This window comes from Pseudomonas sp. R11-23-07 (assembly GCF_003852295.1).
GTDB lineage: Bacteria > Pseudomonadota > Gammaproteobacteria > Pseudomonadales > Pseudomonadaceae > Aquipseudomonas.
In genome coordinates, this window is sequence record NZ_CP027761.1 from 1,378,138 (window position 1) to 1,433,838 (window position 55,701).

Genomic DNA, 55,701 nt, shown 5'->3' on the forward strand with positions numbered 1-55,701 from the left:
CAGAGAGCCCGCAATGAGTGAAGAGCGCAACATGATCCCGCTGATTCTCACTGGCATCGGCACCATCATCGGTACTGTCGGTTGCCTGTGGTACTACGGCTACCTGCACTTCGCCAAGCCGGAGGATGCGCTGTTGCTCAGCGATTTCACGATGCTCAAGACCGTGCCGGGTGAGGACTACAAAATCTCGTTGACCCCTGCCGCTCAAGTGGCACAGTGCATTGATGGCGTATTGGTGATGTTCGACACCGACCAGAAAGGCCTGAGTGGCGTGCTGGTGAATAACAAGAAACAGGCAGTGCGGTGCATTGGGCAGGAAACTCCGCAGTTGCAGCAGTGAAATATGCCTCCCTACCGTGGGAAACCACCCTCGTCTTTACAGATTATTGATTTCACGCGTGTCAGCCCCTGAGCCGGGCGGAACCATCCTGGCCCACCCACCACTGATTATGCACTGATTGGCAAGGCTGATCGGTCCATTAATTCACAGGTTGGGGTTAGCATTTATGACAGGAATCAACGGTATCTCGGGCGGCGCAAACATGGGCGGCATGGGCGGCACAGGTGGTGTGGGCGGTGCAGGCAATGGCCAGGGAAGCTCCCAAGGCCTCGACCGGCAGATTAAGGATGTACAAAATCAAATTCAGGAACTTAAAACTAAAGGTGCTCAAGGCAACCAGGGAAATAGCGGTGCCGGTGGTGAAGACCCCCTCAAGGCATTGGAGGAGCTGCTGAAGAAGCTGCTCGCACAGAAGGCAGGTGGCGCGCAGGGCGCTCAAGATGCCCAGGGTGGTCAAGGCGCGGAAGATGGCCAGAGCGGCGGGCAGGGCGCGGGCCAGGGCCAGATCCAGCAGCCGGACTATCAAGGTTCAGGCCAGATCGGCGGCTGATCAAAGCCTCTGAGAAAAACCGCCCATAGGGGCGGTTTTTTATGATCCAGATGTCCAGTCGCCGCTCTCGGCAGGAATGCCTGGAACCTTATTTCGTCAGATACCACACAAGGCGTTGTCACTCACACGGTTTGAGGCGAGGATGGAATTCAAGATTCCAGTACTGGAAAATATGCTGATCATGGCAAGACAGCACCTGGCGCTCGAAGAGGAAGCCGCTCGCCGGTACAAGCGCGATGGCCAGATGGATAAGCCGCCGGGTGCGCAGATTCAAATGCCGGCTGACGATACCGGTCGAACCGTCCAGTTCGACGAGCCCAAAAAAAACCCACCATGAGGTGGGTTTTTTTATGCCGCTTCAATCCATCAGTTAGCGACGGAAGAACGTGGCTTGACCGGTTGGTTGTCGTTGGAGATGGTCACTTCAACGCGGCGGTTCATTGCACGGCCCGATACGCTGCCGTTGTCGGCAACCGGGTATTCCTTGCCGTAGCCCTGGGTCACGATGCGCGAGATATCCACGCCTTGCTGTGCCAGTGCACGTTGCACGGAAGCCGCGCGGCGCTCGGACAGGCTCTGGTTGTACGAGTCGGAACCGGTGCTGTCGGTGTAGCCTTCGACGATCACTTTACGGTCCGGGTTGTCGCGCAGAAACTGAGCCAGCTTGGTGATATTCACCAGGCCGCTGGACTTCAGGTCGGATTTGTTGGTGGCGAACAGTACGTCACCAAAGGTCACCAGGGTGCCGCGATCGGTTTGCTTGGCGTTCAAGCTGTCTTGCAGTTGCTTGATCTGCGCGTCACGGGCGTCCAGCAGGGCGCGGGCACGTTCGTCGCCAGCGTTTTTCAGCTTGGCTTCGGACTCACGCAGAGAAATGGTGTCTTTGGCCACTTCTACACGCTGGTTGGTCAGGTAAGCCAACTGGTCGACTTTCTTCTCGTCTTCCTTGTCGCGGTAGGCCTTGTCTGCCTTGTCCAGCCACTCGCTGGCGTCTTTGGTTTCCAGCGCCGCGAGCTTGGTAGCCTGTGGATTGGTTTGCAGGGCCGTGAAATTGGTCCGTGCGTTTTCCAGATTTGCGTTCGGCGGGGTGGAGCAGGCTGCCAAGGCAACGCTCATCGCCAACAGGGCAGGGATCATCAATTGTTTACGCATAGTCGTGTCGTCCTTTTAATTCGATATCAGGTGCGATGCAGTCAAGGGGCAGCGGCTTACTTCTGCTGGATAGCAGCCGGGCGCATGCCTTCCTTACGCAACTCGTCAACTGCTTTCTGGGAATCCTTCACCGCTTGCTCAGCCTTGGCAGCCTGGGCTTTACGCTCAGCGACACGAGCGTCCCACTCGGCTTGTTCAGCCAACTGACGCGCTTTGTCGTAGTTCTTGTCGTGCATGGCGATTTCGGCTTCTTTGAGCTTGTCCTGGGCCGACTTCATTTCCACGGCTGCAAACTCGGTACCGCCGGCGCTGACCGCGCTGTTGACCGCAGATTGGGTCACTGCGTATTGCTCGGTCGGCGGGTTACCGGCACAGCCAGCCAGAACGAAGCTGGTGCCGATTGCCAGCGCGGCCAATTTGAGCCCGCGCAGGTGGTTAAACGAGGATTTGGCAGTGCTGGTCTTCATCGTCTTCAACTCCATTGGATAACTCCTGAAAAATCCATCTTGGCGTTCGTTTGCGGGCCCGGCGGTTAAGCACATGACGCCAGTTCAAACGAGCGTTCCAAGTGATGGCTTACTGGCTGTGACCGGATGCTTTTTTCAAAAGTTCAGCGGAGATGGCGATTTGCCTAAAAAAATATCTGACTGAATGGTCAGCATCAGAAAATTGGAACTTTCACCCCGCGCAGTGGTACCCCGGGCCGCTGAAAGGCCCGGAATACAGGGGTTGAATCGGTTTGAATAAGGGGAGATCAGTGCTGCGGTTCGTCAGCACTCGCAGATAAATCATGCAGATAGCGGCGCGACAACGTCAGAAAGCGCGGTGTGGGCCCGACGTCTTCATACAGCGGATCGCCTTCCTCATCGGTGGCAATCACCTGCTGGCCCTTGACGTAGGGAAAGCTGGCTTCCAGCTCTTCGAGGGCGGCGCCGATCAATTCGCCAAGCAGTTCTTCGGTGTGGCGCTTGGGGTACATTTCGGCAAGGGCGGCCAGCCGCGCGGCGGCTTCTACGTCCAGATGAATCGCGTATTGGGTTTGGGTCAGTCGACCCTTGGCGGTTTCTTCCCAATGCTGGGGCAGGTCTTGAATTTTCATGGCAACCTCAATAATGAGTGACCAGCCACCGGTGTGGATAACCCGGCGCCTTAACCTTGAGACTAGCTGCAAGCCGCAAGGTTTAAAGTGTCTTGTCAGAAAGCGCCGCCGACGGCACTCTGGAACACCTGCGCGTCCCGGATTTCTGGCTGGAGATTGGCTGATGAGTGATATCGATGCACGCTTGCGTGAGGATGTTCACCTGCTGGGTGAACTGTTGGGCAACACCATTCGAGAGCAATACGGCGATGCTTTTCTCGACAAGATCGAGCAGATCCGTAAAGGCGCCAAGGCTGACCGGCGCGGCGCGGGCGCTGAGCTCAGCGCGAGCCTGAATCAGCTGCAGGAAGATGAACTGCTGCCTGTAGCGCGGGCCTTCAACCAGTTCCTCAACCTGGCCAACATTGCCGAGCAGTACCAGTTGATTCATCGGCGCGATGAATCGCAGCCGGCGCCCTTCGAGTCCCGTGTGCTGCCGGAGTTGCTGGCCCGTCTGCAACGCGAAGGCCACAGTGACGAATCCCTGGCCCGCCAATTGGCGCGGCTGGAGATCGAGTTGGTCCTCACCGCCCACCCCACCGAAGTCGCGCGCCGCACGCTGATCCAGAAATATGACGCGATTGCCGCGCAACTGGCGCTGCAGGACCACCGTGACCTCACCAGCGCCGAACGCGAGCAGATCCGTGAACGCTTGCAACGCCTGATCGCCGAGGCGTGGCACACCGAAGAAATCCGCCGCGTCCGGCCCACGCCGGTGGATGAAGCCAAATGGGGCTTTGCGGTCATCGAGCATTCGTTGTGGCAGGCGATTCCCAATTATTTGCGCAAGGCCGACCAGGCCTTGCACGCCGCCACCGGTTTGCGTCTGCCGCTGACGGCCGCGCCGATTCGATTTGCCTCGTGGATGGGCGGCGATCGGGACGGCAACCCGAATGTCACGGCGCCGGTCACCCGCGAAGTGCTGCTGCTGGCGCGCTGGATGGCGGCGGATTTGTATCTGCGCGATATCGATCAGCTCGCCTCCGAGCTGTCCATGCAGCAGGCCAGCCCGGCATTGCAGGCTCAGGTGGGGGACAGCGTCGAGCCTTACCGCGCCTTGCTCAAGCAACTGCGCGAACGCCTGCGCGCCACGCGCCAATGGGCCCATGCCGCGTTGAGTGGCCCTGCACCGGCACCGGCGCAGGTGTTGCAGGACAATCGCGACCTGCTCGGCCCCTTGGAGCTGTGCTATCAGTCGCTGCATGAGTGCGGCATGGGCGTGATTGCCGATGGTCCGTTGCTCGACTGCCTGCGCCGCGCCGTCACGTTCGGCCTGTTCCTGGTCCGCCTGGATGTGCGCCAGGATTCCACGCGTCACTCGTCGGCCATGACCGAAATCACCGATTACCTTGGCCTGGGTCGGTATGAAGACTGGGACGAAGACACGCGCATCAACTTCCTGAGCAAAGAACTGACCAATCGTCGACCGCTGCTGCCGGGTTATTTCAACCCGTCGGCGGACACCGCTGAGGTGTTGAACACCTGCCGCGAAATCGCCGCTGCACCGGCCGCATCGTTGGGCTCCTATGTGATTTCCATGGCCGGCGCCGCATCGGACGTGCTGGCGGTGCAGTTGCTGCTCAAAGAGTCGGGCGTACAGCGGCCAATGCGCGTCGTGCCGCTGTTCGAGACCCTGGCCGACCTGGATAACGCCGGGCCGGTGATGGAGCGACTGTTGCAACTGCCGGGCTATCGCGCGCGGTTGCATGGCCCGCAGGAAGTGATGATCGGCTATTCGGACTCGGCCAAGGACGCAGGCACTACCGCCGCCGCCTGGGCGCAGTACCGGGCACAGGAACGGCTGGTGGATATCTGCCGTGAGCAACAAGTGGAATTGCTGTTGTTCCACGGTCGTGGGGGCACCGTCGGCCGTGGCGGTGGCCCGGCGCATGCGGCGATCCTGTCGCAGCCGCCGGGCTCGGTGGCGGGGCGGTTCCGCACCACCGAACAGGGCGAGATGATCCGCTTCAAGTTTGGCCTGCCGGATATCGCCGAACAGAACCTCAACCTCTACCTGGCGGCGGTACTCGAAGCCACGCTGTTGCCACCGCCGCCACCGGAGCCGGCCTGGCGTCATCTGATGGACGAATTGGCGGCCGACGGCGTCAGCGCCTACCGCGCGGTGGTGCGGGAAAATCCGCAATTCGTCGAGTATTTCCGCCAGTCCACGCCGGAGCAGGAGCTCGGGCGTTTGCCGCTTGGCAGTCGACCCGCGAAGCGGCGCGCCGGCGGTATTGAAAGCCTGCGCGCGATTCCCTGGATCTTCGGCTGGACCCAGACCCGCCTGATGCTGCCCGCCTGGCTCGGCTGGGAAGCGGCATTGAGCAAAGCCCTGGAGCGCGGCGAGGGTGAATTGCTGGGGCAGATGCGCGAGCAGTGGCCGTTCTTCCGCACGCGCATTGATATGCTGGAAATGGTGCTGGCCAAGGCCGACGCCGATATCGCCCGCCTCTATGATGAGCGCCTGGTGCAGCCCGACTTGCTGCCATTGGGTGCGCACTTACGCGACCTATTGTCGCAGGCGTGTGACGTGGTACTTGGCCTGACTGGCCAGTCGCAGCTGTTGGCCCACAGTCCGGACACCCTGGAGTTCATCCGCCTGCGCAACACCTACCTCGACCCCTTGCACCTGCTGCAGGCCGAATTGCTTGCTCGCTCGCGCCAACGCGAAGCGGCGCAGGACAGCCCTCTGGAACAGGCGCTGCTGGTGTCCGTCGCCGGTATTGCCGCCGGTTTGCGCAACACCGGTTGAGGTTTTTCGCCTGTTCTCAATAGCTTGCGAATCAACCGCGACGACCGCCCTGAAACGGGCGGTCGTTGTTTGAGGGGGTAGGTTGCGCCCAGGCAAACCCTTTGGCTGACGCATGCCTGGCGCGGGTTTCTGCTACTTTTGGCGGCTTGTGTGGTAAGGGCCTGCTGTGTATCTTGATCAGCCTTTGGCCGTTTGATCGGCCTGGAACCACATTTTTACGAGATTGGCCCCACGCGGCGAATCCGAGCGTCATCTCTATAAAAAATTGAGGAGCACATCGATGCGCGTCATTCTGCTGGGAGCTCCCGGGGCCGGTAAAGGTACTCAGGCAAAGTTCATCACTGAAAAATTCGGCATTCCACAAATCTCCACCGGCGACATGCTGCGCGCGGCCGTCAAGGCCGGCACCGAGCTGGGCCTGATCGCCAAGAGCGTGATGGACAGCGGCGGCCTGGTCTCGGATGACCTGATCATCAACCTGGTCAAGGAACGCATCAGCCAGGAAGACTGCAAGAACGGTTTCCTGTTCGACGGCTTCCCGCGCACCATTCCCCAGGCTGAAGCCCTGGTGAAAGCGGGCGTCGAGTTGGACGCGGTGGTCGAGATCGCGGTTGAAGACGAAGAAATCGTCCAGCGTATCGCCGGTCGCCGCGTTCACGAAGGTTCGGGCCGCGTGTACCACATCGTCTACAACCCGCCGAAAGTGGCCGGCAAGGACGATGTCACCGGTGAAGACCTGGTGCAGCGCAAAGACGACACCGAAGAAACCGTGCGTCATCGCCTGTCGGTCTACCATTCCCAGACCAAGCCGCTGGTGGATTTCTACCAGAAGCTGTCCGCTGCACAGGGCAAGCCTAAATACAGCCATATTCCTGGCGTCGGCTCCGTGGAAGCGATCACTGCCAAGGTGCTGCAAGCACTGAGCTGATGCGTTGATCGGCTGCATTCACAACGGCCCGCTTGCGGGCCGTTGTTGTTTATACTGGCGCACTTTTTTTCGACTTGGACACCCACACCCATGAGCACCCTGCTGGCCCTGGACACCGCGACTGAAGCTTGCTCCGTGGCCTTGCTGCACGACGGCAAGGTAACGAGCCACTACGAGGTGATCCCGCGGCTGCACGCGCAGAAGCTGCTGCCCATGATCAAGCAATTGCTGGAAGACGCCGGAACCAGCCTGGCCGCCGTGGATGCCATCGCGTTCGGCCGTGGCCCCGGCGCGTTTACCGGCGTGCGGATTGCCATTGGCGTGGTGCAGGGCCTGGCGTTTGCGTTGGAGCGTCCGGTATTGCCGGTCTCCAACCTCGCGGTACTGGCCCAACGTGCGCTGCGTGAGCATGGCGCCACGCAAGTGGCGGCGGCGATTGATGCGCGCATGGACGAAGTCTATTGGGGCTGCTACCGCGAGAGTGCCGGTGAAATGCGCCTGGTTGGCGTGGAAGCCGTGCAAGCGCCGGAGTCATCGGTACTGCCCGATGATGCCAGCGGCGACTGGTTCGGTGCCGGGACTGGCTGGGGCTATGGCGAGCGTATGGGAGTGCAGCTGGCGAATCAGGACGCTGCGATGCTGCCCCATGCCGAAGACCTGCTGACCCTTGCACGCTTTGCTTTCGAGCGCGGCGAGGCGATTGCGGCGGATCTGGCGGCGCCGGTCTACCTGCGCGATAAAGTCGCACAGACCAAGGCAGAGCGAGGGATTATTTGACGCCAGAATTGCGGTAAATCTGCGGCAAATAGCGCCAATCGTCAGAATTTGCGCAGGGTTTCAAACCTTTTTCCAATTATGTGTTCTAGTTATCACCAGAGCATTTGCGCGCTACGGATCGCGCCACTAAAATGCCATTACTGATAGCGAGTTCGCGCCTATGCGTATTGATGGCTTTTCCTCACAGTCGTACCCAATCAAACGTAAGCCGCGTAAGGCTAACGTTACTGTGGACGACTCCGTCGAGGACTCGCCAGACTTCATTGAAGTCCACTCCGACGCGCAGCCCAGCACCCAAGCCCGCATCAGCGGTCTTCCCGCCCGTCAGCAAGACATGGTCTTCCCCCGCTCCATGAGCAAAAGCGTTGCCACTGCCCTGACCAGCTACCTGACCACCGCTGGCTTTGTCGAATGGGATATGGAAGTGCTGGGTCTCGATATCCACATCTGATGCGTCTGCCTTACTACATCGGCTGCCCGTCCTGGAGTGAGAACGCCTGGCGAGAATATCTGTATCCCGCCGATGCACGCTCCAATGATTACCTTGCACTCTATTCCCAAGTCTTCAACGCGGTTGAAGGCAACACCACGTTTTACGCGCGCCCCTCGGTCGCCACGGTGCAGCGCTGGGCCGAGATCATGCCCGAGCACTTTCGCTTCACCGCCAAATTCCCGGGTGATATCAGCCATGCCGGTGACTTGCGCGAGCAGTTGCCGGCGGCGGAAAGCTTCGTCGGCTTGATGAGCCCCTTGGGCGAGCGCGTTTCGCCGCTGTGGCTGCAACTGTCAAAGGCTTTCACCCCGCAGCGCCTCGGTGAGCTGGCCGGATTCCTCGATGGCATCGATCGCCCGCTGGCCGTTGAAGTTCGCCACGAAGAGTTCTTCGCCAAAGGCGAGGCCGAGCGCAGGCTGAACCGCCTGCTGCGCGATCGCGGTGTCGAACGCGTCTGTCTCGATCCGCGCGCGCTGTTCAGTTGCACCTCCACCTCGGCGGCCGTCCTGCATGCCCAATCGAAAAAGCCCAGGGTGCCTCCGCGCCCGGCGGCGCTGACTCTGTTTCCCCAAGTGCGCTTTATCGGGCATCCCGAGCTTGAAGCCAACGACCCGTTCCTGGTGCCCTGGGTCGAAAAGATCGCCAGCTGGATCGAAGAGGGGCGCACCCCCTATATGTTCCTGCACACCTCGGACAACCGCCTCGCCGCGCAATTGGCCTTGCGTTTCCACGACCAGTTGATGGCACGCTTGCCAGGGCTCGCGCCGCTGCCGACCTTGCATCGAGAACCCGTCGCGGAGCAACTGGGGTTACTCTAGGGCTTCTTTCCCGCCAGGAGTCAGTCATGGATGCCCAAACCCTTCGCGCCGAAACCTTCAAAGCCTTGCACGAGCGCGACCGTGCCTTTGTCATGCCCAATCCGTGGGACGCCGGCTCCGCCATCATGCTTGCCAGCCTGGGCTTCGAAGCGTTGGCCACCACCAGCGCGGGCTTTGCGTTCAGCCTGGGACGGCCGGATGCGGAAGGCGCGCTGTCGCTGGAAGACACCCTGGGCAATGCCGGAGCCATTGTTCGGGCGACTTCGCTGCCAGTCGCCGCTGACTTGGAAAACGGCTTCAGCGACACCCCCGAAGGCTGTGCCCAGACCATCCTGCGCGCCGCCGCCACCGGTATCGTCGGTGGCTCCATCGAAGATGCCACCGGGGTTGCCGTCGATCCGATCTACCCCTTCGACCTCGCCGTCGAGCGCATCGAGGCTGCCGTTGCCGCTGCCCGCAGCCTGGGGTTTCCCTTCACGCTGACGGCTCGTGCAGAAAACTTTCTGCACGGTCGCCCGGACTTGCCCGACACCATTCGCCGCCTGCAAGCCTACGCCGAAGCGGGCGCCGATGTGCTGTATGCGCCGGGCCTGCGCAGTGCCGAAGAGGTGTTGGCGGTGGTCAAGGCCGTCGCGCCCAAGCCGGTGAATGTATTGATGTCCGGTGGCCTGAACCTCAGCGTCGCGCAGTTGAACGAACTGGGCGTGCGGCGCATCAGCGTGGGCTCGGCCCTGGCCCTGGCGGCCTATGGCGAGTTTTATCGGGCGGCGCAGGAAATCTACGGATTGGGCACCTTTACCTTTACCGAGCGCAAGATGCCGTTCGACCAGGCCAATCGATTCTTCAAAGGCTAAGCGGTGCGGTCGATCAGGTGGATGGGCGCGTTGCTGGTGCTCGGCGGCGCGCTGGCCGTGGGCGTATGGCGCGGCTGGGTGCCGTTGCCCCATGAATGGAACCCATGGGCGCCGCTGGATGTGCGCGTCAGTCCGAACCTGTTGACGCGCTACAAACTGGGGCGGCTGCAGGATGATCCCGCGCTGTGCGACCAGGTGCTGACAACCTCGGGGTTGCGGGTGAGCCATCAGGCCGACTCGCGCGCCGACGCCGCTTGCCCCCTGCGCAGCACGTTGAGGGTACAGGGCGCAGAGGTTGGCTTGAGCAGCAGCTTCCTGGCCAGTTGCCCACTGGCGGTAGCGTTTGCCCTGTTCGAGCGCCACAGCCTGCAACCGGCGGCTCAGGCGATATACGGCCAAGCGGTGACGCGGGTCGATCACCTGGGCAGTTTTGCCTGTCGCAATGTCTACAACCGCGCCGAAGGCCGACTCAGCCAGCACGCGTCGGCCAATGCATTGGATATCGCCGGGTTTCGCCTGGCTGATGGGCGCCGTATCAGTGTGCTCAAGGACTGGCCGGGGCAGGGCGCTGACGCGCGATTTTTACGTCAGGTGCGTGACGGCGCGTGTCACGCTTTCAATGGGGTGTTGAGCCCCGACTATAACGCCGCGCACCGTAACCACTTCCATCTGGATATGGGCCGCTGGTGGATGTGTCGCTAAGCGTCAGGCGGCCAGGCGCAGGTTGTTGGCGATCAGCGGGCGTGCCCAGTGGTAGTCAAAATCCAGGGCCTTCTGTTGTTCTGCCAGATCCTGTTCGGTGAACGGCGTCGCGGCTGGTGGCAACAAGTCCAGCTCGAACTCGGCAATCGGCAAGTGCAGCGGGCGGGGTTGCGGCGCCGGGCCCGGCTCAGCGACGGGTTGACCCGCATTCAGCACAATCGGGCGTACCCAGCCGCTTTCGAAATTCTGTTGGCGTTGCTGGGCGATGATGTCTTCATCAGGAAATGGCGGCGCTGCGGGTGGCAGCAACTCGGTCTCGAGTTCGGCAATCGGCAGGAACAGCGGCTCAGGCGGGGCGATCACGGTGTCTTTTACGTCGCACTCGCGCTGGGTGAGGATCTGCGCGAGCAGGTCGGCGCCTTCGCTGGGTTCCACCGCCGGGTCTTTCGGTGCAGTCGCCGTGGCGGCCAGCGCGCCCGGCGTGGCACCGAGCTGCTCGGCCAGGGCGCGGGCGAAGAAGTCCTGCCACACATGGCTCACCCCGGCCAGCGCTTGAGTATTGCGCAGGCCGTAGTGGTTGTGGGTCGGCAGTACACCGATAGTTAGGGGAAGAATGTCTGACATTTTTTTCGGTCGACGCTCAGCTCTGGCAAAATACCTGACTGTTGTTTTTATCGGCCGGTGTTTGCCGATCCTTAATATTTTTGAGCGTAGCGATTGATGAGCGAACAACCAGCGGCCAGCCGCATTCGGGTCGAGGCTTTGGCCGAAGGATTCCAGGCCCGCGCCGAGCAGTGGGCGGCGCTGCTTGGCTTGCCTGTGCAACTCGATGATGCGGATTTTTCCCTGCAAGTCGGGGAACAAGGCCTGCAGTTGCAACAGCTCGGGCCTGACGCGCCAGGGCCGGTGCGGGTCGACTTTATCGAAGGCGGCGCAGCGCACCGGCGGCTGTACGGCGGCGGCAGCGGGCAGATGATCGCCAAGGCCGTGGGCATCGCCCAAGGCGTTCGCCCGCGCGTGCTCGACGCCACGGCGGGCCTGGGCAAGGATGCCTTCGTGCTGGCCAGCCTGGGCTGCGAGATGAGCCTGGTCGAGCGCCAGCCGTTGATCGGCGCCTTGCTTGAAGATGGCCTGGCACGCGCTGCAGAGGATTTTGAAGTGGCGCCGATCGTGGCGCGGATGCAGCTGCTCAAGGGCAACTCCATCGAGGTGATGCTCAATTGGGCAGGCGAGCCGCCGCAGGTGATCTACCTTGACCCGATGTTCCCGCATCGTGAGAAAACCGCCCTGGTGAAGAAGGAAATGCGTCTGTTTCGGCCACTGGTCGGCGATGACCCTGACGCACCGGCCTTGCTCGCAGCGGCGTTGGCCCTGGCCAGCCACCGTGTGGTGGTCAAGCGCCCGCGCAAGGCACCGTGCATTGAGGGGCCCAAGCCGAGCCATGCGCTGGAGGGTAAATCCAGTCGGTACGATATTTATCCTAAAAAAGCACTCAAGCCCTGAGCTTTAAGCTGCAAGCGCGCTGAACTTGGCGCTTGCAGCTAACCACTTGCCGCTGCCCCTCGCCCATATGCCCGCATAAACAACCCCACCACCTCCTGCACATGCGCCTCGGCGTCCGCCTCGCTCAATTGCCCGCCACAGCCATACAGCAGACGGAAGTTCGCCGTGCCTTTGAGCAGGCAAAAGAAGTGCTCGGCCGCCTTGAAGGGTTTGTCGATGCTCAGGGCGCCACTCTCGTCGATTCGACTGAGCAGACGCTCCATGCCCTGCAACATGCGCATGGGCCCTGCTTCGAAGAAGATCTGCGAGAGTTTCACGTCCTGATTGCCGGTCGTCATCATCAGGCGATGCAGGTTCACCGACTCCTCGCTGTTGATCAGCCGATGAAACCCGCGCGCGATATTCAGCAGCACCGTTTGCACCGGCATCGCTTCGGGCAGTTCGAAATACATCACCGGCAATTGTTCCTCGCACTTGGCGACGACAGCGGCAGTGAACAAGGTTTCTTTGTCGGTGAAGTGGCTGTAGACGGTCAGTTTCGACACCCCCGCTTCAAGGGCCACAGCGTCCATGCTGGTACTGGCATAGCCATTGCCCAAAAACAGAACTTTGGCGGCGTCGAGGATTGCCTGGCGTTTTGCCATGTCCTTGGGGCGCCCGGGGCTATTGGTGTTTATAGGATTGTCGGACATTTTCACCTTTAATACTGGACTGGTGAGTTTGGTATTAATAACATACCGGCCAGTATAATTATTCCTAGCTTCATTTGCGAAAGGTCCTACAGCATGCGCAGCACTTTCCTGCCCCTTGCGTTGCCTGTCAGCTTGGTCTTCCTGTTAGCCGCCTGCGGCCACGAAGACGCGGTCCAAACCATCCTTCGCCCGGCCATGGTGGTGCAACCCCAGCCTTCGGCGCAGGCGATGGACAGCTATCCAGGTGAAGTGCGCGCCCGCTATGAACCGGATCTGGCCTTTCGCATCGGTGGCAAAGTCAGCAAGCGCCTGGTGGAAGAGGGCGAGCGGGTCAAGGCCAACCAGCCCCTGGCAGAGCTCGACCCCCAGGATGTGCGCCTGCAACTGGAAGCCTCCCGTGCCCAAGTGGCGGCTGCCCAAGCCAACCTGAGCCTGGTGCGCGCCGAGCGTGACCGCTACAAGACCCTGATGGAGCGTCAGATGGTTAGCCGGTCCCAGTACGACAATTCTGAAAATCTTTATCGAGCCGGTGAGGCACGTCTCAAGCAGATCAGCGCTGAATTCGACGTGTCCAGCAACCAGGCCGGCTATGCGGTGCTGCGTGCGCCCCAGGACGGTGTCGTCGCCAGGCGCGCGGTTGAAGTCGGCCAGGTCGTTTCCGCTGGCCAAACCGTGTTCACCCTGGCCACCGATGGCGAGCGTGAAGTGTTGATCAGCCTGCCTGAGCAAGGCTTCGGCCGTTTCAAGATCGGCCAGCCGGTGTCGGTTGAGCTGTGGAGCCAGCCGGATCAACGGTTTGCCGGGCGCATTCGCGAGCTGTCGCCCGCCGCCGACCCGAAGTCGCGCACCTTCGCTGCGCGGGTGGCGTTCACGGGCGGTAAAGTCCCGGCGGAACTCGGCCAGAGCGCCCGCGTATTCATACAGGTCGACGGTGTGATTCCACTGTCGGTGCCGCTGTCTGCCCTGAGTGCGGAGAACGGCGCGTCGTACGTCTGGCGTGTGCAGCCGGACAACACCCTCAAGCGCACACCCGTGCGCATCGGCGCGTTTGGCGAGAAGACCGTGCCGGTACTCGAAGGCCTGGCGCCCACCGACTGGGTGATTGCGGCGGGTGTGCATGTGCTCCATGAGGGGCAGCAAGTGCGCCCGGTGGATCGCGCCAACCGTGTGGTGAATCTGGCGGCCAAGGAGTAGTCCCCGATGGGTTTCAATCTTTCCGAGTGGGCGTTGCGTAATCGCCAGATCGTACTGTTCCTGATGATCCTGCTGGCGGTGGTCGGCACTTTGTCCTACACCAAGCTGGGGCAAAGCGAAGACCCTCCCTTCACCTTCAAGGCCATGGTGATCAAGACCAACTGGCCTGGGGCCACGGCCCAGGAAGTTTCACGCCAGGTCACCGAGCGCATCGAGAAAAAACTGATGGAAACTGGCGAGTACGAACGCATTGTCTCGTTCTCGCGGCCCGGCGAATCCCAAGTCACCTTCATCGCTCGTGATTCCATGCACTCGGCGCAGATTCCCGAGCTGTGGTACCAGGTGCGCAAGAAGATCAGCGATATCCGCCAGACCTTGCCGCCGGATATTCAGGGGCCGTTTTTCAACGATGAGTTCGGCACCACGTTCGGCAATATCTACGCCTTGACCGGCGACGGTTTCGACTACGCCGTGCTCAAGGACTACGCCGACCGCATCCAGATTCAGCTGCAACGGGTGCCGGACGTGGGCAAGGTTGAGCTGCTTGGCCTGCAGGACGAAAAGGTCTGGATCGAGCTGTCCAATCTCAAGCTCGCTACCCTCGGCCTGCCAATGGCCGCTGTGCAGCAGGCGCTGCAGGAGCAGAACGCGGTCTCCACCGCAGGCTTCTTTGAAACCCCGACCGAACGGGTGCAGTTGCGGGTGTCGGGTAACTTCAAGAGCGTGGAAGAGATCCGCAACTTTCCGATTCGGGTGGGCGAGCGAACCTTCCGCATCGGCGATGTGGCCGATATTCACCGTGGTTTCAATGACCCACCGGCACCGCGCATGCGCTACATGGGCGCCGACGCCATCGGCCTGGCCGTGGCCATGCGTGACGGCGGCGACATTCTGGTGCTGGGCAAGGCCCTGGAGCGTGAATTCGCACGATTGCAGAAGAATCTTCCGGCGGGCATGGAGTTGCGCAAGGTCTCCGATCAACCGGCAGCGGTGAAAACCAGTGTCGGCGAATTCGTCCAGGTGCTGGCTGAAGCACTGGCCATTGTGTTGCTGGTGAGCTTCTTTTCCTTGGGCGTGCGCACCGGCATGGTGGTGGCGTTGGCGATTCCGTTGGTACTGGCGATGACTTTCGCCGCCATGTACTACCTCGGCATCGGCCTGCACAAAATCTCCCTGGGCGCCCTGGTATTGGCCTTGGGTTTGCTGGTGGATGACGCAATCATCGCTGTGGAAATGATGGCGATCAAAATGGAGCAGGGCTACGACCGGCTCAAGGCCGCGAGTTTCGCCTGGACCAGCACCGCGTTCCCGATGCTCACCGGTACCTTGATCACGGCGGCGGGCTTCCTGCCGATTGCTACCGCGCAATCGAGTACTGGCGAATACACCCGCTCGATCTTTCAGGTGGTGACCATCGCTTTGCTGGCGTCCTGGGTTGCCGCCGTGGTGTTCGTACCATATCTGGGCGAAAAGCTCCTGCCGGACCTGGCGAAGATTCATGCGGCCAAACACGGCACCAACGGTCCTGACCCTTACGGCACGCCGTTCTACCAGCGCGTAAGACGATTGGTGGAGTGGTGCGTACGTCGGCGCAAGACGGTGATCGTCCTGACGCTGCTGTTGTTTATCGGCTCGGTTGCATTGTTCCGTTTCGTGCCGCAACAGTTCTTCCCGGCCTCCGGTCGCCTGGAACTGATGGTCGACCTGAAACTGGCCGAAGGTGCCTCCCTGAGCAACACTGCCGAGCAGGTCAAACGCCTCGAAACCTTGCTCAAGGAACACGCTGGCATCGGCAATTACGTGGCCTACGTGGGCACCGGTTCACCGCGCTTCTACCTGCCACTCGACCAGCAACTGCCGGCGGCCAGCTTCGCGCAATTTGTGGTGCTGGCCAACACCATCGAAGAGCGCGAAAGCCTGCGCACCTGGCTGATCGAAACCCTGAATGAACAGTTTCCCGAACTGCGTTCACGCGTCACTCGCCTGGAGAATGGCCCGCCGGTGGGCTACCCCGTGCAGTTTCGCGTGACCGGCGAGCACATCGAAGAAGTCCGCGCCCTGGCGCGCAAGGTGGCGACCAAGGTGCGCGAGAACACCCACGTGGTCAATGTGCATCTGGACTGGGAAGAGCCGAGCAAAATCGTCTACCTGAATATCGACCAGGACCGCGCCCGAGCACTGGGCGTGAGCACCGCCAATCTGTCGAAATTCCTGCAAAGCTCCCTGACCGGCAGCACCGTCAGCCAGTACCGGGAGGATAACGAGTTGATCGAAATCCTCCTGCGCGGCACCGTTCACGAACGCACTGAGTTGTCGCTGCTGCCCAGCCTGGCCGTACCCACCGACAACGGTAAAAGTGTGGCCTTGGCCCAGATTGCAACCCTTGAGTATGGCTTTGAGGAAGGCATCATCTGGCACCGTAACCGTTTGCCTACGGTGACCGTGCGCGCCGATATCTATGGCAAGGAACAACCGGCGACGCTGGTCCAGCAGATCCTGCCGACCCTTGAAGGCGTGCGTGCCGAGTTGCCTGACGGCTATTTGCTGGAGGTCGGTGGCACCGTGGAAGACTCTGCGCGCGGACAGAACTCGGTGAAGGCCGGCGTGCCGTTGTTTATCGTGGTGGTGCTGACCTTGCTGATGCTGCAACTGCGCAGCTTCTCACGCACCGCGATGGTGTTTCTGACTGCGCCCTTGGGCCTGATCGGCGTCACCCTGTTCCTGCTGGTGTTTCGTCAACCGTTTGGTTTCGTGGCGATGCTCGGCACCATCGCCCTGTCGGGGATGATCATGCGCAACTCGGTGATATTGGTCGACCAGATCGAACAGGACATCAAGGCAGGACTGGCGCCCTGGCAGGCGATCATTGAAGCCACGGTCCGACGCTTCCGGCCGATCGTGCTGACCGCACTTGCTGCGGTACTGGCGATGATTCCACTGTCGCGTAGTGTGTTCTTCGGGCCGATGGCGGTGGCAATCATGGGCGGGTTGATTGTGGCGACGGCGTTGACGCTGCTGTTTCTACCGGCGCTTTACGCCGCGTGGTTCAGGGTCAAGCGGCAATGATTGGAATCTTCGCAAGGAACGTTTCTTAAGGTTTCGCCACTCATGGACTACCTGATTACAGGTATTCAGTCCGACGGATTTCACGCCGTCGGGCCGGATCTCAAATCTGATGATTCAAGGAGTGTCCAATGGGATTTTTCATCGGCAAATCGTTGAGCGTTTCTGTCAGCAGCAGCTTCGGCGGCGGTAACTGCGCAAAACCCAAGCCACCTGCAAATGACTGTAATGACAAGTGCAAACCCCAACCCGCCTGCGAGATCGGTGGCGGTGGTGGTGGCTCGATCAAGTTCGGCGTAGGCGTGATGCCGCTGGGTGCGGTGATCTTTGGCGGGCTGGCCGGCAAGCTGTTTTGACGGTGCAGTGAGCGGCTCCCGAGCAGGTGATCTTCCCCGCCTGCTCGGGTGCATACACTGTCTACAGGGCGCCGAATACTTTCTTGGCAAGGCTGGTGGCGGCAGCTGCCGGATTCTTGCGAATCGTTTCTTCCTGCTGCGCGATCATCTTGAACAAGCCGTCCAGCGCCTGTTCGGTCACGTAGTTTTCAACATTGGCGCTTTTGGCGTCCACCGCGCCAAACGCGGCGGCCTTGCCGGCGAGTGCGTTGTACTGCTGGGCCACGCCGACCTTGTCGGTGGCAGCCTTGACGATGGGCAGGAACTTGGCGCGGATTTGGTCGCGACTGCTCTTGTTCAGGTACTGGGTAGCTGAGTCCTGGCCGCCACTGAGGATGCCTTTGGCATCGGTCACACTCATGTTTTTCACGGCATTGACCAGAATCGGCTGAGCCTGGGTAACGGCGGTTTCCGCCGCTTTGTTCATGCTGGTTTCGAGCTGGGTGACCTGATCGCCCATGCCGAACATCTTCAACTTGTCAGCGACCTTGCCCAGCTTGCCCGGCAAGCCGATCTTCACGTCGGGGTTATTGCTGAAACCACCGGGCGTGCCCAGTTGTTTCACGGCGATCTGTGCGCCTTGGGTCAAGGCGTCCTTGAGGCCGCCGCTGGCGTCGCCCTGGGACAGGCTGCCAAGGTCCAGGGCCATGGCGCTGGTTCCCAGCAGCAGGCCGGTGAGCAGGGCCGTGAGGCGAAGAGGGTTACGGAGCATGGGCGCTTCCTTGTGGTTGAATTCAGTGGGCTGCAGCATCGACGCGCACGCGCAGTGGCTGTTGATCCTGGCCGTTGAGCTGTACGGCGTGCCGTTCAGTGGTGATGAACAGTAGCTTGCCATCCACCTCGATGCGAGCGCTGACCGAGTAGCTATGGCCCGGCTTGACCTGCGCCGGGTCATAATTTAAGTGAAACGGCAGCGGCACCTGGCCTTTGATCGGGCCTTTCTGTTCGGCGAGCACCACGGCCGGGGCGTCCATCAGCGACACGTCTTGCAGGCTGACGCTCAAGGTGGCGGTGGGCGGCAGCGCGATGCGTTGCAGGTAGAACACTTCGCCGTCGAGGCTGGCCTTGGGGGTGGGAGACATGGATTGGCAGGCTCCGAGCAGGGCCGTGAGGCCCAGGAGGATGATCTTCTTCATGGTGCAGCTCCTTATCAACGGCGCCGGAAACCGCCCGGCGCCTTGTTCAATCTTGTGGGGATTGCGCCGGTTCCACCGGCTGCTCGGCCGCGCCATCGACGCGATGCAACGCCACTTGGCGGATCGACAAGCGAATGTCCGCCGGCAGTACACGTTTGGCCGCGCCTTCGGCCAGCTCGCCGAGCAGGTCGTGATAGCTCAGCTTGCCGGCTTCATCGCGGCGCAGCACATCTTGCTCCAGCAAGGTCTGGATGAAATGTCGGAAAAGGCTCTTGTCGAAGAACTCCGGAGCATTGAGGCCATGCAGGATCGACAGCCGCTGGGCCATGATCGTGCACAGGTCTTCCAGCTCCTCGGCGCTGATGCTGTTCTGGCCGCTGTTGAGCAGCAGCGAGATCGCCATGTAGAAGCGTTGCAGGGTCTGGGCGATGCTCTTGGACAGTAGCGTCAGCAGCACGAAATGCCGCGAACTCGGCGCCGGGCGCAGGTACACGTTGTTTTCGAAGCGCAGCAGGCCCTGTTCGACGAACGCATCCAGCCATTGGTCGACCACCGCATCCAGCTCCTCCAGAGACCAGCGGATGAACAGCTCCGACTGCAGGTACGGATAGAGCGCATGGGTGTAGCGCAGGATCTGTTCGCGGCTCATCCGCGAACTGCTCTGGAAGAAGCTCGCCAGCAGCGCGGGCAGGGCGAAGATGTGCAGCACGTTGTTGCGGTAATAGGTCATCAGGACGGCGTTCTGCTCATCCAGATAGACGATTTTGCCCAGGGCATCGCTCTGTTCCGACAGCAGCTTCATGTCCTTGACGTGCTTGATCAGCGCCAGGCCGTCGCCTTCCGGCAGGGTGGTATGCGGTGAATAGGGCACGCGGCGCAGCAGCGCCAGGTACAGGTCCAACTGGCGGGCCATGGCCTGCTCATCCAGCGCCAGGCGAGTGGTAGACAGCAGCGCCAATGCCACCAGGTTCACCGGGTTCACCGCAGCGGCTTCGTTCAGATGGCGGGCCACCTGCTCGCCGAGGCGGTGGGTGGTTTCATTCAGCCAGGCCGGCTTGTAGTTCGGGCCCAGTTCCTGGGAGCGCCAATCCGGTTGCTCGTGGTCGAGAAACTCCGCCAGCTTGATCGGCTCGCCGAAGTTGACCGCGACCTGGCCGAAGCGCTGCTTGAGCGCGCCTGCCACTTTGAAAATATCGAAAATCGACTCTTTCTTCTTGCTCGCACCGCGCAGCTCGCCCAGGTAGGTACGGCCTTCCAGCACCCGTTCGTAGCCGATATACACCGGCACGAACACGATGGGCATGCGCGAAGAGCGCAGGAAACTGCGCAAGGTGATCGCCAGCATCCCGGTTTTCGGCTGCAGCATGCGCCCGGTGCGCGAACGGCCGCCTTCGACGAAGTACTCCACCGGGAAACCCTTGGTGAACAGGGTGTGCAGGTATTCGTTGAATACCGAGGTGTACAGCGGGTTGCCCTTGAAGGTGCGACGCATGAAAAACGCACCGCCACGGCGCAGCAGGCTGCCGATCACGGGCATGTTCAGGTTAATGCCGGCGGCAATGTGCGGCGGGGTCAGGCCATTCTTGAACAGCAGGTAGGACAGCAGCAGGTAGTCGATATGGCTGCGGTGGCAAGGCACGTAGATCACTTCGTAGCCTTGGGCAACCTGTTGCACACCCTCGATGTTATTGACCTTGATGCCGTCGTAGATTTTGTTCCAGAACCAGCTCAGCACCACTTCCAGGAAGCGGATCGCCGTGTAGGTGTAGTCCGAGGCGATTTCATTGCCATAGCGCAGGGCCAGGGCCTTGGCTTTTTCCGGCGAGATTTTCTCGCGCTCGGCTTCATCGGCAATGGCCTGGCGCACCAGCGGCATATTGACCAGGCCCTTCACCAGGTTGCGACGGTGGGACAGGTCGGGGCCGATCACGGCGGTCTTCAGGTTACGAAAGTGCACGCGCAGGATGCGTTGGGCCATGCGCACGGTGCGTTCGTGCCCTTTATTGTGCTCGATCAATTCACGCAGGTTGATGGGCGCGGAGAATTGCACCCGGGTCTTGCGACCCAGGATCAGAATGCTCAACAACCGGCGCAAGCGCCCGGTGACCGCCCAGCTGTCGGCGAACAACAGTTTCCAGGGGCTGGACTCACTTTCGGGGGATTGGCCCCAGAACACGCTGACCGGAATGATTTGTGCATTCTCTTCGGCATGTTCTGTCAGGGTGTTGACCAGGCGCGTCAGGGTGGGCGGTGTGCCGCGCTTGTCCTGGCGGCCGAGCCAATCCGGGTCCGGCGTGAGGTAAAAGAACGCTGCGGGTTCCATCAACGGGCCTACCGAAACCGGCAGCACCGGGCGCGGCAGGCCGGCCTTGGTGCACTCGGTATCGACCACGGCCAATTCGGTCAGGGAGGGCGATTGCAGGACGTAGAACACCGGCCGGCTGCGGTCCAGGTTAAGGGTGAGGGACGACTGGTTGATCGTCTCCGAGCGAACCCAGAGGTACAGCAGTCGACGCAAGGTGCCAAACACCAGACGACGGAACGGGGAGCGGGTCATAGGCGAACTGCTTCAAGTGGAAAAAACCGAGCAGGCGCTCGGGCGGGTAGTGTGCCGTATTCATCGAAAATCGGCAAAAAAGCGGCGATGTAAAGTTGGGTTGATGGTTTTTGAACGTGTCTTATACTCGGCAGTTCAACGCCAGCGACTCAATAATAAAAACCAGTGGGAGTGAACAGATGACAACGCGCGAAACCGGCAGTGTGAAGTGGTTCAACGACGCCAAGGGCTATGGCTTTATCCAGCGTGAAGACGGCAAGGATGTGTTCGTGCACTACCGCGCTATTCGCGGTGACGGCCACCGCTCGCTGGCCGAGGGCCAACAGGTGGAATACGCCGTGGTGACAGGCGATAAGGGCTTGCAGGCGGAGGATGTGGTGGGCCTGTAAGTCCACCGCTGCAACCCATGTGGGAGGGGGCTTGCTCCCGATTGCTGAGTGTCAGTCGCTGAATAAATCGACTGATCCACCGCTATCGGGAGCAAGCCCCCTCCCACATTTTTTTGATTGGGTTTGCAACTCGGAATCAGGCGGTTTTCCAGGTGATTTCTTCTTCACCATCGGCACTGATGCGCATCCAGCGGTCGGCGCTTTCCTCACCCTCTTCCTCGACCCAAGTCCCTGGCGCGCAGCGCACTTCAACATTCAATGCGGCAAACGCGGCGCGGGCGCAGGCGATGTCGTCGTCCCACGGCGTCTGGTCGCTTTCCAGGTACAGGCTGTTCCATTTGCCGACGGCTTTTGGCAGCCAGGTCACCGGCACGTTGCCGGCTTTGCACTTGTAGGTCTGGCCCTTCTGGACCCAGTCGGTGCAGGGGCCCAAAGCGGCGCCCAGCCAGGCGGCGATGGCCTTGTAGTCGACGTCGGCGTCCTTCAGGTAAATCTCAATATCGGGTTGGCGCATGGATGTTCCTCGTTGCGGGATTCGAAAATCCATTCGCGGGTGCTGAAAAGTCGGTTATTGAAGCACGAAATAATCGTAGCGCATCGACACGGTCACCTGCAGCGGCTCGGCGGCTTCGATCACCTCGCTGCGGCGCTCGGCGCTCGCACGCCAGCCGTGAGGCGTCATGGCCAGCAGGTTGGCGCGGTCCCCGGGCTCGGCCAGGCACAGTGTGAACTCAAGGGTTTCACTGTGCGCCAGGCCCATGCCATCCGGCACCAGTGCCAGGTGTTTGTCGTCGGTGTATTCGCGCACTTCGTCGTACAAGCGTTCGCGCAGCTCCATCAGGTGGCCGCGGGTGGGGCCAACCTTCATCAAACCGCCGCCAGGGCTGAGCAGGCGCTTGGCTTCCTGCCAGTCCAGCGGGCTGAACACGCTGGCGAGAAACTGGCAACTGGCGTCGGCCAATGGGACGCGGGCCATGCTGGCGATCAACCAGGTCAGCGCCGGGTTGCGCTTGCACGCGCGCTTGACCGCTTCCTTGGAAATATCCAGGGCGTAGCCGTCGGCGTCGGGCAGGGCATCGGCGATTTGCGCGGTGTAGTAGCCCTCGCCACAGCCGATGTCCACCCAGCGTTGTGGCGCGCGTTCGGCGGCCAGCTCCGCCAGTCGCTTGGCCACAGGGGCGTAGTGCCCGGCATTGAGGAAGTCGCGGCGCGCCTCGACCATCGCCAGGTTATCGCCCGGGTCGCGGCTGTTCTTGTGCTGCACCGGCAACAGGTTCAGGTAACCCTGGCGCGCGCGGTCGAAACGGTGCCCGGCGGGGCACGCCACACCGTTGTCCACCGCAGTGAGCGGGGCGCTGCAAAGGGGGCAGGCAAGCATCAGGCGAGCAACTTGATCAGGGTCTGGTAGTAAATTTCGGTCAACACATTGAGGTCGCTGGCGAGGACGCGCTCGTTGACCTGATGGATCGTCGCATTCACCGGGCCCAATTCGACCACCTGGGTACCCAGGGTCGCAATGAAACGGCCATCGGAGGTACCGCCACTGGTGGATGCCTTGGTTTCACGCCCGGTGATCGCCTTGATGCTGGCCGATACCGCGTCGAGCAATGCGCCCGGCTCGGTGAGGAACGGCAGACCCGACAGCGCCCAGTCCACATGCCAGTCCAGGCCGTGTTTATCCAGGATCGCTGCGACCCGCTGCTGCAACCCTTCCACGGTGGATTCGGTGGAGAAACGGAAGTTGAACACCGCTGTCAGGTCGCCGGGAATGACGTTGGTGGCGCCGGTGCCGGAATTAAGGTTGGAGATCTGGAAACTGGTCGGTGGGAAGAAGGTGTTGCCGTCATCCCAATGCTCGGCGGCGAGTTCGGCCAATGCCGGTGCGGCCAGATGGATCGGGTTCTTCGCCAGGTGCGGATACGCCACGTGGCCCTGTACACCGCGCACGGTCAGGGTGGCGCCGAGGGAGCCACGACGGCCGTTCTTGACCACATCGCCCACCAGTGTCGTGCTCGATGGCTCGCCGACGATGCACCAGTCAAGGCGCTCATTGCGTGCGGCCAGGCGCTCGACCACGGCCTTGGTGCCATGGTGCGCCGGGCCTTCTTCATCGCTGGTAATCAGGAAGGCAACCGAGCCTTTGTGGTCCGGGTAGTCGGCGACGAAACGCTCCGCCGCCACCAGCATCGCCGCCAGGCTGCCTTTCATATCCGCCGCGCCACGGCCGCAGAGCATGCCGTGTTCGTCGATCAGCGCGTCGAACGGGTCGTTCTGCCAGGCCTGCACCGGGCCGGTCGGCACCACGTCGGTGTGGCCGGCAAAGCACAGCACCGGGCCTTCGCGTTTGCCATGGGTGGCCCAGAAGTTATCCACCTCGAAGATGCGCATCGGCTCGAGCGCAAAACCGGCGTCGCCCAGGCGCTGCATCATCAGCTTCTGGCAATCGGCATCGACCGGCGTGACCGACGGGCGACGGATCAGGTCGATGGCGAGTTGAAGGGTCGGCGAAAGGTCGGCATGGGCCGTCATGGGAGAACTCCGGAAATCGAGACAGCGACGTTCTAATTGTAGGAGCGAGCTTGCTCGCGAAAAACGCAAGGGCTCCGCGTGCATTCAGGGTGCCCGCTTCATCGTTAACGATTTTCGCGAGCAAGCTCGCTCCTACAGTGATGTGTGCAAGGCGTGTAAAACGGCCGTTATCTTATAGCAAAACGGCGGCCAGAGGCCGCCGTTTAGTGCATTGCGCAAGTTTTTACACGGCGGTGACAGGCTCTGCCTTCGGCGCCGGTTTCGGCAGCGACGACAAAAACGCCATGATCAGCGCCGCCAAGTACGGCAGCGACTGCACCAGCAACATCACCACCCAGAAGCGCATGTCATTGCTCGGCAGGCCTTGCACCAGGTAAATCCCCAAGGCGGCGCCCCACAACAGCAGCATGATGAACATTTCTTCGCGGGCTTCGGAAATCGCCACCCAGAAGCCGTGGTTATCCGCGTTTTTCGGTGTACGAAAGAACGGAATGCTGGTGGTGAAGAAGCCGTACAGCACCGCTTTGGCGATGGTGTGCGACAACGCCAGGCCGGCCAGGGCCGCGCAGAAGGCATCCTTGAGGTTCACCCCGACCGCACGGCGGTAGAGGAAGATGATCTTGCCCACCTTGAACACGAACAACGCCAACGGCGGGATCGCGAAAATCAGCAACGGCGGATCGACGCGGGTCGGCACGATGATCATCGCCGCCGACCACAGCAGCGCGCCCACGGTGAAGAAGATGTTCATGCCATCGGCCACCCACGGCAGCCAGCCCGCGAGGAAGTGATAGCGCTGGCCACGGGTCAGCTCGGTGCCTTTGCCGCGCAGCAGGCTGGCGGTGTGGCGCTTGATGATCTGAATCGCACCGTAGGCCCAGCGGAAACGCTGTTTCTTGAAGTCGATAAAGGTGTCGGGCATCAGGCCCTTGCCGTAGCTGTCGTGGTAATACGCCGCCGACAGGCCTTTTTCGAACACGCGCAGGCCCAGTTCGGCGTCTTCACAGATGCACCAGTCGGCCCAGCCGAGTTCTTCGAGCACCGAGCGACGGGTCATGGTCATGGTGCCGTGCTGGATGATCGCGTCGCGGTCGTTGCGGGTGACCATGCCGATATGGAAGAAGCCTTTGTATTCCGCGTAGCAGAGCTTCTTGAAGGTGCTTTCGTTCTGGTCGCGGTAATCCTGGGGCGACTGCACTACGGCGATTTTCGGGTCGGCGAAGTGCGGCACCATGTGCTTGAGCCAGTTGGGCGACACGCAATAGTCCGAGTCGATCACCGCGATCACTTCGGCGTCCTTGGCGGTGTGCGGGATCAGGTAGTTCAGCGCGCCACCCTTGAAACCGGCCAGGGGCGCGACATGGAAGAACTTGAAGCGCGGGCCCAGGGTTTCGCAGTAGTCGCGCACCGGTTCCCATACCGCCGGGTCCTTGGTGTTGTTGTCGATGATCAGGACTTCGTAGTCCGGGTAGTCGAGTGCGGCCAGGGCGTCGAGGGTCTGTTTGACCATCTCCGGCGGCTCGTTGTAGCACGGCACATGGATCGACACTTTCGGACGGTAGTCCGATTCCCCTTCGACCGGCAGGAATTCACGCCGGCGTTTGTGGGTCCACACCGCTTCCGCCAGTTCGTGGGCTTCGGTCAGCAGCACGATAAACACACCCAGGGCACCGAGGGCCAGGAGAATGCCCACGGTCACGCTGAACCAGGTGCTGTATTGCTGGCTGTAGTCGTAGCCGATCCACACCAGCACCGAACCGCACAGGAACGCGATAAACGTCAGGAAGGTACGACCGCGCTGGCGCAGGGCCGAGCCGTCGATCATCAGCAGGGTCAGGGACAGCAGCGCCAGCACCACCGAACCGATGGCCAGCACGCGCCACTGCGGGATTGCGACCACCGGGCCTTCAAAGTTGAATTTCTGCTGACGCGCGGCGTTGAATACGCCCCAATAAGCGCCCGCCGAGCCTTCGTCGCTGACTTTCCAAGGCTGATCGAACGCCTCGATCACGAAGTAGTTGTAGCCCTGGCGATTGAGTTTGTTCACCAGCGTGCGCAGGTAAACCGCCTGGTCGGCAGGTGAGGCTTCATTACCGCCGCGCATGCGTCCGTTACTCGGCCAGCCAATTTCCGACAGCAGCAGCGGCTTTTTCGGGAACAGTTTCTTCAGGTCCCGTGCACGGTCGAGTACGTACTGGCCGGCCTTGTCCATCGGGATAAATTCCCAAAACGGCAGGATGTGCGCGGCGATCAGGTCGACGTGCTTGGCCAGTTCCGGGTTTTTTTCCCAAATGTGCCACTGCTCGGAAGTCGTCACCGGAACCTTGACCGCTGCACGCACACGGTCCAGCAGCACGATCAGGTCCTGCGGGGTGATTTCTTCACGGAACAACGCTTCGTTACCGACCACCACGCGCACGACGCTGCGCGAGCTGTTGGCGATTTCGATGGCGCGCTGGATTTCGCGTTCGTTGCGCTCAAGGTCCGGGCTGATCCAGATCCCCAGTGTCACCCGCAGACCGAACTCTTCGGCCAGCTTGGGAATATCGCCCAGGGTGCCGTCGACCGAGTAGGTACGGATGTTGTCCGTCAGCTTGCTCATGATCGCCAGGTCCTGGCGCATCTGGTCGTCAGACGGGTACTGGTTTTTCTGAGGATACTGGCCTTGCTGGAACGGCGAGTAAGAGAACCCGGAGATCTGTTCGGGCCAGTTGGGAGCGGTGACCGGGCGGTTGATCAGCGCCCAGAAGCCAGTGAACAGCGCGGCGATTGCCAGCACGATCACCAGGTTGAGTCCAAATTTACGCGATGCCATGGTTATTTCGGGTTCCAAAGGGTGTGGAACGAAAAGAGGTGTCGGCCTGCACCGAACGGCGCGCATCCTACACCGGCCTTTCCCTGAGCGTACAGCAGACAGAGAAAAGCCGGACGTTAGTCCGCGAATGTTCACCTAAGTTCTTTACTTGTAGCTGGAAGCTTCGAACTTGTCGCGGCGTAGTCCATAATGCGCGCCGGTTTTTAGGGTAATGGTCATGAGCACAGAAGATCCGCGGTTTGCAGGCGTCGCCCGCTTGTATGGCATTGAAGGGCTGGAACGCTTGAAAGCGGCCCATGTGGCGATCGTCGGCGTCGGCGGCGTGGGCTCGTGGGCGGCAGAAGCCATCGCCCGTTGCGGGGTGGGCGAGATTTCGCTGTTTGACCTGGATGACGTTTGCGTCAGCAACAGCAACCGCCAGCTGCATGCGCTGGACAGCACCGTGGGCAAACCCAAGGTCCAGGTGATGGCCGAACGCCTGCGCGGTATCAACCCGGATTGCACCGTGCATGCGGTGGCGGACTTCGTTACCCGCGACACCATGGCCGAGTACATCACCCCGAACATCGATTGCGTGATCGACTGCATCGATGCGGTCAACGCCAAGGCGGCGCTGATTGCCTGGTGCAAACGCCGCAAGATCCAGATCATCACCACCGGTGGCGCCGGCGGGCAGATCGACCCGACGCTGATCCAGGTGTGCGACCTGAACCGCACCTTCAACGACCCGCTGGCCTCGAAAGTACGCTCCACCCTTCGTCGTGACTATGGTTTCTCACGCACGGTGACCCGCCATTACAGCGTGCCCTGCGTGTTTTCCACCGAGCAGCTGCGCTACCCCAAGCCGGACGGCAGTATCTGTTTGCAGAAGAGTTTTGTCGGCGACGGCGTGAAGCTGGACTGCGCGGGAGGGTTTGGCGCGGTAATGATGGTGACCGCTACGTTCGGCATGGTGGCGGCGACCAAGGCGGTGGACAAGATTGTGGCCGGGGTGCGCAGGCCGTCGGAGCGGGTCAAGCCTGCCTGAAAGTGTGGGAGGGGGCTTGCCCCCTCCCACATTCAGTTTTGTGTATGGCTCAGGGAACGCATGCGCTGCAGGACTGCATTGAGGCCATTGCTGCGTGACGGCGATAGTTGGCGGGAAAGCCCGAGTTGATTGAACCAGTCGGGCAAGTCCACCGCCTGCAACTCAGCCGCCGACAACCCATTCACCCGCGCCAGCAACAACGCCACCAACCCCCGAATCATCCGCGCTTCGCTGCTGGCGGCAAACTGCCAGTGGCCATTGTGCAAATGCCCCACCAACCACACCAGGCTCTCACAGCCCTGTACGAGGTTGGCATCGACCTTATCCTCATCCGCCAAGGCGGGCAGGCGCTCACCCCATTGCATCAGCATTCGGGCGCGTTGTTCCCAACTGCCGACCGACTGAAAGGCTTTCCGCGCAGCCACCGCATCCACCGGCAAGCTCATCGCAGCATCTCCAGCGCCTGGTCCAGCGCTTCAAAGAAGCGTTCCAGGTCATCGGAGTCGTTGTACAGCGCGAGGGACACGCGAATCGCCCCCGACAATTGCAGCATCTTGAGCAACGGCATCGCACAGTGATGACCGGCACGCACGGCGACCCCCTGCTCGGTCAGCAGGTGCGCGAGGTCGGCGTTATGCACGCCCTCGACCACAAAGCTGACCAGCGCCACCTGCGGCGCGCCGAGTATGCGCACGCCATTGCGCGCTTTTAAGCCGCGCAGCAAATAATCGTGCAGTGCCGCTTCATGTCTGACCACCGCCTGTGGATCCAGCGAAGTCAGGTAATCCAGGGTCGCCCCCAGGCCGATCACGCCGGCTATCGGTGGCGTTCCCGCCTCAAAACCCAGGGGGGCAGGGCGGAAGCTGGCGCTGTGGTAGTCCGTCTGTTGCACCATTTCCCCGCCAAACTGCCAGTGGCGCAGGCGGTGCAAGGCTTCGTGGCGGCCGTAGAGCACGCCGACCCCGTCTGGGCCGTACAGTTTGTGACTGGAAAATACATAGAAGTCGCAGCCCAGAGCCTGCACGTCGTGGCGGCCATGGACAATGCCTTGGGCACCGTCGATCACCGTCAGCGCGCCGTGGCTGCGGGCCAGCCCGAGCAAGGCGTCGAGCGGCTGCCAGGTGCCGAGTACGTTGGATAACTGGCTGACCGCCAACAGCCGCGTGCGCGGGCCGATCAGTCGGGCGGCGGCGTCAAGGTCGATCACGCCGTCAGCGTCCAGGGGCAGTATCACCAGCGTCAGTGCGCGACGTCTGGCCAGTTGCTGCCAGGGCAGCAGGTTGGCGTGGTGTTCCAGGGCGCTGATGGCAATCTCATCGCCCGCATCGAATAAGTGCTCGAGGCCATAAGCCAGGAGGTTCAGCGCAGAGGTCGCGCCGTGGGTAAACACCACCTGCCCGCTGTCGCCCGCATTCAACCACTGCGCAACCTTGCTGCGGCTGTCTTCAAACGCCTGGGTCGCATGGGCACCCGGCAAATGCTGGGCACGGTGCACATTGGCTGCGCCATTGGCGTAGTAATGGCTGATTGCATCCAGCAGGGCTTGGGGCTTTTGCGTGGTGGCGGCGTTGTCCAGGTAGGTCTGGTCTTGCCGTTGCAGGGTGGCGATGGCTGGAAAGTCGGCACGCCAGGGGGAGGGCACAAGCATGGGGTTCAAGACTCGTATAAGCGAGCCGCACCCGAAGGTGCGGCCCGCTGGGGCATCGAGTGGCTGCTTAGTTGTGAGCGTGCAGCGCTTCGTTCAGTTCGATGGCCGATTTGTGGGTTTTGCACTCCACGGCACCGGTCTCGGAGTTGCGGCGGAACAGCAGGTCCGGTTGGCCGGCCAGCTCACGCGCCTTGACCACTTTGACCAGTTGGTTCTTCTCGTCCAGCAAGGCAACTTTGGTCCCGGCGGTCACGTACAGGCCGGACTCCACGGTGTTGCGGTCGCCCAGCGGGATACCGATACCGGCATTGGCGCCGATCAGGCAGCCTTCGCCGACCTTGATCACGATGTTGCCGCCGCCCGACAGGGTACCCATGGTCGAGCAGCCGCCGCCCAGGTCGGAACCCTTGCCGACGAACACGCCAGCCGATACGCGGCCTTCGATCATGCCCGGGCCTTCGGTGCCGGCGTTGAAGTTGACGAAACCTTCGTGCATGACGGTGGTGCCTTCGCCCACGTAGGCGCCCAGGCGCAGGCGGGCGGCATCAGCGATACGCACACCGCTCGGTACGACGTAGTCGGTCATTTTCGGGAATTTGTCCACCGAGAACACTTCCAGCAGCTCGCCGCGCAGGCGTGCTTCCAACTGGCGTTCGGCCAGTTCGGCGATGTCGATGGCGCCCTGGCTGGTCCAGGCCACGTTCGGCAGTTGCGGGAACACGCCGGCCAGGTTCAGGCCGTGGGGCTTGACCAGGCGGTGGGACAGCAGGTGCAGCTTGAGGTAGGCCTCAGGCGTGGAGGTCAGAGCGGCGTCTTCGGCCAGCAAGGTCGCAACCAGCGGCGTATGGCTTTCAGCCAGGCGGCTCAACAGGGCGGCCTGGGTGGCGTCGACGCCTTTGAGCGCATCGGCCAGTTGCAGGGCCTGGGTGACGGTGAAGGTAATCGCCTGGTTGCCTTCGGTGTAGCCAAGGATCGGCGCGATGGCCGCGACGATGTCAGCCGACGGGTTGAGCAAGGGCTGTGCGTAAAACACTTCCAGCCAAGCACCTTGGCGGTTCTGAGTGCCGACGCCGAAGCCCAGGCTGAACAGGGAATTGGACATGCTGTTACCTCTACAAAAATGGAAGGCTGGCCTACTTGAGGGCCGCCGAATAACTATCTGGCTTGAAGCCAATCAGGGTTCTGTCACCGAGATCGAGCACCGGGCGCTTGATCATCGAGGGTTGCGCGAGCATCAATTCAATGGCTTTCGACTGATCGAGATCGGCTTTGCGTTCGTCTTCGAGTTTGCGAAAGGTGGTGCCCGCACGGTTCAAAACCACCTGCCAACCGTGCTCGTCGCACCATTGGGTCAAGTGTTCGCGGTCGATACCGGCCGTTTTGTAATCATGGAACTCATAGCTCACAGCGTGCTCATCAAGCCAGGTGCGCGCCTTTTTCATGGTGTCGCAGGCTTTGATGCCGAAAAGGTGCAAGGTTTTGCTTGAAGCGGTCAAGGAATTGCCCCCTTTGGACGAATGAAAAATGAAAGATCGCGGATTATGCCACGTCAATTCGCCTGGCGCCGCGACTGACTGTTACGGATCGGTCGTGACGATGGAACGACCGTAAACTGTGTGCATGCAGGCGTGACTGGGCTTGTGGCACGGATGGAAAAAACCGGCCATGGCCGATTTTTTAGTGAGACATCTCCGGGACGCCGCGTTTTATTTCTTGGAGCTTTTGCGAGTTTGTCATGTGTGCGTTGATGACCCTCACACCGTCGAACTCAGCAAGTGCAAGTGTGACTTCCTCGTAAGCCTTAAATAGCTTTGGTTTACCCTGGGCCGGAGGCTCAGCAATGAATAAGGTGTCCTTGGCTAATTTATTGGCTTTGTTCAGACGCATAACTTTCGACAGCCATGCGTCACCATGTTCAAGGATTTTTCCTGGTTCAGACTGACCAAAGAAAATCGGTTTGATTGCCTGCTCAGCAATTTGATCGTCAAGCATGACGAATGGGAATCTCACATCGTAGTCATTTGTACCCAATCGTTGCTCTTTATAAAGTTGCTTGAGATTCGACGAGGCCAAAAGAGTGCCTAGCTGACGCTCTAGGACCTTCTCTTGATATTCCTTACTGGCAAAGCTGTGATTTACATAATGCTCAAACAATTCGTCCAGCGCTTGTCCGATATTATCGGTCGCCATGGATCCAGGCTGGCTGAAACGCATCATCGTTTCCCGTGGATGGATGAGGTGTTTGAACGTACTCGTCAGTAACGTCGTCTCAGTTTTATGGTTCGCGAAGAATCCCACGAGACGGTTGAACTCGTCCTCGACTTCACCTTTGGCGCGGAGATAGACCTTATGCTCAAGAGTCTCGAAGAAACGCGTGACACGTTGGCGTTTTGCAGCGACTTTGAATTTGAATTCGCCCGTATTTGCGAGCAGCACAATACCGATGTTCACGAACTCACCGGTTTCCGGGTAAGGCAGGAACCTAAGAATTGAGTAGTTACAAATATATTTCATAATTGCCCCCAGAATTGCTCGTCCTTGAACCTTTCCAGTATTTGTAGCCTTTGCTGAAGGGTTGGTTCGTACTCGTCATCGCAATCGTGGTCGCGACAAAGCCACTCATCCGGTAGAAGGGAGATGATCCTACCCCAGTCTGCAAGGGCAGCGTCAAGCAATGGAAGGTAATCCAGACGAGCGAGCAGATTCCCATCAAATGAGCCCAATTGGTCTCTGAATACATGGTACCTCCTGAACTCATCCAAGCTGAGGTGCGGATCAAAAGCTACGTTATGATCGATTACGACCAGCTCACCTTTCGGATCAAGAATAAGGTTGACGTTGCCACCCATTTCTCCAAGGCCACGATCGCCGTTGAGTATCCACCAGTCGAAAAGTAGAACCGTTTTCTTCAAATCAGCGGGTAGAGACTTGAGGTTGGCCCACATGAAGTCGGATGCATTTTCAACCTGCAATGATGCGAATGCCGGTCCACCACTTAGGTCGCTTACACCGTCCATCACGCTAAAGTCGATCAAGCGCTGTGGAATGTCCATTATTCTCCACGGAGGAATGGGCAAACCGAGGTGTTTGCCCAATTCGGCACTCAATGCCTCCGAAACCAGGCCATTGCCGAGCGCCCTGGAAAGCCCTTTTACAAAATAGGTTTGGTCATCGTCAGCCCTGACCAGAAATGGCTGGACAGAGACGCCCTGATGGCTCTGCCTTATGATTTCCTTCGCGGTAATGCGCTTCAGCATCGGCATTCCTGATGATTTCACCGCGCTAAAGTGTGGCGGAATGGTGGGAGTCATTATTTTAAGCAAGGCATTGCTGAGTATGCCACGCCCAGCGCGTTTCGGCGCCGTTCGTCAACGCTGTGCGACGTTTGTGCAAAGGGCAGTGCGCCGCATAGCCGGTTACCATAGCCGGGTAATATGGCACTTCAACGGCCAGTTGTTGCCTCATGTGTCGTTGCAAGTCGATTGTCTGGGAAAACCGCGTTATGCAAACCGCCTACACCGTTCTTATCCTGCTGATGCTGGTCAGCGTGTCGCGTCTGGTCGGGCGCATCATTCCCCTGCCGCTGCCGCTGGTACAGATTGCCGCCGGGGCCTTGCTGGCCTGGCCCACGCTGGGGCTGCATGTGGCGCTGGACCCGGAGCTGTTCCTGTTTCTGTTCTTGCCGCCGCTGCTGTTTTCCGATGGCTGGCGCATGCCCAAGCGTGAGCTGTGGCGCCTGCGCGGGCCGATCCTGACCTTGGCCGTGGGGCTGGTGCTGTTTACGGTGGTCGGCGCGGGGTACTTCATTCACTGGATTCTGCCGACGATTCCGTTGCCGGTAGCCTTTGCCCTGGCGGCCGTGTTGTCGCCGACGGATGCCGTGGCGGTGTCGGCGATTGCCCAGAATCGCCTGCCCACGCCCTTGATGCACATGCTCCAGGGTGAGGCCTTGATGAATGATGCGTCGGGCCTGGTGACCTTCAAGTTTGCCCTGGCGGCCGCGTTGACCGGGGTGTTTTCCCTGGCCGATGCCAGCCTGACCTTTGTCTTGGTCGCAGTGGGTGGGCTGGCGGTCGGTGTGGCGTTGAGCTGGCTGGTCGGTCGCCTGCGCGCCTGGATGATTGCACGGGGTTGGGATGACCCGGCCACCCACGTTGTGTTCATGTTGCTGCTGCCGTTCGCGGCCTACGTACTGGCGGAACGCTTGGGCGCGTCGGGCATTTTGTCGGCCGTGGCGGCGGGCATGATGCAGAGCTGGCTGGACCTGCTGCCGCGTCAAACCAGTACACGCCTGCTCAATCGCAGTGTCTGGTCGCTGCTGGAGTTTGCCTTCAACGGCCTGATCTTTCTGCTGTTGGGCCTGCAACTGCCGGACATCATCAAAGCAGTGGTGAGTCATGAGCCGACGTTGTGGCCGACCTTGATGTATCGCTGCCTGGACGTGATTGCGATCTTCGTGGTGCTGGTGGTGTTGCGCTTTATCTGGGTTCAGAGCATTTGGCGGCTGTCAGGCTTGCTGCGTCGTGTGCGTGGGAAAAGCGAGCTGACCCTGGTACCCACGGCGCGATCCTGTTGGCTGCTGACGGTGGGCGGCGTACGCGGTGCGGTGACACTGGCGGGCGTGATGTCGGTGCCATTGCTGCTGGCGCCGGGCCAGGCTTTTCCGGAGCGCGACCTGCTGATCTTTATCGCGGCCGGCGTCATTCTGTTGTCGCTGGTCGCCGCCTGTATCGCGCTGCCGTTGCTGCTTCGCGGGATCGAAAAGAGCCCCGATGAAAAGCGTCACCGGGAGGTTCGTGAGGCCTGGAAAAAAACCGCCGTGGCAGCGATCCATGCGCTGGAGGCTGAAGAGTCTGATGAAACCGCAGTGTCGGATGCGGCTCAAGCGGCATTGGCCACTGAGCTCAAGGCGCGATTGATGTCGGAATATCGCCACCAGCTTGAGGTATTCAACGATTCCGCCGAAGCCCAGGCCCTGGCGCTGCAGATGGATCAACTGGAACGCAAGCTGCGGCTCAAGGGGCTGCGTGCGCAGCGGCTGGAGTTGTATCGTTTGAGTCGCCAACATCAAATTGGCGATGATGTATTGCGCGAAGTTCTGGCGGATCTGGATATGAGTGAAGCGAACTTGGGCAGCGTCAAGTAGTTTGGGCATTGATCATTGCGCGGATGCCGGTACCGAGCAGTTTGCCGAGCAGTGTTTTATCTTCAGGGTACAGTGACTGCACAAAGCTTTTATCGCCTTCAGACAGTTTGAAGTTGCGCGGGATGGGATTTCCGCTATTCAGGTGTGAGGCGCGAATCCCATAGTGCATGATGGATTTGTCATCATAGTTTGAAGTCTTTACCTCTTTGCGCGAGAAGGGGCGGAGGATATCGTTCTTGGCCTTATAGGAGGGTTCTCCTCTCGATGCATATTCGTCATAGATGTTCTGCCTGTTCAGGTCCAATGTCCGATCGGGGTGCTGATGCTCATGTTTGAGGCCGAGGGCGTGGCCGAATTCATGCTGGATCGTTGCGGCGACGCTGCTTGGCGATACTGTGAAGTTAATGCCCATGGTCGGTTCGGATAAAGGCACCTTCTTTGCGTCGGTGCCCACGTTTGACCATCCCGCTCTCGTGTCAGCATCCGCAGTGATGCGGATATCGCCATTGGGGCTGTCGGTGAACTTGAAGTAGAGATTGGTATGGGGGGCCCATGCGTTGATGTTGTGCTTTACCAACGCTTTTTGTTCTGGGGTCATGTTCAGCAGGGAGATAGTCAGCACCGAATGCTGAGGCCAGAGCTTGTCGGGCATGGCGACGCCGCGCTTACTTCTATTGAGCGGCGCGGTGACGCAATGAGCAGAAGGCGAAGTGGGCGAGATCGTGAGCGTCATGGGGTTCACCTAAGTGTTTATATGAACTTAGGTGTAAGGTTTGCGTGTTTCTGTTCCCTCGCAATGGTTGCAAGAAACAACGCTGGAGGCCGCCCCGTTGGGAGCGGCTTGTGTCTCAACCGCGGCGCTGGATGAAATCGCGAATCCGCCCAGCCGCTTCGACACATTCGGCCAGCGGTGCAACCAATGCCAGGCGTACACGCCCGGCGCCTGGGTTGAAGCCATCCACTTCGCGGGACAGGTAAGAGCCCGGTACCACCGTCACATGTTCCTCCACGAACAAATCACGGCAGAAAGCAGCATCGTCCCCGTTCACGTTCGGCCACAAATAAAAGCCGCCGTCCGGGCTTTGCACATCCAGCACCGGTTTGAGGATCGCCAGCACTGCGTCGAACTTCTCGCGATACAGGTCACGGTTGGCCTGTACGTGCGCTTCGTCCTGCCAGGCGGCGATGCTGGCCAGTTGGGTTTGCACCGGCATTGCGCAGCCGTGATAGGTGCGATACAGCAGGAAAGCCTTGAGAATCTCAGCATCGCCAGCGACAAAGCCCGAACGCAGGCCCGGCAGGTTGGAACGCTTGGACAGGCTGTGGAACACCACGCAACGCTTGAAGTCCTGGCGACCTAGTTCGACACAGGCGCTCAGCAGGCCTGGCGGCGGGGTTTGCTCATCGAAGTACAGCTCGCTGTAGCACTCGTCGGCGGCGATCACGAAGTCGTGTTCATCGGCCAGGGCGATCAGTTTTTTCAGGGTGTCCACCGGAATCAGCGCGCCGGTCGGGTTGCCCGGAGAGCACAGGAACAGGATCTGGCAACGTTTCCAAACGTCTGGCGACACGGCATCGAAGTCCGGGTTGAACCCATTGGTGTCCAGGCACGCCAGGTAATGCGGCTTGGCACCGGCGAGGAACGCCGCGCCTTCGTAGATCTGGTAGAACGGGTTCGGGCTCACCACCAGCGCGTCGTCACCGCGATTGACCACGGTCTGGGTAAAGGCGAACAGCGCCTCGCGTGTGCCGTTGACCGGCAGGATATTGCGCGCCGGGTCCAGCCAGCCTGCAGGTACGTTGAAGCGGCGCTCGCACCAGGCGCCAATGGCCTCGCGCAATGCGGGGATGCCCAGTGTGGTCGGGTACACCGCCATCTGGTCCAGGTTATTGCTCAGCGCCTCGGCCACGAAACTCGGTGATGTGTGCTTGGGCTCGCCAATCGACAGGGCAATCGGGCGTTTGTCCGGGTTGGGGGTGACACTGCCGAGCAGGGCGCGCAGTTTCTCGAATGGGTAAGGCTGCAGCTGGTTCAGGGCGTTGTTCATCGCAAGTCTCGTCAATTCAGTTGTTGGCACGCGGTCTGGTTGCCGGCGAAAATTCAATGTGGGAGGGGGCTTGCTCCCGATTGCGTTGTGTCAGTCAGCTGATCTTTATCTGATCCACTGCTATCGGGAGCAAGCCCCCTCCCACATACGCCGGTGTTCATAGGGTCAGGCGCGTCAGCGCGACGCCAGGTTCCTGGGTCACGCTCAATTGCTCCACGATCGCATCCTGCAAACGGCGGCACAGCTCAGGGTCGGACAGCGGTTGGTTATCGGCGTCGGTGATGAAGAACACGTCTTCCACGCGCTCGCCGAGGGTCGCAATCTTGGCGTTCTGCAGCGACAGGTCGAACTCCAGGAAAATCCCGCCGATGCGTGCCAGCAGGCCCGGGCGATCCGGCGCGCTCAGCTCCAGCACGGTTACCGGGCGCTGGGCGTCGTTGGAGATGGTCACCTGCGGCGCAAAGGCAAAGTGCTTGAGCTGGCGCGGTACCCGGCGCTGGATGATGGTCGGGTAATCATCCGGGTTGCGCAGGGCTTCGGTCAGACCTTCGCGGATCTTCTTCACACGCACCGGATTGTCGCCAATCGAGTCGCCTTCGGTGTCGAGCACAATATAGGTGTCGAGGGTGAACTGGCTGCTGGAGGTGATCACCCGGGCGTCATGAATGTTCAGGTTGAGCTGGTCCATGGCTGCCACGGTCACGGCGAAGAAGTCATGTTGGTCCGGCGCATAGATGAAGATCTGCGTACCGCCTTCGAATTCGCGCTGGGTGGTTTCCTTGATCAGGACCAGCGGGCCACCATCGGCCGGCTGTTGAAGGATGGCGTCGGTGTGCCAGGCGACGTCGCCGGCAGTGTGGCGCAGGAAATAATCGTCACCCAGTTGCGACCACAGTTGTTCGACATCGTCCGGGTCGTTGCCGCCGCGCACCAGGATATCCAGGGCCGCGCTTTGGGTGCGGCGGATCTGCTCTTCGCGGTCTACCGGGTTTTCCAGGCCGCGGCGCAGGGCGCGCTTGGTCTCGGTGTACAGCTGGCGCAACAGGCTGGCGCGCCAGGAGTTCCATAACGTCGGGTTGGTGGCGTTGATGTCGGAGACGGTCAGCACGTAGAGGTAGTCGAGGCGGGTTTCATCGCCGACGATCTGCGCGAAGTCGTGGATCACTTGCGGGTCGGACAAGTCCTTGCGCTGGGCGGTGGTCGACATCACCAGGTGGTTCTGCACCAGCCAGACGATCAGGCGGCTGTCCCACAACGGCAATTGGTGGCGTTGGCAGAACGCTTCGGCATCGACCGCGCCGATCTCCGAGTGATCGCCATGCCGGCCCTTGCCGATGTCGTGGTACAGGCCGGCCAGGTAAATCAATTCCGGCTTGGGCAGCTTGGCCATGAGTTTGCTGGCCAGTGGGAATTTCTCTGACACCTGGGTGTACTGCAACTTACGCAAGTGCTTGATCAGGTTCAGGGTGTGGGCGTCCACGGTATAGATGTGGAACAGGTCGTGCTGCATCTGTCCGACGATAAAGCCGAACTCCGGCAGGTAGCGCCCGAGGATGCCGTAGCGGTTCATCCGCCGCAGGTTGCGGTGGATGCCGATCTTGCACTTGAACAGTTCGATAAACAGGCTGGTGTTGCGGATGTCATGACGAAACTCATCGTCGATCAGATGACGGTTTTCCCGCAGCAGGCGAATGGTATCGGCGCGCACGCCTTTGATTTCCGGCTGCTGGGCCATCAGCACGAAGATTTCCAGCATGGCGAACGGCGTGCGGTGGAATACGTTGTCGTTGCGCGCCTCGATGTAACCGTCGTGCAGCTGGAAGCGCGAATTGATCGGTTGCGGCGGCGCTTCGTCTTCGGGGGCCAGGATCACTTCTTCGAAGTGCTGGATGATCAGGTCGCTGAGCTGGGCAATGCTCATCACCACGCGGTAATACTGCTGCATAAAGCTTTCGATGCTGGTCTTCGCGTCCTCGCCTTCAAAACCCAGCAGGGTCGCGATGGAGCGCTGGTGGTCGAACAGCAGGCGGTCTTCCGAGCGCCCGGCAAGCATGTGCAGGGCGTAGCGCACTTTCCACAGGAACTCCTGGGACGAGGCCAGCAGCGCGTTTTCGCTCTCCACCAGAAAGCCCTCGCCGGCCAGGGCGCGCAGGTTCAGGGTGCCGTATTGGCGACGGGCCACCCACAAAATCGTCTGGATATCCCGCAGCCCGCCCGGCGAGCCTTTGACGTTGGGTTCCAGGTTGTATTCGGTGTCGTTGTATTTGTGGTGCCGCGCCTTTTGCTCGGCACGCTTGGCCAGGAAAAAATCCTTGCTCGGCCACATGTGTGCGGTGTTGGTGACTTCGAGCATGCGTTGGCGCAGGCGCTCGGGGCCGGCGATGGTGCGGCTTTCCATCAGGTTGGTGATGACGGTCAGGTCGGCACGGGCCTCTTCGGCGCATTCGTCCACCGAGCGTACGCTCTGGCCGACTTCCAGGCCGATGTCCCACAGCAGCGTCAGAAACCGCTCTATGGAATCGCGAAAAATCTCATGGTCGGCGCTGTCCAGCAGAATCAGCAGGTCGATGTCGGAGTAGGGGTGCAACTCACCACGACCGTAGCCGCCGACCGCCACCAGGGCGATATCCGCCTCGCTGCTCCAACTGAACTGTTCCCAGGCTTTTTGCAGGATATTGTCGACGAACCAGGCGCGGTCCTCGATCAGCCGGCGTATGTCGCGGCCGCTGCGAAAGCGCTCATCGAGCACCTCGCGGGCCTGGCGGATCGCCTTCTTGAACGCGGCGATAGGGCTTGCCTTCAGCGCCAGTTCGGCCTGGAACTGGCCACGGTCGAAGAGTTCGGGATCCACCTGGGGCATCGATCGGCTTTCCTTTCTATCTATCAGTCATTCACAAAACAGTGGGGGGAAAACCTGAGTAATCCCTAAGCCGAAGCAGCATCCGACGTGCGCGGGATCGTGTCGTCGGCGCGCAGGGTGAAAATCTCGTAGCCGGTTTCGGTGACCAGCAGGGTGTGCTCCCACTGGGCCGAGAGTTTGCGGTCCTTGGTGATGGCGGTCCAGCCGTCGCCCAGCACCTTGGTGTCGGCCTTGCCCTGGTTGATCATCGGCTCGATGGTGAAGGTCATGCCGGCCTTGAGTTCCATGCCGGTGCCGGCGCGGCCGTAATGCAGGATCTGCGGCTCTTCATGGAATACGGTGCCGATGCCGTGGCCGCAGAACTCGCGTACCACCGAAAAGCCGTTCTTTTCGGCGTGCTTCTGGATCACTTCACCGATATCGCCCAGGCGGCAGCCTGGCTTGACGATCTCGATAGCCTTGTACATGCATTCCTGGGTCACCTGGGACAGGCGCTCGGCCCAGACCGGCACGTTGCCGACGTGGAACATGCGACTGGTGTCGCCGAAGTAGCGGTCCTTGATCACGGTGACGTCGATGTTCAGGGTGTCGCCGTCCTTCAACGGCTTGTCACCCGGGATCCCGTGGCACACCACGTGGTTGACCGAGGTGCAGATCGACTTGGGAAAGCCTTTGTAGTTCAGTGGGGCCGGGATGGCCTTTTGCACATTGACGATATAGTCATGGCAGATCTGGTTCAGTTCTTCGGTGGTGACGCCGGGCTTGACGTGTTCGGCGATCATTTCCAGCACGTCGGCGGCCAGTTTGCCGGCGATGCGCATGCCGGCGATGTCTTCGGCGGTTTTCAAACTAACGGTCATACAGGCTCTCTCTAGCGCGACGCGCTGAAATCAATACGGTTTACGGGCGTGCGACACTTCGCACAGGCCACAAAAAAACGCGATTCTAACAGACGCGGGCGACAAACCATGAGCCCCTAACGATCGCTTCTCTCTATAGAGTGGGGGTATATCGGCGCCATTCAAAGGGTTGGCGCAAGGAAGCTTGCGGCAAATGTGATTGCGGGTTCCGTTTTCGCCCTTGCTGTGGTATAAAATGCGCCGCTTTCCGGGGATGCCCTGCAGAGCTTAAATCCACACACGTGTCGACACGATGACCTGGGTGCCGGAGGCCTTGAAGCCGCTGGTTGGTCATTGGGATACGTGGAGGCCAAACCCGACTTATTAAGGAACTATCATGTCCCAAGTCAACATGCGCGATATGCTGAAGGCCGGTGTGCACTTCGGTCACCAGACCCGTTACTGGAACCCGAAAATGGGTAAGTACATTTTCGGCGCGCGTAACAAGATCCACATTATCAACCTTGAAAAAACCCTGCCAATGTTCAACGAAGCTTTGACTTTCGTAGAGCGCCTGGCCCAGGGCAAAAACAAGATCCTGTTCGTCGGCACCAAGCGTTCCGCTGGCAAGATCGTTGCTGAAGAAGCAGCACGTTGCGGTTCGCCGTACGTCGATCACCGCTGGTTGGGCGGCATGCTGACCAACTTCAAAACCATCCGTGCTTCCATCAAGCGTCTGCGTGACCTTGAAGTGCAAGCCGAAGACGGTACTTTCGCCAAGCTGACCAAGAAAGAGGCGCTGATGCGCACTCGCGACCTGGAAAAGCTCGATCGTTCCCTGGGTGGTATCAAGGACATGGGCGGTCTGCCTGACGCACTGTTCGTTATCGACGTTGATCACGAGCGCATCGCGATCACCGAAGCCAACAAGCTGGGCATCCCTGTTATCGGCGTAGTCGATACCAACAGCAGCCCGGATGGCGTTGACTACATCATCCCAGGCAACGATGACGCAATCCGCGCTATCCAGCTGTACATGGGTTCGATGGCTGACGCTGTAATCCGTGGTCGCAACCACGTTGCTGGTGGTACCGAGCAGTTCGTTGAAGAAGCTCCGGTAGCCGCAGCTGAGTAATTGACGCCCTGGCGTTGACTCAGTAAGCAAAAAGGGGGCTTGGCCCCCTTTTTGCCACCTCGAAAACCATTTGTTGGCGCCCACTTGTGGCGGCGCATCGTTGCTCTGTAACGTGCAGCAGCCTACAACGGATATTCGGGAAGAATTGATCCCCCGTTCGATCGGGTGGAATGGTTGAAAACCTATCCAAGAGGAATTTGAAAATGGCAGCAATTACTGCAGCGTTGGTTAAAGAACTGCGTGAGCGTACCGGCGAAGGCATGATGGATTGCAAGAAGGCCCTGGAAAAGGCCGACGGCGACATCGAAAAAGCCATTGACGACATGCGTGCTTCCGGCGCCATCAAGGCCGCCAAGAAAGCAGGCAACGTGGCTGCTGAAGGCGCCATCGCATTGAAAGAAGACGGCAAGTCCGCGGTACTGCTGGAAGTGAACTCGCAGACTGACTTCCTGGCTCTGCAGGACGACTTCAAGGCATTTGTTGCCGCCAGCGTTGAAAAAGCGTTCGCCGACAAACTGACTGACGCCGCTCCGCTGATCGAAGCTCAAGAAGCTGATCGCCTGGTACTGGTCGGCAAGGTTGGCGAAAACGTCAACATCCGTCGCCTGGTGCGCGTTGAAGGTGACGTGGTAGGTGGTTACCTGCACGGCAACAAGATCGGTGTTGCAGTTGTCCTGAAAGGCGGCAACGTTGAACTGGCCAAAGACATCGCTATGCACGTAGCGGCCAGCAACCCTGAGTTCCTGTTGCCTTCGGAAGTTTCTGCCGAAGCGATCGAGCGTGAAAAAGCTGTGTTCCTGCAGCTGAACGAAGAAAAAATCAAAGGCAAGCCAGAAAATATTGTTGAGAACATGGTCAAAGGCCGTATCAGCAAGTTCCTGGCTGAAGCAAGCCTGGTTGAGCAGGCGTTCGTCAAGAACCCTGAAATCAAGGTTGGCGAACTGGCCAAGAAAGCCGGTGCTGAAATCGTTTCCTTCACCTACTTCAAAGTAGGCGACGGTATCGAGAAGCCGGTCGACAACTTCGCCGAAGAAGTTGCTGCCCAGCTGGCTGCCGCCAAGCAATAAGACAGTTTTCAACTGTCGCCCGAAAGAGGCTGCCCGCTCACGCGCGCAGCCTCTTTTCAAATGGGAAAGCGAATTTATTTGGCTTCCCCTCGGAACTGGCTTACAAAGCCGTGTTCCGATGGCGCTGTGATGGCGTCCAGCTAGAGTGAACGCAAGCCGTAAACGGCTCGCCAAGAATTTTTTAAAAAAAACGCCGCAGGAGAGATTCGCAATGGCTCAGCAGGGCAGTGGTTATCAGGCTCGCTATAAACGCATTCTACTCAAGCTCAGCGGCGAGGCCCTGATGGGCTCGGAAGAGTTCGGGATCGACCCCAAGGTACTTGACCGCATGGCGCTCGAAGTCGGCCAACTGGTCGGTATCGGTGTTCAGGTGGGCCTGGTGATCGGTGGTGGCAACCTGTTCCGCGGCGCGGCACTGAGTGCTGCCGGGATGGATCGGGTCACTGGCGACCACATGGGCATGCTGGCCACTGTGATGAACGCCCTGGCCATGCGTGACGCCCTGGAGCGTGCCAATATCTCGGCCATCGTGATGTCGGCTATTTCCATGGTCGGTGTGACCGATCACTACGATCGCCGCAAAGCCATGCGCCACCTGAACGCCAAGGAAGTGGTGATCTTTGCCGCGGGCACCGGTAACCCGTTCTTCACCACCGATTCGGCCGCATGCCTGCGTGCTATCGAAATCGACGCAGACGTGGTGTTGAAGGCGACCAAGGTGGATGGCGTATACACTGCAGATCCATTCAAAGACCCGCATGCCGAGAAGTTCGATCATCTGACCTACGATGAAGTGCTGGATCGCAAGCTGGGTGTGATGGACCTGACGGCTATCTGCCTGTGCCGCGACCACAAGATGCCGCTGCGCGTATTTAACATGAACAAGCCCGGCGCCCTGCTGAATATCGTACACGGCGGCGCAGAAGGGACTCTGATCGAGGAAGGCCAACAATGATCAACGAAATCAAGAAAGACGCCCAAGCGCGTATGCAGAAATCCCTGGAGTCTCTGAGCCACGCATTCGGCCAGATTCGTACCGGCAAGGCGCACCCGAGCATCCTGGGCAGCGTGATGGTGCCCTACTACGGCTCGGACACCTCCATTACTCAGGTGGCCAACATCACCGTAAAAGACTCGCGCACCCTGCAGGTCGTGGCCTTCGAGCGCAACATGCTCGCGGCGGTCGACAAAGCTATCCAGAGTGCCGGCTTGAACCTCAACCCGACCAACCTGGGCGAGTTGTTGTTGATTTCCATGCCTGCCCTGACCGAGGAGACCCGCAAGGGCTTCACCAAGCAGGCGCGCAGCGCGGCGGAAGATGCACGGGTTGCCGTGCGTAACATCCGTCGCGATGCCTTGGGTGACCTGAAGAAGCTGGTCAAGGACAAGGAAATCAGCGAAGACGAAGAGCGCCGTGCCGTTGCCGATATCGATAAGCTGACCAAGGATGCGGAGGCCCAGATCACCAAGGCCACCGAAGAAAAAGAAAAGGACCTGATGGCCGTATAAGGGGTCAGGACGCCTTCATGGAAAAGACCAAGCAGACTGTGCCCTCTGTGGTGCCGCGCCATGTCGCGATCATCATGGATGGGAATAATCGCTGGGCGAAAAAACGCTTTATGCCCGGTGTTGCCGGGCATAAAGCGGGTGTCGATGCGGTGCGCGCTGTCATCGAAGTGTGCGCCGAGGCCAAGGTCGAAGTGCTGACGCTGTTTGCCTTTTCCAGCGAGAACTGGCAGCGGCCCGCCGAAGAAGTGAGTGCCTTGATGGACCTGTTCTTCAAGGCGCTGCGGCGCGAAGCCAAGCGCCTCAATGACAACGGCATCAGCCTGCGCATCATTGGTGACCGTTCCCGGTTCCATCCGGAGCTGCAGGCAGCCATGCGTGAAGCCGAGGCTATCACGGCCGGCAGCAACCGTTTCGTGCTGCAAATCGCGGCCAACTACGGCGGCCAATGGGATATCGCCCAGGCTGCGCAGCGACTGGCCCGCGAAGTGCAGGCCGGTCATTTGCGGCCAGACGACATCACGCCCGAATTGCTGCAAACCTGCCTGGTGACCGGCGACCTGCCGTTGCCGGACTTGTGCATCCGTACCGGTGGTGAGCACCGCATCAGCAATTTCCTGCTGTGGCAGCTAGCCTATACCGAGTTGTATTTCTCCGACCTGTTCTGGCCGGACTTCAAACACGATGCCATGCGCAATGCGCTGGCCGATTTCGCTTCCCGTCAGCGTCGCTTCGGTAAAACGAGCGAGCAGATCGAAGCTGGAGCCCGGGTTTAAATGCTTAAACAACGAATCATCACAGCACTGATCCTGCTGCCGATTGCCTTGTGTGGTTTTTTCCTGCTCGAGGGTTCCGGCTTTGCACTGTTCATCGGCCTGGTGGTAACCCTCGGCGCATGGGAATGGGCGCGTCTGGCGGGCTTGAGCGACCAGTTGCCACGCGTGGCGTACGCCGCGATCGTCGCGCTGTTGCTGTTCCTGATGTACATCCTGCCCGATATCGCGCCCTGGGTGCTGGGGGCGTCGGTACTGTGGTGGGCATTGGCGACGTTCCTGGTGCTGACCTATCCACGCACCAGCGGTCAATGGTCCAGTGTGGCCTGCAAGTTGGTGATTGGCTTGCTGATCCTGCTGCCGGCCTGGCAAGGCTTGGTGGAAATCAAGCGTTTCCCGAATGGCAACGAATTGATCCTTGCGGTCATGGTGCTGGTCTGGGGCGCTGACATTGGTGCCTACTTCTCAGGCCGTGCCTTCGGCAAGCGTAAGCTGGCGCCGGCCGTCAGCCCAGGCAAGAGCTGGGAAGGCGTATACGGCGGGCTGGCCTTGACGCTGCTGATTGCGCTGGCGGTCGGTGGGTGGCGCGACTGGTCGGTGAAAGAGATTTTCCTGGCCTTGTTGGGGACGGCCGTCGTGGTATTCATTTCGGTGGTGGGCGACCTCACCGAGAGCATGTTCAAGCGCCAGGCCGGGATCAAGGACAGCAGCAACCTGCTGCCAGGTCACGGTGGTGTGCTGGACCGTATCGACAGCCTCACCGCCGCGTTGCCGATCTTTGCCGTGTTGCTGTGGATGATCGCTTCGTGAGCCGCCTGCAGCAGGTCACCGTGCTTGGAGCGACGGGCTCGGTCGGGCTGAGCAGCCTGGATGTCATCGCCCGTCACCCTGATCGTTACCAGGTGTTCGCCCTGACCGGCTTTACGCGCATGAATGAACTGCTGGCGTTATGCGTGCGTCATTCGCCGCGCTTTGCCGTGGTGCCGCAGGTCGCTGCCGCGCGAAGCCTGCAGGATGATCTGCGGGCCGCCGGCCTTGCCACCCAGGTGCTGGTGGGCGAGGAGGGGCTGTGCCAGGTGTCTGCGGACGCCGAAGTGGATACGGTCGTGGCAGCTATTGTCGGCGCAGCGGGTTTGCGCCCGACACTGGCTGCCGTCGATGCGGGCAAGAAAATCCTGCTGGCCAATAAAGAAGCGCTGGTCATGTCCGGCGCGCTCTTTATGCAGGCCGTGCGCAGGAGCGGGGCGGTCCTGTTACCCCTGGACAGCGAGCACAACGCGATCTTCCAGTGCATGCCCGCTGATTTTGCCCGCGGCCTGGGCCAGGTCGGCGTGCGCCGGATTTTGCTGACGGCGTCCGGTGGTCCCTTCCGGCAGACTCCGGTGGATGATCTGGAGCATGTGTCGCCCGACCAGGCGTGCGCGCACCCGAACTGGTCCATGGGGCGCAAAATCTCCGTGGATTCGGCGAGCATGATGAACAAAGGGCTGGAGCTGATCGAAGCGTGCTGGTTGTTCGATGCGCGGCCTGATCAGGTGGAGGTGGTGATTCACCCGCAAAGTGTGATTCATTCCCTGGTGGATTACGTGGACGGCTCGGTACTGGCGCAATTGGGCAACCCGGATATGCGCACGCCGATCGCCAATGCCTTGGCTTGGCCGGAGCGGATTGATTCCGGTGTGGCGCCATTGGACCTATTTGCCATCGCGCGCCTGGATTTCCAGGCGCCGGACGAACAGCGCTTCCCGTGCCTGCGTCTGGCCCGGCAAGCAGCTGAGGCGGGCAACAGTGCGCCAGCCATGCTCAATGCAGCCAATGAAGTGGCCGTGGCGGCGTTTCTCGAACGGCGCATCCGCTTTCCGCAGATCGCGAGTATCATCGAGGACGTTCTGGATTCTGAGCCGGTTGTGGCTGTGGATGACCTGGGGGCCGTGTTCGAGGCCGATACAAAGGCTCGGGCCCTGGCCGAGCAATGGCTGGGCCGCAACGCGCGTCAGGCTGTAGGCGGGTAAGCGCCTTCAGGCATTGGATTGAAATGCGGAGAAATTAGATGAGTGCGCTCTACATGATTGTCGGCACCCTGGTTGCTCTGGGTGTGCTGGTTACCTTCCACGAATTCGGCCACTTCTGGGTGGCGCGTCGTTGCGGCGTCAAGGTATTGCGCTTTTCCGTCGGTTTCGGCATGCCGCTGGTCCGCTGGCATGATCGTCAGGGTACCGAGTTCGTGATTGCAGCCATCCCGCTGGGTGGCTATGTGAAGATGCTCGATGAGCGCGAAGGCGAAGTGCCTGCGGACCAGTTGGATCAATCCTTCAACCGCAAGACCGTTCGTCAGCGCATCGCCATCGTCGCTGCCGGCCCGATTGCCAATTTCCTGTTGGCAATGGTGTTCTTCTGGGTCCTTGCCATGCTGGGCAGCCAGCAAGTGCGTCCGGTCATCGGTGCGGTCGAGACGGGCAGTATGGCGGCCAAGGCCGGGCTGCTGGCAGGGCAGGAAATTGTTTCGATTGATGGCGAGCCCACCACGGGTTGGGGCGCGGTCAATTTGCAGTTGGTGCGGCGACTGGGTGAGAGCGGCACTGTCAATGTGGTGGTGCGTGAGCCGGATTCCAGTGCCGAAAGCCCGCGTGAGCTGGCCTTGGACCATTGGCTTCAAGGCGCTGACGAGCCGGATCCGATCAAGTCCCTGGGCATCCGTCCGTGGCGTCCGGCGTTGCCGCCGGTACTCGCCGAGCTGGACCCTAAAGGCCCGGCCCAGGCCGCAGGCCTGAAAACCGGCGACCGGCTGTTGGCCCTTGACGGCCAGGCGCTGGGCGATTGGCAGCAAGTGGTCGACCTGGTACGTGTACGCCCTGATACGAAAATTGTGCTGAAAGTTGAGCGCGAAGGTGCTCAAATCGACGTCCCTGTAACTTTGTCGGTGCGTGGTGAGGCCAAGGCTGCCGGGGGTTACCTGGGTGCCGGGGTCAAAGGTGTCGAGTGGCCGCCATCGATGGTGCGAGAGATCAGCTTCGGGCCGTTGGCAGCGATTGGCGAGGGTGCTAAACGCACTTGGACCATGAGCGTGCTGACCCTCGAATCCCTGAAGAAAATGTTGTTCGGCGAGCTCTCGGTAAAAAACTTGAGTGGACCGATAACCATTGCTAAAGTGGCGGGCGCTTCTGCCCAGTCGGGTGTCGCGGATTTCTTGAATTTCCTGGCTTATCTGAGTATCAGCCTTGGAGTTCTGAATTTGCTGCCCATTCCAGTATTGGATGGGGGGCATCTGCTGTTTTATCTGGTCGAGTGGGTGCGTGGTCGCCCCTTGTCGGATCGGGTGCAGGGTTGGGGGATACAGATCGGTATCAGTTTGGTGGTCGGAGTGATGTTGTTAGCTCTGGTCAACGATCTGGGACGACTGTAACGCTTCGCTGAATTGCGAATCTGCCGCATTTTGCGGCAGTTTGTTTATTGCCAGTTGGAATAAGAAAGGACTTCATGAAACGTCTGCTGCTAACTGCGGTTCTCACCGTATTGATGATCGCCGAAGTTCACGCCGAGTCCTTCACCATCTCCGATATTCGCGTCAACGGCCTCCAGCGGGTTTCCGCGGGTAGCGTCTTTGGTGCCTTGCCGTTGAACGTCGGGGAACAGGCTGATGACCGTCGCCTGGTGGAATCCACTCGTGCGCTGTTCAAAACCGGGTTCTTTCAAGATATCCAACTGGGTCGCGAAGGCAACGTCCTGGTCATCACCGTCGTCGAGCGGCCTTCCGTCGCGAGCATCACGATCGAAGGTAACAAGGCCATCTCCACTGAAGACCTGATGAAGGGGTTGAAGCAGTCGGGCCTGGCCGAGGGTGAAATCTTCCAGCGCGCCACCCTTGAAGGTGTGCGTAACGAGCTGCAACGCCAGTACGTTGCCCAGGGCCGCTACTCGGCAAGCGTGGAGACGGAAGTCATCCCGCAGCCGCGTAACCGGGTAGGCCTGAAGGTCAATATCAACGAAGGCACCGTGGCGGCCATCCAGCACATCAACGTGGTGGGCAACACCAAGTTCGCGGATGAAGACCTGATCGACCTGTTCGAACTCAAGACCACCAACTGGTTGTCGTTCTTCAAGAACGATGACAAGTACGCCCGTGAAAAACTGTCCGGTGACCTGGAACGCCTGCGCTCCTACTATCTGGACCGTGGCTACATCAACATGGACATCGCTTCGACCCAGGTGTCCATCACCCCGGACAAGAAGCACGTCTACATTACCGTCAACGTTAACGAAGGCGAGAAGTACAAGGTTCGTGACGTCAAGCTCAGCGGTGACTTGAAGGTGCCTGAAGACCAGGTCAAGTCCCTGTTGCTGGTCCAGAAAGACCAGGTGTTCTCGCGCAAGCTGATGACCACCACCTCGGAGCTGATTACCCGTCGCCTGGGTAACGAAGGCTATACCTTCGCCAACGTCAACGGCGTGCCGACCCCGAACGATGAAGACCACACCGTGGACATCACCTTCGTCGTCGATCCGGGCAAGCGTGCCTACGTCAACCGCATCAACTTCCGTGGCAACACCAAGTCCTCGGACGAAGTGCTGCGTCGTGAAATGCGCCAGATGGAAGGCGGTTGGGCGTCGACTTACCTGATCGACCAATCCAAGACCCGTCTTGAGCGCCTGGGCTTCTTCAAGGAAGTCAACGTCGAAACTCCGGCCGTACCGGGTGTGGATGACCAGGTCGACGTGAACTACGCCGTTGAAGAGCAAGCCTCGGGTTCGATCACCGCCAGCGTCGGTTTTGCACAGAGCGCGGGTTTGATCCTGGGTGGTTCCATCACCCAGAACAACTTCCTCGGTACCGGTAACCGTGTATCCATCGGCCTGACCCGAAGCGAATACCAGAGCCGATACAACTTCGGCTACACCGACCCCTACTGGACTGCAGATGGTGTGAGCCTGGGCTACAACGCCTTCTACCGCACCACCGACTACAAAGACCTCGACGTCGACGTTGCAAGCTATGCGATCGACAGCCTCGGTGCCGGCGTCAACGTGGGTTATCCGATCAGTGAGACCTCGCGCCTGACCTTCGGCCTGACCGCGCAGCAGGATGAGATCAAGACCGGTGTGTACACCGTGGATGAAATTTTCGACTTCACCCGTCGTGAAGGCGACAAGTTCCTGAACTTCAAGGCGTCTGCCGGCTGGTCCGAGTCGACCCTGAACAAAGGCGTACTCGCGACCCGTGGCCATTCCCAGAGCCTGACTGCGGAAGTCACTACGCCGGGCAGCGACCTGTCGTTCTTCAAGCTCGACTACCGTGGCCAGTTGTTCCAGCCGTTGAGCGATAACTACACCATGCGCCTGCACACCGAGCTGGGCTATGGCGACGGCTATGGTTCGACCAATGGCTTGCCGTTCTATGAGAACTACTATGCGGGCGGTTTCAACTCGGTACGTGGCTTCAAGGACAGCACCTTGGGTCCTCGTGGTACGCCGAGTCGTGGTCAAGCGTTTACTGGTAACCAGGGCACGCAGCCTGACTCGGACAACGACCCGCTTCCGTTCGGTGGTAACGTGCTGATCCAGGGTGGTGCGGAGATTCTGTTCCCGCTGCCGTTCGTCAAGGACCAGCGTTCCCTGCGCACCTCGGTCTTCTGGGACGTGGGTAACGTGTTCGACTCCAAGTGCGAGCAGATCAAAAACCCAAGTGGCTTGAAGTCCAACACCCAGTGCAACGATGTGAGCCTGAGCAATATGGCCAGCTCCGTCGGTGTGGGTGTGACCTGGGTGACTGCGTTGGGCCCGTTGAGCTTTGCTCTGGCCATGCCGATCAAGAAACCGGATAACGCTGAAACCCAGATTTTCCAATTCTCCCTTGGCCAGACGTTCTAAGCGTCTGACCTAAGATAACGACAACGGATTCTGTAGGAGTACATCGTGCGTAAGTTGACTCAATTGGTCCTGCTGGCCACTGTGCTGGTAACCACCCCGGCCTTCGCCGAAATGAAAATCGCCGTGCTGAACTATCAGATGGCCCTGCTGGAATCTGACGCGGCCAAGAAGTACGCCGTGGATGCAGAAAAGAAATTCGGTCCGCAACTGACCAAGCTCAAAACTCTGGAAAGCAGTGCCAAAGGCATCCAGGACCGTCTGGTCGCCGGTGGTGACAAGATGCAGCAAGGCGAGCGCGAGCGTCTGGAGCTTGAATTCAAGCAAAAGGCCCGTGACTACCAGTTCCAATCCAAGGAACTGAACGAAGCCAAAGCAGTTGCTGACCGCGAAATGCTCAAGCAGCTCAAGCCGAAACTCGACAGCGCTGTGGAAGAAGTCATCAAGAAGGGTGCCTTTGACCTGGTGTTCGAGCGTGGCGCCGTGATTGACGTCAAGCCTCAATACGACATCACCCGCCAGGTGATCGAGCGCATGAATCAGCTGAAGTAAACCATGACCGCGACCATCAAGCTCGGCGAGTTGGCCGAGTTCCTGGGGGCCACCTTGCGTGGTTCCCCGGAGAGAGACATTACTGGGCTAGCCACCTTGCAGGAGGCTGGCCCAGCTCAGTTGAGCTTCCTCGCAAATCCTCAATACCGTAAATACCTGGTCGATTGCCAAGCCGCAGCCGTGTTGCTGAAGGCCGCGGACGCCGAAGGGTTTATCGGGGATGCGCTGGTAGTGGACGACCCCTACCTGTGCTACGCGAAAGCATCGCACCTGTTCGATCCCAAGCCTAAGGCGGCTGGCGGTATTCACCCGTCAGCGGTGATCGCCGAGGATGCCCAGGTCGACCCTGCGGCCAGCATTGGCGCCTTTGCCGTGATCGAGAGTGGCGCCCGTATTGGCGCTGGCGTCACCGTCGGCGCGCATTGTTTTATCGGCGCGCGTTGCGTAATCGGTGCCGATGGCTGGTTGGCTCCTCGCGTTACCCTTTACCACGATGTGCGTATTGGGCAGCGGGTGGTCATTCAGTCGGGCGCGGTAATTGGCGGTGAGGGCTTCGGCTTTGCCAACGCCAAGGGTGTCTGGCACAAGATCGCCCAGGTGGGCGGCGTGTTGATCGGCGATGACGTAGAGATCGGTGTCAACACCGCTGTCGATCGCGGGGCCCTGGCCGATACCGTGATTGGCAACGGCGTGAAGCTCGACAACCAGATTCAGATTGCCCACAACGTGCAGATTGGCGATCACACCGCCATGGCTGCCTGCGTGGGGATTTCCGGCAGCACCAAAATCGGCAAGCATTGCATGCTCGCCGGTGGCGTGGGGCTGGTGGGGCATATCGATATTTGCGACAACGTCTTCATCACCGGCATGACCATGGTCACTCACTCGATTACCGAGCCAGGGGCTTATTCATCCGGTACCGCCATGCAGCCAGCGGCTGAATGGCGCAAGAGCGCAGCACGTCTGAGGCAGCTCGACGACATGGCGCGACGTCTCAAACAGCTGGAAAAGCGTGTTGCAGACGTGACCCCTGGCGGTAATGCTTCATCAGAAGGCTGATACCATTTCCATATCAAGTGTGCACAGCCGCTAGACTGCCTCCTTGATTTGCTAGCGGGGCGTGCTTTTAGTCCGCCCGCCCCCAATCTTTATTACAGGCTTCCCCCCGAAATGATGGACATCAACGAGATTCGCGAATACCTGCCTCACCGTTACCCGTTCCTGCTGGTGGATCGTGTAGTGGACCTCAATGTTGAGGAAAAGCGCATTCGTGCCTACAAGAATGTCAGCATCAACGAACCGTTTTTCAATGGCCACTTTCCTGCGCATCCCATCATGCCGGGCGTGTTGATCATCGAAGCAATGGCCCAGGCTGCCGGTATCCTTGGTTTCAAAATGCTCGACCTCAAGCCTGCCGACGGCACGCTTTACTATTTCGTGGGCTCCGACAAGTTGCGTTTTCGCAATCCGGTCACCCCGGGTGACCAGTTGATCCTGGAAGCCAAGTTCATCAGCTGCAAGCGCCAGATCTGGAAGTTCGAATGCCAGGCTTCGGTGGATGGCAAGCCGGTGTGCTCTGCCGAGATCATCTGCGCGGAACGCAAACTATGAGTTTGATTGACCCTCGCGCAATCATCGATCCGTCGGCCGTACTGGCCGCCGACGTTGAGGTCGGCCCTTGGTCGATCGTCGGCGCAGGTGTGGAAATCGGCGAGGGGACTGTCATCGGGCCGCACGTGATCCTTAAGGGTCCGACCCGCATTGGCAAACACAATCGTATCTACCAGTTTTCCTCGGTAGGGGAAGACACGCCGGACATGAAGTACAAGGGTGAAGAAACGCGCCTGGTAATCGGTGACCACAACATCATCCGTGAAGGCGTGACCATTCACCGCGGCACCGTGCAGGATCGGGCCGAGACCACGCTGGGGGATCACAACCTGGTGATGGCCTATGCCCATATCGGCCACGACAGCGTGATCGGCAACCACTGCATCCTGGTCAACAACACCGCTTTGGCCGGGCATGTGCATGTGGACGACTGGGCGATCCTGTCCGGTTTCACCCTGGTGCACCAATATTGCCATATCGGCGCCCACAGCTTTTCCGGCATGGGCACCGCCATCGGCAAGGATGTCCCTGCATTCGTCACGGTGTTCGGCAACCCTGCCGAAGCCCGCAGCATGAATTTTGAAGGGATGCGCCGTCGCGGCTTCAGCGACGACGCGATCCAAGCCCTGCGCCGCGCCTACAAGACGGTTTACCGTCAAGGGCTGACGGTTGAGCAGGCCCTGACCGAACTGGCCGAGCCGGCAGCGTCGTTCCCGGAAGTCGCGGTGTTTCGTGACTCGATCCAGGCGTCGACTCGCGGCATCACCCGCTGACCATGGCCAAGTTGCGTATCGCACTGGTCGCCGGCGAAGCTTCCGGCGATATTCTCGGCGCCGGCCTGATGCGGGCCCTCAAGGTCCAGCACCCGACCATCGAATTTATTGGCGTCGGTGGTCCGCTGATGCAGGCCGAAGGCCTCACCTCCTACTTTCCGATGGAGCGCCTGTCGGTCATGGGTTTGGTAGAAGTACTGGGGCGCCTGCGTGAGTTGCTCGCGCGTCGCAAGCTACTGATCAAGACGTTGATCGAAGAAAAGCCCGACGTCTTTATCGGTATCGATGCCCCGGACTTCACCCTCAACATTGAACTCAAGTTGCGCCAAGCCGGGATCAAGACGGTGCACTATGTCAGCCCGTCCGTGTGGGCGTGGCGGCAAAAGCGCGTGCTGAAGATTCGTGAAGGCTGCGACTTGATGCTGACCCTGCTGCCGTTCGAAGCGCGGTTCTACGAAGAGAAGGGCGTGCCGGTGCGGTTTGTCGGGCATACCCTGGCCGATGCCATTCCTTTGCAGGCCGACCGTGCCGCAGCGCGTACCGAACTGGGGTTGCCCGATGGCCCGCTGGTCGCACTGATGCCGGGTAGCCGGGGCGGTGAAGTCGGGCGCCTGGGCGGCCTGTTCTTTGATGCTGCCGAACGTCTGCAAGCGCTCAAGCCGGGTATTCGGTTTGTGCTGCCGTGCGCCAGCCCGCAGCGTCGCGCACAAATCGAAACACTACTTGAAGGGCGCAACCTACCGTTGACCCTGCTCGACGGTCAGTCGCACCTGGCCCTGGCCGCCTGCGATGCCGTACTGATCGCCTCGGGCACTGCCACCCTGGAAGCCTTGCTGTACAAGCGCCCCATGGTTGTGGCCTATCGCCTGGCGCCGCTGACCTTCTGGATTCTCAAGCGGATGGTCAAGAGCCCGTATATTTCTTTGCCCAATCTGCTGGCCCAACGGTTGTTGGTGCCGGAGTTGTTGCAGGACGATGCTACGCCCCAGGCACTTGCACAGACCCTGCTACCCTTGATTGACGGTGGCGAAGAGCAGACCCGTGGTTTCGATGCTATTCATCGCACTCTGCGGCGTGATGCCTCGAACCAGGCGGCTGATGCCGTGTTGAACTTGATCGGCCATAGACAGGAAGCCTTATGAGTACGCAGATGGGCCTGGATTTCAGCCTGGTTGCACAGGCCCACGAACTGGTCGCCGGTGTCGACGAAGTCGGGCGCGGCCCGCTGTGCGGTGCGGTCGTAACGGCGGCGGTGATTCTCGACCCGAACCGTCCGATCCTTGGCCTCAATGACTCGAAAAAGCTCACCGAAGCCCGCCGTGAAAAACTCTATGACGAGATCTGTGAGAAAGCCCTGAGTTGGCATATCGCTCGAGCGGAAGTGGAAGAAATCGATGCGCTGAACATCCTGCACGCCACCATGCTTGCCATGCAGCGTGCGGTTGAAGGGCTGCATATCACGCCCAGGCTGGCGATGATCGACGGCAATCGTTGCCCTCAGCTGGCGATGCGCGCTGAGGCCGTGGTCCAGGGCGACAGCAAGGTGCCGGCGATTGCGGCGGCATCGATTTTGGCCAAGGTCAGCCGCGACCGCGAAATGGCGGCGTTCGACTTGATTTACCCCGGCTACGGCATGGGCGGCCACAAAGGCTACCCGACGCCCGTTCATCTGGAAGCCTTGGCGCGACTCGGCCCCACGCCGATACATCGCCGCTCGTTCGCCCCGGTGCGCCAGGCTTATGAGCTGCGCGAGAGCCTCAGCGAGGTGTAGTCGCGAGGCTGATGTTTTGCTCAAGGCCCGGTACAATCCCGGGCCTTGTTGTTTCCACGTTACTGCACAGGATCACTATGCCGGCTTCATTCGTTCATCTACGCCTGCACACTGAATACTCCCTGGTCGACGGCCTCGTACGGATCAAACCGCTGGTCAAGACCCTGGTGGGCATGAACATGCCAGCGGTAGCGGTTACCGACCAGAACAACATGTGTTCCCTGGTCAAATTCTACAAAAACGCCATGGGCGCAGGTATCAAGCCGATCTGCGGCGCCGACCTGTGGCTGTCCAACAAGGATCCGG

At 60.2% G+C, this 55,701-nt stretch carries 56 protein-coding genes (2 of these 56 cut by a window edge); 34 read left to right on the forward strand and 22 right to left on the reverse strand.

Features of this window, described 5'->3' with window-relative positions:
• From C4J84_RS06110 to C4J84_RS06125, 4 genes are all read left to right on the forward strand, one after another.
• Positions 1 to 17: the 3' end of an alpha/beta hydrolase gene (locus tag C4J84_RS06110; protein WP_124369852.1), read on the forward strand. 889 nt of this gene lie to the left of the window's left edge; only the last 17 of its 906 coding nucleotides appear in the window; its start codon lies off the left edge, out of view; the stop codon is at positions 15 to 17.
• Positions 14 to 340 (forward strand): hypothetical protein, encoded by a 327-nt coding sequence (locus tag C4J84_RS06115; RefSeq protein WP_124435062.1) that lies wholly within the window; start codon positions 14 to 16, stop codon positions 338 to 340. Before C4J84_RS06110 ends, C4J84_RS06115 begins: the two co-directional genes overlap by 4 nt.
• Before the next feature lie 166 nt (positions 341 to 506).
• Entirely contained in the window at positions 507 to 890 is a 384-nt protein-coding gene (locus C4J84_RS06120) for a hypothetical protein (RefSeq protein ID WP_177412740.1), read from the forward strand.
• 142 nt (positions 891 to 1,032) lie between these two features.
• Positions 1,033 to 1,227 (forward strand): hypothetical protein, encoded by a 195-nt coding sequence (locus C4J84_RS06125; protein ID WP_124369853.1) that lies wholly within the window; start codon positions 1,033 to 1,035, stop codon positions 1,225 to 1,227.
• 29 nt (positions 1,228 to 1,256) lie between these two features.
• On the opposite strand, the gene C4J84_RS06130 is transcribed toward C4J84_RS06125, so the two are convergent.
• The 3 genes from C4J84_RS06130 to C4J84_RS06140 form a co-directional block, all read right to left on the reverse strand.
• Positions 1,257 to 2,042, reverse strand: a complete 786-nt coding sequence (locus tag C4J84_RS06130; protein ID WP_104501912.1) for an OmpA family protein — start codon at positions 2,040 to 2,042, stop codon at positions 1,257 to 1,259.
• Between the two features lie 56 nt (positions 2,043 to 2,098).
• Entirely contained in the window at positions 2,099 to 2,524 is a 426-nt protein-coding gene (locus tag C4J84_RS06135; RefSeq protein ID WP_124361579.1) for a DUF4398 domain-containing protein, read from the reverse strand.
• A gap of 272 nt (positions 2,525 to 2,796) precedes the next feature.
• Positions 2,797 to 3,141 (reverse strand): pilin assembly protein, encoded by a 345-nt coding sequence (locus tag C4J84_RS06140; protein ID WP_124369854.1) that lies wholly within the window; start codon positions 3,139 to 3,141, stop codon positions 2,797 to 2,799.
• Between the two features lie 163 nt (positions 3,142 to 3,304).
• Between C4J84_RS06140 and ppc the strand changes: the two genes are divergently transcribed.
• The 7 genes from ppc to C4J84_RS06175 all read left to right on the forward strand — a co-directional run bounded on the left by ppc (position 3,305) and on the right by C4J84_RS06175 (position 10,504).
• Positions 3,305 to 5,932 (forward strand): phosphoenolpyruvate carboxylase, encoded by a 2,628-nt coding sequence (gene ppc / locus C4J84_RS06145; protein ID WP_124369855.1) that lies wholly within the window; start codon positions 3,305 to 3,307, stop codon positions 5,930 to 5,932.
• Between the two features lie 280 nt (positions 5,933 to 6,212).
• Positions 6,213 to 6,860, forward strand: coding sequence for an adenylate kinase (gene adk / locus C4J84_RS06150; RefSeq protein WP_124369856.1), 648 nt, complete (start codon positions 6,213 to 6,215; stop codon positions 6,858 to 6,860).
• Positions 6,861 to 6,950: 90 nt separating this feature from the next.
• On the forward strand, positions 6,951 to 7,637 hold the full coding sequence (gene tsaB, locus C4J84_RS06155) for a tRNA (adenosine(37)-N6)-threonylcarbamoyltransferase complex dimerization subunit type 1 TsaB (protein ID WP_124369857.1): 687 nt from the start codon (positions 6,951 to 6,953) through the stop codon (positions 7,635 to 7,637).
• 160 nt (positions 7,638 to 7,797) lie between these two features.
• Positions 7,798 to 8,088 carry a hypothetical protein gene (locus C4J84_RS06160; protein WP_124435063.1) on the forward strand — a complete coding sequence of 97 codons (291 nt, stop codon included), beginning with the start codon at positions 7,798 to 7,800 and terminating at the stop codon, positions 8,086 to 8,088.
• A complete protein-coding gene (locus tag C4J84_RS06165; protein WP_124435064.1) occupies positions 8,088 to 8,948 on the forward strand; it encodes a DUF72 domain-containing protein in 861 nt (286 codons plus the stop codon). Before C4J84_RS06160 ends, C4J84_RS06165 begins: the two co-directional genes overlap by 1 nt.
• Before the next feature lie 26 nt (positions 8,949 to 8,974).
• Positions 8,975 to 9,802, forward strand: coding sequence for an oxaloacetate decarboxylase (locus C4J84_RS06170; protein WP_124435065.1), 828 nt, complete (start codon positions 8,975 to 8,977; stop codon positions 9,800 to 9,802).
• Positions 9,803 to 9,823: 21 nt separating this feature from the next.
• Positions 9,824 to 10,504 (forward strand): extensin family protein, encoded by a 681-nt coding sequence (locus C4J84_RS06175; RefSeq protein WP_124369860.1) that lies wholly within the window; start codon positions 9,824 to 9,826, stop codon positions 10,502 to 10,504.
• A gap of 3 nt (positions 10,505 to 10,507) precedes the next feature.
• On the opposite strand, the gene C4J84_RS06180 is transcribed toward C4J84_RS06175, so the two are convergent.
• Complete coding sequence (locus C4J84_RS06180; protein ID WP_124369861.1) at positions 10,508 to 11,128, reverse strand: energy transducer TonB; 621 nt, start codon at positions 11,126 to 11,128, stop codon at positions 10,508 to 10,510.
• A 96-nt stretch (positions 11,129 to 11,224) separates the two neighbouring features.
• Between C4J84_RS06180 and C4J84_RS06185 the strand changes: the two genes are divergently transcribed.
• Positions 11,225 to 12,007 (forward strand): class I SAM-dependent methyltransferase, encoded by a 783-nt coding sequence (locus tag C4J84_RS06185; RefSeq protein WP_124369862.1) that lies wholly within the window; start codon positions 11,225 to 11,227, stop codon positions 12,005 to 12,007.
• Positions 12,008 to 12,045: 38 nt separating this feature from the next.
• Here the strand turns inward: C4J84_RS06185 and C4J84_RS06190 are convergent, their stop codons facing one another.
• The gene (locus C4J84_RS06190; RefSeq protein WP_124369863.1) at positions 12,046 to 12,699 is read right to left on the reverse strand and encodes a TetR/AcrR family transcriptional regulator; all 654 of its coding nucleotides are present in this window, start codon (positions 12,697 to 12,699) and stop codon (positions 12,046 to 12,048) included.
• Positions 12,700 to 12,792: 93 nt separating this feature from the next.
• On the opposite strand from C4J84_RS06190, the gene C4J84_RS06195 reads away from it, so the two are divergent.
• The 3 genes from C4J84_RS06195 to C4J84_RS06205 all read left to right on the forward strand — a co-directional run bounded on the left by C4J84_RS06195 (position 12,793) and on the right by C4J84_RS06205 (position 17,312).
• Entirely contained in the window at positions 12,793 to 13,893 is a 1,101-nt protein-coding gene (locus tag C4J84_RS06195) for an efflux RND transporter periplasmic adaptor subunit (RefSeq protein WP_124369864.1), read from the forward strand.
• 6 nt (positions 13,894 to 13,899) lie between these two features.
• On the forward strand, positions 13,900 to 16,959 hold the full coding sequence (locus tag C4J84_RS06200) for an efflux RND transporter permease subunit (RefSeq protein WP_124369865.1): 3,060 nt from the start codon (positions 13,900 to 13,902) through the stop codon (positions 16,957 to 16,959).
• A 128-nt stretch (positions 16,960 to 17,087) separates the two neighbouring features.
• A complete protein-coding gene (locus tag C4J84_RS06205; protein WP_124369866.1) occupies positions 17,088 to 17,312 on the forward strand; it encodes a hypothetical protein in 225 nt (74 codons plus the stop codon).
• Positions 17,313 to 17,373: 61 nt separating this feature from the next.
• Here C4J84_RS06205 and C4J84_RS06210 read toward each other — a convergent pair whose 3' ends face one another.
• From C4J84_RS06210 to plsB, 3 genes are read right to left on the reverse strand one after another with little or no spacing between them, the layout of a single operon-like run.
• A complete protein-coding gene (locus C4J84_RS06210; protein WP_124361593.1) occupies positions 17,374 to 18,063 on the reverse strand; it encodes a DUF4197 domain-containing protein in 690 nt (229 codons plus the stop codon).
• A 22-nt stretch (positions 18,064 to 18,085) separates the two neighbouring features.
• The gene (locus C4J84_RS06215; RefSeq protein ID WP_124369867.1) at positions 18,086 to 18,487 is read right to left on the reverse strand and encodes a YbaY family lipoprotein; all 402 of its coding nucleotides are present in this window, start codon (positions 18,485 to 18,487) and stop codon (positions 18,086 to 18,088) included.
• Positions 18,488 to 18,533: 46 nt separating this feature from the next.
• Positions 18,534 to 21,044 (reverse strand): glycerol-3-phosphate 1-O-acyltransferase PlsB, encoded by a 2,511-nt coding sequence (gene plsB / locus C4J84_RS06220; RefSeq protein ID WP_124369868.1) that lies wholly within the window; start codon positions 21,042 to 21,044, stop codon positions 18,534 to 18,536.
• 179 nt (positions 21,045 to 21,223) lie between these two features.
• Between plsB and C4J84_RS06225 the strand changes: the two genes are divergently transcribed.
• Positions 21,224 to 21,433 (forward strand): cold-shock protein, encoded by a 210-nt coding sequence (locus tag C4J84_RS06225; protein WP_124366102.1) that lies wholly within the window; start codon positions 21,224 to 21,226, stop codon positions 21,431 to 21,433.
• Between the two features lie 136 nt (positions 21,434 to 21,569).
• Here C4J84_RS06225 and C4J84_RS06230 read toward each other — a convergent pair whose 3' ends face one another.
• The 4 genes from C4J84_RS06230 to C4J84_RS06245 form a co-directional block, all read right to left on the reverse strand.
• On the reverse strand, positions 21,570 to 21,947 hold the full coding sequence (locus C4J84_RS06230) for a hypothetical protein (protein WP_065932867.1): 378 nt from the start codon (positions 21,945 to 21,947) through the stop codon (positions 21,570 to 21,572).
• A gap of 54 nt (positions 21,948 to 22,001) precedes the next feature.
• Complete coding sequence (locus tag C4J84_RS06235) at positions 22,002 to 22,811, reverse strand: putative RNA methyltransferase (protein ID WP_124369869.1); 810 nt, start codon at positions 22,809 to 22,811, stop codon at positions 22,002 to 22,004.
• Positions 22,811 to 23,962 (reverse strand): succinyl-diaminopimelate desuccinylase, encoded by a 1,152-nt coding sequence (gene dapE / locus C4J84_RS06240; protein WP_124369870.1) that lies wholly within the window; start codon positions 23,960 to 23,962, stop codon positions 22,811 to 22,813. Before dapE ends, C4J84_RS06235 begins: the two co-directional genes overlap by 1 nt.
• A 223-nt stretch (positions 23,963 to 24,185) precedes the next feature.
• Positions 24,186 to 26,777, reverse strand: coding sequence for a glycosyltransferase (locus tag C4J84_RS06245; protein WP_124361598.1), 2,592 nt, complete (start codon positions 26,775 to 26,777; stop codon positions 24,186 to 24,188).
• Positions 26,778 to 26,994: 217 nt separating this feature from the next.
• Here C4J84_RS06245 and tcdA point away from each other — a divergent pair, with 217 nt between their 5' ends.
• A complete protein-coding gene (tcdA, locus tag C4J84_RS06250) occupies positions 26,995 to 27,804 on the forward strand; it encodes a tRNA cyclic N6-threonylcarbamoyladenosine(37) synthase TcdA (RefSeq protein ID WP_372237484.1) in 810 nt (269 codons plus the stop codon).
• Between the two features lie 32 nt (positions 27,805 to 27,836).
• Here tcdA and C4J84_RS06255 read toward each other — a convergent pair whose 3' ends face one another.
• The 6 genes from C4J84_RS06255 to C4J84_RS06280 form a co-directional block, all read right to left on the reverse strand.
• Positions 27,837 to 28,250, reverse strand: a complete 414-nt coding sequence (locus tag C4J84_RS06255) for a SufE family protein (protein ID WP_124435066.1) — start codon at positions 28,248 to 28,250, stop codon at positions 27,837 to 27,839.
• The gene (locus tag C4J84_RS06260) at positions 28,247 to 29,452 is read right to left on the reverse strand and encodes an aminotransferase class V-fold PLP-dependent enzyme (RefSeq protein WP_124435067.1); all 1,206 of its coding nucleotides are present in this window, start codon (positions 29,450 to 29,452) and stop codon (positions 28,247 to 28,249) included. The genes C4J84_RS06255 and C4J84_RS06260 overlap by 4 nt, the downstream gene beginning before the upstream one ends.
• Positions 29,453 to 29,519: 67 nt before the next feature.
• On the reverse strand, positions 29,520 to 30,554 hold the full coding sequence (gene dapD / locus C4J84_RS06265) for a 2,3,4,5-tetrahydropyridine-2,6-dicarboxylate N-succinyltransferase (protein WP_124366109.1): 1,035 nt from the start codon (positions 30,552 to 30,554) through the stop codon (positions 29,520 to 29,522).
• A gap of 31 nt (positions 30,555 to 30,585) precedes the next feature.
• The gene (locus tag C4J84_RS06270; RefSeq protein ID WP_099583364.1) at positions 30,586 to 30,948 is read right to left on the reverse strand and encodes an ArsC family reductase; all 363 of its coding nucleotides are present in this window, start codon (positions 30,946 to 30,948) and stop codon (positions 30,586 to 30,588) included.
• A gap of 181 nt (positions 30,949 to 31,129) precedes the next feature.
• A complete protein-coding gene (locus C4J84_RS06275) occupies positions 31,130 to 31,966 on the reverse strand; it encodes a DUF3037 domain-containing protein (protein WP_124369873.1) in 837 nt (278 codons plus the stop codon).
• Entirely contained in the window at positions 31,963 to 32,709 is a 747-nt protein-coding gene (locus tag C4J84_RS06280; RefSeq protein ID WP_124369874.1) for a HipA family kinase, read from the reverse strand. Before C4J84_RS06280 ends, C4J84_RS06275 begins: the two co-directional genes overlap by 4 nt.
• 245 nt (positions 32,710 to 32,954) lie before the next feature.
• Between C4J84_RS06280 and C4J84_RS06285 the strand changes: the two genes are divergently transcribed.
• Positions 32,955 to 34,598 carry a Na+/H+ antiporter gene (locus C4J84_RS06285; RefSeq protein ID WP_124369875.1) on the forward strand — a complete coding sequence of 548 codons (1,644 nt, stop codon included), beginning with the start codon at positions 32,955 to 32,957 and terminating at the stop codon, positions 34,596 to 34,598.
• Here C4J84_RS06285 and C4J84_RS06290 read toward each other — a convergent pair.
• The 4 genes from C4J84_RS06290 to map form a co-directional block, all read right to left on the reverse strand.
• A complete protein-coding gene (locus tag C4J84_RS06290) occupies positions 34,591 to 35,331 on the reverse strand; it encodes a M12 family metallopeptidase (protein ID WP_124369876.1) in 741 nt (246 codons plus the stop codon). The genes C4J84_RS06285 and C4J84_RS06290 overlap by 8 nt on opposite strands.
• 115 nt (positions 35,332 to 35,446) lie before the next feature.
• Positions 35,447 to 36,646, reverse strand: a complete 1,200-nt coding sequence (dapC, locus tag C4J84_RS06295; RefSeq protein ID WP_124369877.1) for a succinyldiaminopimelate transaminase — start codon at positions 36,644 to 36,646, stop codon at positions 35,447 to 35,449.
• 157 nt (positions 36,647 to 36,803) lie between these two features.
• Entirely contained in the window at positions 36,804 to 39,506 is a 2,703-nt protein-coding gene (locus C4J84_RS06300; RefSeq protein WP_124369878.1) for a [protein-PII] uridylyltransferase, read from the reverse strand.
• A gap of 65 nt (positions 39,507 to 39,571) precedes the next feature.
• Positions 39,572 to 40,366: a type I methionyl aminopeptidase gene (gene map, locus C4J84_RS06305; RefSeq protein WP_124361607.1), complete on the reverse strand. Its 795-nt coding sequence runs from the start codon at positions 40,364 to 40,366 to the stop codon at positions 39,572 to 39,574.
• Between the two features lie 376 nt (positions 40,367 to 40,742).
• Between map and rpsB the strand changes: the two genes are divergently transcribed.
• The 16 genes from rpsB to dnaE form a co-directional block, all read left to right on the forward strand.
• Positions 40,743 to 41,480: a 30S ribosomal protein S2 gene (gene rpsB / locus C4J84_RS06310; RefSeq protein WP_048719953.1), complete on the forward strand. Its 738-nt coding sequence runs from the start codon at positions 40,743 to 40,745 to the stop codon at positions 41,478 to 41,480.
• 203 nt (positions 41,481 to 41,683) lie between these two features.
• Positions 41,684 to 42,547 (forward strand): translation elongation factor Ts, encoded by an 864-nt coding sequence (gene tsf / locus C4J84_RS06315; RefSeq protein WP_124361608.1) that lies wholly within the window; start codon positions 41,684 to 41,686, stop codon positions 42,545 to 42,547.
• 211 nt (positions 42,548 to 42,758) lie between these two features.
• Entirely contained in the window at positions 42,759 to 43,502 is a 744-nt protein-coding gene (gene pyrH / locus C4J84_RS06320) for a UMP kinase (protein WP_003172271.1), read from the forward strand.
• A complete protein-coding gene (gene frr / locus C4J84_RS06325; protein ID WP_124369879.1) occupies positions 43,499 to 44,056 on the forward strand; it encodes a ribosome recycling factor in 558 nt (185 codons plus the stop codon). The genes pyrH and frr overlap by 4 nt, the downstream gene beginning before the upstream one ends.
• Before the next feature lie 17 nt (positions 44,057 to 44,073).
• Positions 44,074 to 44,829: a polyprenyl diphosphate synthase gene (gene uppS / locus C4J84_RS06330; protein ID WP_057723202.1), complete on the forward strand. Its 756-nt coding sequence runs from the start codon at positions 44,074 to 44,076 to the stop codon at positions 44,827 to 44,829.
• The gene (locus tag C4J84_RS06335) at positions 44,830 to 45,636 is read left to right on the forward strand and encodes a phosphatidate cytidylyltransferase (protein ID WP_124369880.1); all 807 of its coding nucleotides are present in this window, start codon (positions 44,830 to 44,832) and stop codon (positions 45,634 to 45,636) included.
• Positions 45,633 to 46,838, forward strand: a complete 1,206-nt coding sequence (gene ispC, locus C4J84_RS06340; RefSeq protein ID WP_124369881.1) for a 1-deoxy-D-xylulose-5-phosphate reductoisomerase — start codon at positions 45,633 to 45,635, stop codon at positions 46,836 to 46,838. Before C4J84_RS06335 ends, ispC begins: the two co-directional genes overlap by 4 nt.
• A 38-nt stretch (positions 46,839 to 46,876) precedes the next feature.
• Complete coding sequence (gene rseP / locus C4J84_RS06345; RefSeq protein WP_124369882.1) at positions 46,877 to 48,229, forward strand: sigma E protease regulator RseP; 1,353 nt, start codon at positions 46,877 to 46,879, stop codon at positions 48,227 to 48,229.
• Between the two features lie 74 nt (positions 48,230 to 48,303).
• The gene (bamA, locus tag C4J84_RS06350; RefSeq protein ID WP_124369883.1) at positions 48,304 to 50,691 is read left to right on the forward strand and encodes an outer membrane protein assembly factor BamA; all 2,388 of its coding nucleotides are present in this window, start codon (positions 48,304 to 48,306) and stop codon (positions 50,689 to 50,691) included.
• Positions 50,692 to 50,736: 45 nt separating this feature from the next.
• The gene (locus tag C4J84_RS06355) at positions 50,737 to 51,240 is read left to right on the forward strand and encodes an OmpH family outer membrane protein (RefSeq protein ID WP_003172279.1); all 504 of its coding nucleotides are present in this window, start codon (positions 50,737 to 50,739) and stop codon (positions 51,238 to 51,240) included.
• A gap of 3 nt (positions 51,241 to 51,243) precedes the next feature.
• Positions 51,244 to 52,299, forward strand: a complete 1,056-nt coding sequence (gene lpxD, locus C4J84_RS06360; protein ID WP_124369884.1) for a UDP-3-O-(3-hydroxymyristoyl)glucosamine N-acyltransferase — start codon at positions 51,244 to 51,246, stop codon at positions 52,297 to 52,299.
• A 111-nt stretch (positions 52,300 to 52,410) separates the two neighbouring features.
• Complete coding sequence (fabZ, locus tag C4J84_RS06365; RefSeq protein ID WP_003172281.1) at positions 52,411 to 52,851, forward strand: 3-hydroxyacyl-ACP dehydratase FabZ; 441 nt, start codon at positions 52,411 to 52,413, stop codon at positions 52,849 to 52,851.
• Positions 52,848 to 53,624 carry an acyl-ACP--UDP-N-acetylglucosamine O-acyltransferase gene (gene lpxA / locus C4J84_RS06370; RefSeq protein ID WP_124361615.1) on the forward strand — a complete coding sequence of 259 codons (777 nt, stop codon included), beginning with the start codon at positions 52,848 to 52,850 and terminating at the stop codon, positions 53,622 to 53,624. The genes fabZ and lpxA overlap by 4 nt, the downstream gene beginning before the upstream one ends.
• Positions 53,625 to 53,626: 2 nt before the next feature.
• The gene (gene lpxB / locus C4J84_RS06375; protein WP_124366118.1) at positions 53,627 to 54,766 is read left to right on the forward strand and encodes a lipid-A-disaccharide synthase; all 1,140 of its coding nucleotides are present in this window, start codon (positions 53,627 to 53,629) and stop codon (positions 54,764 to 54,766) included.
• Entirely contained in the window at positions 54,763 to 55,395 is a 633-nt protein-coding gene (gene rnhB, locus C4J84_RS06380) for a ribonuclease HII (protein ID WP_124369885.1), read from the forward strand. The genes lpxB and rnhB overlap by 4 nt, the downstream gene beginning before the upstream one ends.
• A 77-nt stretch (positions 55,396 to 55,472) precedes the next feature.
• Positions 55,473 to 55,701, forward strand: partial view of a DNA polymerase III subunit alpha gene (gene dnaE, locus C4J84_RS06385; RefSeq protein WP_124366120.1) — the start only. It continues 3,293 nt past the right edge of the window; 229 of the gene's 3,522 nt are visible here — the first part of the coding sequence; it begins with the start codon at positions 55,473 to 55,475; its stop codon lies beyond the right edge, outside the window.

Coding starts and splice junctions, on each gene's coding strand:
- C4J84_RS06115 (WP_124435062.1), top strand. CDS start 14: ATGAGTGAAGAGCGCAACATGATCCCGCTGATTCTCACTGGCATCGGC.
- C4J84_RS06120 (WP_177412740.1), top strand. CDS start 507: ATGACAGGAATCAACGGTATCTCGGGCGGCGCAAACATGGGCGGCATG.
- C4J84_RS06125 (WP_124369853.1), top strand. CDS start 1,033: ATGGAATTCAAGATTCCAGTACTGGAAAATATGCTGATCATGGCAAGA.
- C4J84_RS06130 (WP_104501912.1), bottom strand. CDS start 2,042: ATGCGTAAACAATTGATGATCCCTGCCCTGTTGGCGATGAGCGTTGCC.
- C4J84_RS06135 (WP_124361579.1), bottom strand. CDS start 2,524: ATGGAGTTGAAGACGATGAAGACCAGCACTGCCAAATCCTCGTTTAAC.
- C4J84_RS06140 (WP_124369854.1), bottom strand. CDS start 3,141: ATGAAAATTCAAGACCTGCCCCAGCATTGGGAAGAAACCGCCAAGGGT.
- ppc (WP_124369855.1), top strand. CDS start 3,305: ATGAGTGATATCGATGCACGCTTGCGTGAGGATGTTCACCTGCTGGGT.
- adk (WP_124369856.1), top strand. CDS start 6,213: ATGCGCGTCATTCTGCTGGGAGCTCCCGGGGCCGGTAAAGGTACTCAG.
- tsaB (WP_124369857.1), top strand. CDS start 6,951: ATGAGCACCCTGCTGGCCCTGGACACCGCGACTGAAGCTTGCTCCGTG.
- C4J84_RS06160 (WP_124435063.1), top strand. CDS start 7,798: ATGCGTATTGATGGCTTTTCCTCACAGTCGTACCCAATCAAACGTAAG.
- C4J84_RS06165 (WP_124435064.1), top strand. CDS start 8,088: ATGCGTCTGCCTTACTACATCGGCTGCCCGTCCTGGAGTGAGAACGCC.
- C4J84_RS06170 (WP_124435065.1), top strand. CDS start 8,975: ATGGATGCCCAAACCCTTCGCGCCGAAACCTTCAAAGCCTTGCACGAG.
- C4J84_RS06175 (WP_124369860.1), top strand. CDS start 9,824: ATGGGCGCGTTGCTGGTGCTCGGCGGCGCGCTGGCCGTGGGCGTATGG.
- C4J84_RS06180 (WP_124369861.1), bottom strand. CDS start 11,128: ATGTCAGACATTCTTCCCCTAACTATCGGTGTACTGCCGACCCACAAC.
- C4J84_RS06185 (WP_124369862.1), top strand. CDS start 11,225: ATGAGCGAACAACCAGCGGCCAGCCGCATTCGGGTCGAGGCTTTGGCC.
- C4J84_RS06190 (WP_124369863.1), bottom strand. CDS start 12,699: ATGTCCGACAATCCTATAAACACCAATAGCCCCGGGCGCCCCAAGGAC.
- C4J84_RS06195 (WP_124369864.1), top strand. CDS start 12,793: ATGCGCAGCACTTTCCTGCCCCTTGCGTTGCCTGTCAGCTTGGTCTTC.
- C4J84_RS06200 (WP_124369865.1), top strand. CDS start 13,900: ATGGGTTTCAATCTTTCCGAGTGGGCGTTGCGTAATCGCCAGATCGTA.
- C4J84_RS06205 (WP_124369866.1), top strand. CDS start 17,088: ATGGGATTTTTCATCGGCAAATCGTTGAGCGTTTCTGTCAGCAGCAGC.
- C4J84_RS06210 (WP_124361593.1), bottom strand. CDS start 18,063: ATGCTCCGTAACCCTCTTCGCCTCACGGCCCTGCTCACCGGCCTGCTG.
- C4J84_RS06215 (WP_124369867.1), bottom strand. CDS start 18,487: ATGAAGAAGATCATCCTCCTGGGCCTCACGGCCCTGCTCGGAGCCTGC.
- plsB (WP_124369868.1), bottom strand. CDS start 21,044: ATGACCCGCTCCCCGTTCCGTCGTCTGGTGTTTGGCACCTTGCGTCGA.
- C4J84_RS06225 (WP_124366102.1), top strand. CDS start 21,224: ATGACAACGCGCGAAACCGGCAGTGTGAAGTGGTTCAACGACGCCAAG.
- C4J84_RS06230 (WP_065932867.1), bottom strand. CDS start 21,947: ATGCGCCAACCCGATATTGAGATTTACCTGAAGGACGCCGACGTCGAC.
- C4J84_RS06235 (WP_124369869.1), bottom strand. CDS start 22,811: ATGCTTGCCTGCCCCCTTTGCAGCGCCCCGCTCACTGCGGTGGACAAC.
- dapE (WP_124369870.1), bottom strand. CDS start 23,962: ATGACGGCCCATGCCGACCTTTCGCCGACCCTTCAACTCGCCATCGAC.
- C4J84_RS06245 (WP_124361598.1), bottom strand. CDS start 26,777: ATGGCATCGCGTAAATTTGGACTCAACCTGGTGATCGTGCTGGCAATC.
- tcdA (WP_372237484.1), top strand. CDS start 26,995: ATGAGCACAGAAGATCCGCGGTTTGCAGGCGTCGCCCGCTTGTATGGC.
- C4J84_RS06255 (WP_124435066.1), bottom strand. CDS start 28,250: ATGAGCTTGCCGGTGGATGCGGTGGCTGCGCGGAAAGCCTTTCAGTCG.
- C4J84_RS06260 (WP_124435067.1), bottom strand. CDS start 29,452: ATGCTTGTGCCCTCCCCCTGGCGTGCCGACTTTCCAGCCATCGCCACC.
- dapD (WP_124366109.1), bottom strand. CDS start 30,554: ATGTCCAATTCCCTGTTCAGCCTGGGCTTCGGCGTCGGCACTCAGAAC.
- C4J84_RS06275 (WP_124369873.1), bottom strand. CDS start 31,966: ATGAAATATATTTGTAACTACTCAATTCTTAGGTTCCTGCCTTACCCG.
- C4J84_RS06280 (WP_124369874.1), bottom strand. CDS start 32,709: ATGCTGAAGCGCATTACCGCGAAGGAAATCATAAGGCAGAGCCATCAG.
- C4J84_RS06285 (WP_124369875.1), top strand. CDS start 32,955: ATGCAAACCGCCTACACCGTTCTTATCCTGCTGATGCTGGTCAGCGTG.
- C4J84_RS06290 (WP_124369876.1), bottom strand. CDS start 35,331: ATGACGCTCACGATCTCGCCCACTTCGCCTTCTGCTCATTGCGTCACC.
- dapC (WP_124369877.1), bottom strand. CDS start 36,646: ATGAACAACGCCCTGAACCAGCTGCAGCCTTACCCATTCGAGAAACTG.
- C4J84_RS06300 (WP_124369878.1), bottom strand. CDS start 39,506: ATGCCCCAGGTGGATCCCGAACTCTTCGACCGTGGCCAGTTCCAGGCC.
- map (WP_124361607.1), bottom strand. CDS start 40,366: ATGACCGTTAGTTTGAAAACCGCCGAAGACATCGCCGGCATGCGCATC.
- rpsB (WP_048719953.1), top strand. CDS start 40,743: ATGTCCCAAGTCAACATGCGCGATATGCTGAAGGCCGGTGTGCACTTC.
- tsf (WP_124361608.1), top strand. CDS start 41,684: ATGGCAGCAATTACTGCAGCGTTGGTTAAAGAACTGCGTGAGCGTACC.
- pyrH (WP_003172271.1), top strand. CDS start 42,759: ATGGCTCAGCAGGGCAGTGGTTATCAGGCTCGCTATAAACGCATTCTA.
- frr (WP_124369879.1), top strand. CDS start 43,499: ATGATCAACGAAATCAAGAAAGACGCCCAAGCGCGTATGCAGAAATCC.
- uppS (WP_057723202.1), top strand. CDS start 44,074: ATGGAAAAGACCAAGCAGACTGTGCCCTCTGTGGTGCCGCGCCATGTC.
- C4J84_RS06335 (WP_124369880.1), top strand. CDS start 44,830: ATGCTTAAACAACGAATCATCACAGCACTGATCCTGCTGCCGATTGCC.
- rseP (WP_124369882.1), top strand. CDS start 46,877: ATGAGTGCGCTCTACATGATTGTCGGCACCCTGGTTGCTCTGGGTGTG.
- bamA (WP_124369883.1), top strand. CDS start 48,304: ATGAAACGTCTGCTGCTAACTGCGGTTCTCACCGTATTGATGATCGCC.
- lpxD (WP_124369884.1), top strand. CDS start 51,244: ATGACCGCGACCATCAAGCTCGGCGAGTTGGCCGAGTTCCTGGGGGCC.
- fabZ (WP_003172281.1), top strand. CDS start 52,411: ATGATGGACATCAACGAGATTCGCGAATACCTGCCTCACCGTTACCCG.
- lpxA (WP_124361615.1), top strand. CDS start 52,848: ATGAGTTTGATTGACCCTCGCGCAATCATCGATCCGTCGGCCGTACTG.
- lpxB (WP_124366118.1), top strand. CDS start 53,627: ATGGCCAAGTTGCGTATCGCACTGGTCGCCGGCGAAGCTTCCGGCGAT.
- rnhB (WP_124369885.1), top strand. CDS start 54,763: ATGAGTACGCAGATGGGCCTGGATTTCAGCCTGGTTGCACAGGCCCAC.